The sequence below is a fragment of the Chryseobacterium pennae genome (assembly GCF_003385515.1).
GTDB classification, from domain to species: Bacteria; Bacteroidota; Bacteroidia; order Flavobacteriales; family Weeksellaceae; genus Chryseobacterium; species Chryseobacterium pennae.
The window spans coordinates 288,356-346,026 of record NZ_QNVT01000002.1 but is presented as its reverse complement, the minus strand read 5'-3'; the positions used below and the strand labels follow the sequence as shown (position 1 = coordinate 346,026).

The window sequence follows — 57,671 nt, the reverse complement described above, 5'->3', positions numbered from 1 at the left end:
TGGCAAAGCAAACAACTCTGATCGTATGGTTATTCTGTATTCCCAATTTTTTGAATGTTCTCAGAACTTCAATGCTCTGAACAATTCCGGCTCCATCATCATGAGCGCCTTCTCCTACATCCCAGGAATCAAGATGACCACCTACTACAATTACACTTTGGTCTTTTTTACCTGTAATTTCACCAATCACGGAGTGGGAGAGTTTCTCACCTTTCATTCCACAATTGGAGTTCAGTTTTGCTGTAATTTTCTGACTCTTTAATAAAGTTTCCAACTCGTCTGCAGTAGTACTTCCGACAGCTACAGCGGGTATTTTAGAAACGTTTTCTTCATAACGCATGGCTCCTGTATGAGGAACATCGTCGAAAGCTGAGGAAAGAGAACGGATGATGGCAAATTTTCCTCCTTTTTTAGCGGCTAAAGATGCTGCTGTTGTTCTGTACTTGGCTGCATCACCATAACCTTTAAAAGTTTCTATGAATGATTGTTTGAAAGCGTAATTGAAGAACAGTATTTTATCTTTTACCTGTTCCGGTGTAAGATTATTGTATTCATCCATAGATTTCACCATGATAATTTCTCCTGAAATATCTTTTCCACCTGTTCCTTCGGAGTTCCCGAGAGAAAGCATTTTAAGACTTTTCCAGCCTCCGCCGGAGGTTTTAATGTGTAGGGATTCTTTTCCTCTCACCCAAACCGGGATCATCACTTCCTGAAGCCATACTTTATCTGCTCCTGCTTCACGAAGTTTTTGTGCGGCCCATTGTACAGATTTTTCATAAGCTTCAGATCCGCTTAAACGGTGGCCAATATTTTTAGTGAGTTCGCGAAGATCACTGTATCCTTTTCCGTTATTTAAAACTTCAAGGGAGATCTTGCTAAATTGTATTGAGTCTTCTTTGGCCTGGCCAAAAACTGCCAATCCTAAAAACAATAATGAGGTTCCTAATATCTTTTTCATTGTTACCAATTTTTATCAATCATATAAATAAGTTGTGTCATCACCGTTGAACCGAGAAGTAATTCTCTGCGGTTGACTTTTTCAAAAGTATCTTCTGCTGTATGGTGAATATCAAAATACCTTTGTGGCTCCGGAACGAGTTCTGCTGTAGGAACACCCATTTCATGGAGAGGAGCGACATCTGAACCTGAATATTTTCCTTCGAAATTATAAACGCCATAAGGTAAAAACAGATTTACCCAGCTTTTGATCTGATTTCTTTTCGCGTCATCCATTTCCAGAGAAATTCCGCGGGGAGAAAAGCCTCCTGCATCAGATTCTATGGCAAAGAGATGCTTTTCATGGTTATCCTTTGCTGTTTTTCCGTATTGCTTTCCGCCTTTGGTTCCGTTTTCTTCGTTAGCAAAACAGACCGCTCTGATGGTATGGTTATTCTGTATTCCTAATTTTTTGAATGTTCTCAAGACTTCAATGCTCTGAACAATTCCGGAGCCGTCATCATGGGCGCCTTCACCTACATCCCAGGAATCAAGATGCCCACCTACTACGATTACATTTTGATCTTTTTTACCCGTAATTTCACCAATAACTGAATGGGATAGCTTTTCCTCCTTCATACCACAATTGGAATTGAGTTTTGCAGTGACGTTCTGATTTTTTAATAAAGCCTCGAGTTCATCTGCTGTCGTATTTCCGATAGTAACAGCCGGAATTTTGACAATATTCTCTTCATATCGCATGTTTCCTGTATGCGGAATATCGTCAAAAGCTGAAGAAAGAGATCTGATGATTGCAAATTTTCCACCTTTCTTTGCGGTTAAAGAAGCTGCGGTGCGTCTGTAGGCTCCTGACTCTCTATAGGAAATAAAAGTCTGTACATTTCCCTGATTAAAAGGATAATTAAAGAAAACAATCTTATCTTTTACCTTTTCAGCAGGGAGTTTATCATATTCTTCCAGGGATTTAACCATGATGATATCCCCTGAAACATCTTTTCCGGCTGTTCCTTCGGAGTTCCCAAGAGAAAGCATTTTAAGACTTTTCCAGCTTCCGCCGGAGGTTTTGATGTATAGGGATTCTTTTCCTCTTACCCAAACCGGGATCATCACTTCCTGAAGCCATACTTTATCTGCTCCGGCATCACGAAGTTTTTGTGCTGCCCATTGCACAGATTTTTCATAGGCTTCTGAACCACTTAACCGGTGACCGATATTTTTAGTGAGTTCCCGAAGTTCTTCATATCCTTTTCCGTTATTTAAAATTTCAGTGGAAATTTTATTGAATTGTATGGAATCTTCTTTAGCCTGGGCTGATATGAAGGCTGTTCCTAAAGTTAATAATGAGATTGTGATTGTCTTTTTCATATTACCAGTTTTTATCAACCATAAAAATCATTTGTGTTATGGCAACCGCTCCGAGAAGAAGTTCTCTTTTGTTTACTTTATCAAAAGTATCCTGTTCGGAATGATGATAATCGAAATATCTTTGGGTGTCTACCACAAGTTCAGCTAAAGGAATATCCAGTTTTTTTAAAGGAGAAATGTCCTGAATAGCATCTGTCTGATCGAAATCATAAATGCCATAAGGAAGAAAATATTCTTTCCAGGGAGAAACTAATCTTCTTCTCTGGGGAGACATATCCAAAGAAAATCCTCGCGGAGAATAGCCTCCTGCATCTGTCCCCAGTGCAAAGATGTGTTTTTCATCTTTCTTTTTCACATAAGCTGCATACATTTCGCGGCCTTGCCCTCCGTTTTCACTGTTGGCATACAGGACTACGCGAATGGTGTGATTATTTTCATATCCGAGTGCCTTCAGTGTTCTTAATACTTCGATACACTGAGCGACTCCTGTTCCATCATCAATTGCTCCTTCTCCAATATCCCATGAATCAAGCTGTGCTCCCAGAACAATTACTTTGGAATCTTTATTGCCATGAATTTCAGCTATAATATTAGGATTGGTTGTATTGCCTTTTGATTCGGCAGTCATGTTGATTTTAGCCGTTACTTTTTGCTTTTTTAATGTTTTTTCAAGTTCATCTGCTGATCTTACGCCTATTGATAAAGCTGGAATTTTAACTTTATCATCTGGTTCGTAGTAAATCATTTTGGCATGCGGCGTATCATCGCTAGCTGTTGTTAGTGATCTTATGATTAAAGCTTTTGCACCGGTTTTAGCAATAACGGAAGCAGAAATTAATTTTGATTTAGCGGTCTGTAAATAAGAATCACTGGTGTTGATGATTTTCGGGTCCATAGGAACATTTACGAAGACTATTTTGTCTTTTAGCTGGCCTATTGACATTGCATTAAGCTCTGAAGTGGAATTGATTAAAACAATTTCACCTGTCAGATCTTTTCCTCCGGTTCCTTCAGAGTTTCCGAAAGAAAGCATTCTGAGGCTTTTCCATTCACCATTTTCTGCTTTTATCTGTAAAGACTCTTTCCCTCTGATCCAGATTGGAGCTTTGGCTTCCTGTCTCCAGATCATATTAATGCCAATTTCCTTGAACTTTTTTTCAGCCCATTCTACTGCTTTTGTGTACCCGGGGGTTGCACTGAAACGTGGTCCTATACCTTTTGTGAGTTCTCCAAGATTTTCATAAGCTCTGCCGTTGGTCATGATCTCATCTGAGATCTTTTTGAATTCATCATGGTAATTTAATTTTACAGGAATTGCTGTTCTGCCGGCAGGCTTTTTCTGGACTTTTTTTTGAGAAAATAAAAATCCACTCAAAAAGAGTGGAAGTATAATGAATATTTTTTTCATTTTTTATTTACCTTTCTTTTTCCAATGATAAAAGTAGGAAAAAAATAGGAATTTATTAAGGTTTCATATCGTACATTAACAGTGCTGTAATCAATTTTGGCTCAATGAATGTACATTTTGGAGGCATACTTAATTTTAAGTCTGAAATTTTAATCATGTCATTAAAACTTACAGGATAAATACCAAAGCCTGCAACTCCTTCTTTTTCATCTATCTTTTCTTTTAAGATATTGATTCCATTGATGTTGGATGTTCCTTTTACATAAGAGATCAAATCAGAACTGTCCGGATCTTCTATTTTTAGAATACCTTTGAAAATGTATTTGTCCAACAAGTGGTGATCAAGGTTTTCCAGAGACATTTCCTTGGAACGAAGGTCGTGTTTCACATGAAGGGAATAAAATTTACCATCCAGATACATGGAGATGTGGAATTTCTGAGAAGGGAAATAAGGGGTCTGACCTTTTTCGTGAATCAGGAAATACTGATCAAGTTCTTTTAAGAACTGTTCGCTGGAAAGGCCGTTCAGATCATGAAGAATTCTGTTGTAATCATGAATCTTAATTGATTGATTGGAAACGATAAAGCTATACACAAAGTTATAAAGCTCTGTACCGTTGTGCCTTTTGTTTTTCTCCTTATGTTTCTTTGCATTTAATGCAGTAGAACCAATTCTGTGGTGTCCGTCAGCAATATAGAAGGAATCAATCTGGTCGATTACTTCTTTAAACTGCTGAAGCTTCAGACGGTTATCTATTCTCCAGATCTTATGTCTGATTCCAATGGTATCTACATGATTGAAAATCGGAACATTCTTTTCCTCATGATTCATCAGCAACTCAATTTTCGAGTTGGCAGGGTAGGTAAGAAGTACCGGTTCAGCCTGAAGATTTACTTTTTCAAGGTAATGAGCCAGTTTTTCTTTTTTCTGGGGAATGGTACTTTCGTGCCTTTTGATTTTTCCGTTCCAGAAATCTTCAATACTTGCCAGACCTAGAAGCCCTCTAAAAATTTGCTTGTTAGGATATATTTGTTCGTAAAGATAATAGGCAGAATTATCCTGAACGAGTTTCTTTTCGTCCAGAAGTTCTTCAAATGTGGAACGGATCTTTCTCAGGTTCCGGTCAACATCTTTAGATTTACTTACAACATATGGTTTTATCATGTTGATGTAAGTATTTTCAACTTGTGCTTTTTCTGCTATTTCTTCCTGGGTAAAATTATCCAGTGGATGGGTAGGGAAAGTATCCTCAAAATCTCTGTGAGGTCTTATTCCACGGAAAGGTTTAAAAACAGGCATATTTATCTTATAGTTTCTTTTTGTAGCTTAATAATTTGTTCTGCAAGTTCGATACCGATTTTCTCTTGCGCATCTACCGTATTTCCGCCTACATGAGGAGAAAGTGATAATGCCGGATTCATCAGTAAAGGAAGTTCAGGATTGGGTTCGCTTTCAAATACATCCAATGCTGCTCCCGCTACTTTTCCGGAATCAATAAAATCAATCAGTGTTACTTCATTCATCACACCGCCTCTTGCAGTATTTACAATATAGACGCCATCCTTCATTTTCTCAAACTGTGGAGTGTCTATAATGTATTCATTCGTTCTCGGAGTATTGATACTGATGAAATCTGCTTCTTTAAGGAAAGCGTCCATGTCATTGGTGGAAGTGATTTCAAAATTCACCGACTGTCCGTCAAAGAAGTTCAGGGTCAGGACTTCTGTTTTCGGGCTTCTTGTCAGCACCTGTATTTTCATTCCTAAGGCAATTCCTATTTTTACAACTTCCTGGCCAATGCTTCCAAAGCCAATTACTCCTAATGTTTTTCCTGAAAGTTCATACGCATTACTGAATGACTTTTTCATGGCGTTGAAATGAGTTTCCCCTTCCAAAGGCATTAGTCTGTTTGATTCGTGAAGGAATCTTGCCAATGAAATAAAGTGCCCGAAAACCAGTTCCGCAACGGATTTTGAAGATGCTGTTGGGGTATTGATGATTTTAATTCCCTTACTTTTTGCATATTCAACGTCTATGTTATCCATTCCGATACCGCCTCTGCCTATAACTTTAAGCCCCGGGCAAGCATCAATCAGATCCTGTCTTACTTTTGTTGCACTCCTTACAAGAAGAACATCTACATTATTATCGTTGATAAAATTAATAACGTGATCCTGAGCCACTCTATTGTCCAGAATATTAATTCCGGCGTCTTTTAAAGCCCGTTCTCCTGCTTTTGAGATTCCATCGTTTGCTAAAACTTTCATGTGTTATTGGATTTAAAGATTGAAAAATTTAGATCTTTCAAAATTTTAAAACTAGGCGCAAATTAAGAAATTTAAATTTGTCGCTTCTAAATCTTTCAATCTTTGAATTTCTTTATGCTTAAATTATTTGATAGATTTCATTACATCCACCAATACCTGGACGCTTTCAATAGGTAAGGCATTGTATAAGCTGGCTCTGTATCCGCCAAGGCTTCTGTGTCCGTTTAATCCACTGATTCCTGCTGCTTTCCATGCATTGTCAAATTCTTCTTTCTTGCTTTCATCTGTAAGCTTGAAAGAAACATTCATTAACGAACGGTCTTCTTTTACGCAGAACGTTTCAAATAATGGGTTGCTGTCGATTTCATCATATAAAAGCTTTGCTTTAGCCTCGTTTCTTTGTTCTGCAGCAGCAATTCCGCCATTATTTTCAAGATACTGAAGCGTAAGTAAAGAAGCGTAGATAGGGAATACCGGTGGAGTATTATACATAGATTCTTTGGAGATATGCTGAGAATAGTCCAGCATAGACAGCATATTTTCTCTTCCTGTTTTGCCAAGAATTTCTTTTTTGATCACTACTAAAGTAACACCTGCAGGTCCCATATTTTTCTGAGCCCCTGCATAGATTAAATCAAATTTAGAAAAATCCAGCTGTCTTGAGAAAATATCAGAACTCATATCGCATACCATCAGAGTGTCTACTTCAGGGAAAGATTTCATCTGAGTTCCATAAATGGTGTTATTGGAAGTACAGTGGAAATAATCGTATTCTGAACCTACTGTATAACCTTTAGGAATAAAAGAATAGTTTTCTTCTTTTGAAGAACCCAATACATCTACTGTTCCTAATTTTTTGGCTTCTTTGATGGCTCCGGCTGCCCATGTTCCTGTGTCCAGGTAAGCCGCTTTTCCGTCTGCTTTCATCAGGTTATAAGGAACCATGGCAAACTGCATGCTTGCGCCACTTCCTAAATAAAGAACCTCATAATCGTCACCAAGGTTCATTAATCTTTTTACAATTGCACGTGCTTCGTCCATTACAGCAACGAAATCCTTGCTTCTGTGCGATATTTCAAGAAGAGATAATCCAATACCGTTAAAATCTAAGATTGCCTGTGCCGATTTTTCGAACACTTCCTGTGGTAAGATACATGGCCCTGCGCTGAAGTTGTGCTTTTTGTTCATATTTTTATTTTTTGGTTGCTTCAGGAAATGGAGTCCTTTAGCTGAATTTTTGGTTTTATTGGATTTAGGTTAAAAAAAGCCGCCTCACACATGATGAGACGGAATTTTTTTTATTCGCCGTGTAAGAAAGCTTTCTTATTAAGCAAAGTTTCTTCAGATTCTACGTGATCTTCATCCGGAACACAGCAGTCTACCGGACATACCGCGGCACATTGTGGCTCCTCATGGAATCCTTTACATTCCGTACATTTATCTGTTACAATGAAATAAACATCATCACTTACAGGTTCCTGTGGTGCATCAGCATCTACAGTAAGTCCTGAAGGCATTGTAATAGTCCCCTGAAGACTGGTTCCTTCAGAAGCTTTCCAATCTACAGCTCCTTCATATATTGCATTGTTTGGACATTCCGGTTCACAAGCCCCACAATTGATGCATTCATCAGTTATTTTAATAGCCATCGCTAATTTTTTTTAAATTTGCACAAAATTACAAAATATTCCCCAATTTTAAAGTAATTATGAATATCGAAAATCAAGTTTTAGGACTTATTAAATTAAGTGATTATATAAAAGCGTTTTTAGCGAAAAAATCAGAAGATCACAATGAAGATGATGTAAATATTGAGTTATTGTTAAAGAAATCTCAAATAGAAAATCCGTGGTTTGTGGTTGATAATCAGAAATTTGCTTTACAGCAATGGGCAGATCTTCTTACTGAGGTAAGTATTAAAAACTGGCTTAAAAATTATTCAATCTCTGCAACTTCAAAGAGAGTGGGGCTGATTTTGGCTGGAAATATTCCTTTGGTAGGGTTTCATGACGTGATTTCTGTAGTACTCAGCAATCACATCCCTGTAATTAAGTTATCTTCTAAAGACAGGTATTTGATCCCGTTCCTATTAAAAAAATGGAATGAGTTTTCAGATGGCCAGGTGCAGTTTGAATTTGTAGAAAAATTAGCGAATTTTGATGCAGTTATTGCTACCGGAAGCAATAATACAGCAAGATACCTTGAGTATTATTTTAAAAATCATTTAAGTATTATCCGTAAAAACAGAACTTCCATCGCTGTTTTAAAGGGTGATGAAACCAATGAGGAACTGCAGCTTTTGGCGAATGATATTTTTCAATACTTCGGTTTAGGGTGCAGAAATGTGACAAGAATTTTTATTCCTCAGAATTTTGTTATTGATCGCTTATTTGAAAGCTTTATAGGATTCCAGGATATTATCAATCATAATAAATATGCTAATAATTATGATTACAACAGAGCGGTTTATCTTTTGAATCAGGATAAATTCTGGGATAATAATTTTGTGATGCTGAAAGAAGATGATAAATTGTTCAGTCCGCTTTCTGTAATTAATTTCAGCCGATATGAATCGTTGGAGGAGGTTAAAGGCTTTGTTGCTGAAAACGAGGAGGATATCCAGTGTATAGTAGCGAAAGATGAGTTGGGATTAAATTCGATTTCTTTTGGTGAAGCGCAGAATCCGGGTCTTGATACCTATGCAGATAATGTGGATACAATGAAATTTTTGGAAGTGGTCTGATTTTCGTATCTTCCATGACCTATTTCACTAATAACAAAATGAATAATATGAAAAAAATATTTTTAGGTCTGGCGATTGTTGGTGCGCAGTTGACGTTTGCTCAGAAAGTAGCGGGGCTGAAGGTTGAGAACAGCCAAAAGAAAGAACAGCCTGCTACTATAAGTAAGGATAAAGTGAATGTTTATAATGATAATTTTCAGAAATTTATCAAAGCTTTGCATTCTTCGGATTATAAAATTGCAAAGGAGCTGCTTTCTGATAAAGTAAAAGAAATTGTTACTGAGAATGTTCTTAACAAGGTAAAGGACGGAATTGATGCCAACAAAAAACTGGAACCTCTGAAAGTAGGCTATTATGTTACCATGGATGGTGTGAATCATCCTAACATTAAATATAAATATGCCGGAGATTCTGAATCAAAAGAAGTGATAAGCGCTGTATTTGAAGATGATGGAAAGATTCTCGGAGTATTGCCTGCCGGAATGGAAAAATAAATTTCTATTAATCAAAAAAAATATAACTATGATGACAGATGTTTTAGTCGCTCATTCTACAGACGTAGAGAAAGCGAATTTTTACAAGAAGACGTATTTGCATGTTGCATTATCTATTCTTGCATTTATTGGAGTTGAGACTATTTTGTTGAAAACTGTACCCGTAGAGATTATTGCGATGATGTTTAGCGGAAGATTTACCTGGTTATTAATTATCGGGGTTTTCTGGCTGGCTTCTATTTTAGCTTCTAAATGGTCGCTTTCACAAAGTCAATCCACTCAGTACCTTGGTTTAGGATTCTATATTGTATTGGAGGCGGTGATTTTTTTACCATTGCTTTATATAGCTACTAATGTTGCAGGTGGTGCTAATATCATCTTCCAGGCAGCTACTTTAACAGTTGCTATGTTTGCGGGGATTTCTGCAGTTGCTTTTACTTCCAAAAGAGATTTTTCCTTTTTAAGAAATATCATCATTATTGGTGGATTTATTTCTATCGGATTGATTATCGGAGGAATGGCATTCGGTTTTAATCTTGGATTATGGTTCTCTGTAGGAATGGTAATTCTTGCTTCTGCAACGATTTTATATCAGACAAGTAAACTGAAGGATGCTTATGCTACTAATCAGTATGTAGGAGCGGCGTTACAGCTTTTTGCTTCTATTATGCTTCTATTCTGGTATATCCTGAATATTCTGATGAGCAGAAGAAGCTAATTGAATATCTATTTAGCATTAAATAATTGTCCTGGTGAGTTTTCATCAGGATTTTTTATTTGTATGGATCTGTTTTTTTTTTTTTTTTTTGTCTCGCAGATTTACGGATTCAACAGATGTTTTTTACTGCAAATGGCACTTTTTGCGTCGCGGTACTTGTGCTGTTAGTGCAAAATTAGTGGGAAATTAATGTTTGATGGGTAAGAGCCCAAAAAATCCTGATGACATTTCATCGGGATTTTAATTGGATATTCTTTAACGGGTTCAATGCTGAATCCTGCTTCAATAGGATTTGAAAAGCCTCTGAAGTTCTGTTTCAGTGATAAAAGTAGAAGAGCTGTTAAAGAATAGGGAAGTATAGAGTTGAGGAAAACCTCGGTTGTTTTGTGTTTGAATGGAGAATGATAAAGATTATTTATCAATCGATCCTAAAACCTTTTGGGCAAAAGAATTTAAGGCATCTTTTTCGCTCATTCCATTTTGTACATTAGCATGAACTTCTAAAGCTCCACAAATGTTCGTAATAAGCTCTCCTGCAACATTTAAATCCTCTTCACTTGTTCCTCTGAATTCGCAGAAGCTTTCTAATACTTCTAGTGTTTTTTCTAGGTTCTCAGGGGTTTGATTCTGATAGAACTGTCTGATTACGGGTAATTTCATTATGCTAATTCGTTAAAAAGGTTAATTAAACTTTCAGTCTGGTTAGATTGAACCTGGTTTACCAATTCACCATTTTTAAAGATAGCGAATGTAGGTAAGTTGTCTACTTTTGCTAATTTTCTGCTTTCAGGAAGTTTTTCAGCATCTACATATAAGAAAGGAATAGATTCGTTCTCAGAAGCTAATTTTTTGAATTTAGGCTTCATGATTCTGCAGTTTCCACACCATGTTGCGCCATATTGAACAACTACTTTTTCGTTGTCGTTTACTATATTCTGTAATGTATCTTCGGTTAATTCTGTGTACATAATAGGTTAAATTTTAAGAATTAAAATTTAACAATGTAACAATTGAATAGTATATCAATGTACCAATAAAAAAACTATTGTTACAATGACGTATTGTTACATTGTTAAATTAGTAGATTATTAAATTGAATTAGTTCTTCGCTAAGTATTCTGCAGTAGAAGTTCTGTCAGCTTTCATAGCATCTTTACCTTCTTCCCAGTTTGCAGGACATACTTCACCATGTTTTTGAACGTGAGTGTAAGCGTCGATTAATCTTAAGAATTCTTTTACGTTTCTGCCTAGAGGCATATCGTTTACCGCTTCGTGGAAAATTTTTCCAGTTTCGTCGATAAGGTAAGTTGCTCTGTAGGTTACGTTAGAACCGGTGAAGATTTCTTCTCCATCTTCGTTATATTCGAAATCCTGATCTACAATACCTAAAGTGTTAGCTAATTGTCTGTGAGTATCAGCTAAAAGCGGGTAAGTTACTCCTTCAATACCTCCGTTATCTTTTGGAGTGTTCAGCCATGCGAAATGTACTTCGTTAGTATCACAAGATGCACCGATTACTTTAGTGTTTCTTTTTTCGAATTCACCTAAAGCCTCCTGAAAAGCGTGAAGCTCAGTAGGACATACGAAAGTGAAATCTTTAGGGTACCAGAACAAAAGAACTTTTTGTTGGTTTTTTGTAGCTTCTTCAAGGATGTTGATTCTTAAATCATCACCCATTTCAGACATTGCATCGATTGTTAAATTCGGGAATTTTTTTCCTACTAATGACATAATTTTCTGTTTTATATTTAAATTTCTGTTGCAAATATAGAAAAGTTTCATCTATCGAACAAATGAATTTCGATAAATAAAATCTATAATTGTTTTTGATGTGTTATTAAATAAAAGGCCCTGAATTCAGGGCTTTTCATTATTTTTTATACGTTAATTGAGATTTTATTGCAAGGGTTATCCGAACTTTTCCAACAGTTCTTTAATTCTCCTCATGGCTTCTCTTAATTCCTCTTCAGAAGCAGCGTAAGAGAATCTGATACATTCCGGACTTCCGAAAGAGAAACCTCCGACACAACCTACATGTGCATTTTCTAACAGGAACATTGCAAAGTCATCAGAATTTTTAATTTCTGTTCCGTTAAGTGTTTTTCCAATATAATATGAAATATCCGGGAAGAAATAGAAGGCTGCCTTTGGAAGCAGAACTTTAAATCCTGGAATCTCCTGAATCAGTTCATATACAAGATCTCTTCTCTTTTTAAAAGCATCAACCATATATCGGTATTCAGATGGATCTGCTTTTAAAGCGGTAATAGAAGCTCTCTGGGCAACAGTATTAGCACCACTTGTCATTTGTCCCTGTACTTTTTCACAGGCTTTAGCCAGCCACTCCGGGCATGCCGAATATCCGATTCTCCATCCGGTCATTGCAAAAGCTTTAGACATTCCGTTGATTACAGCGGTCTGCTCGTAGACTTCCGGAAACTGAGCGATAGAAGTTGTTTTTGTTTCATAATTGATAAATTCGTAGATCTCATCTGAAATAATAGTTACCTGAGGATATTTGGCAACCACTTTAGCAATGGATTTTAATTCATCATAGGTATAATATCCTCCTGATGGGTTACATGGTGAACTGAAAAGAATAGCCTTTGTTTTGTCAGTAATTGCTTCTTCAAGCTGTTCAGCAGTTACTTTGAAATCGTTAACGTAAGATGTTGGAAGGATTACAGAAGTTCCGTCCATCATTCTTACCATTTCGTCATAGCTTACCCAATAAGGAGCAGGAAGTAAAACTTCATCACCATCATTGATGATGGCGGCCAAAACATTTAAAATAGCTTGTTTGGCGCCATTGGAAACACAAATCTGTGCTGGTTTGTATTCTATGTTATTGTCTCTTTTTAATTTATATGCAATCGCCTCACGCAGTTCAAGGAATCCCGGAACAGGAGAGTAGTGGCTATAATTTTGATTGATGGCATCAAACGCTGCCTGTTTGATATTGTCCGGAACATCAAAATCCGGTTCACCAAGGGTTAAGCTGATTACATCAATTCCATTCGCCTTCATCTCCCTTGCTTTATTAGACATTACAAAGGTCTGTGAGTATCCTAGTCTTTTTACTCTATCTGATAGTTTATCCATGTTTTTTTTGAATTTTAACAAATATATAATAAAACGTTTTGCGGGAGAAATAAAAAGGGAACAGGTTTAAAGATTTTTATCAGGTTTAGAAGGTTTCACTATATTTGTAGTTAAGGTGTTTTTTTTGAGACAATTTGTATTGGAAAAATTTATTTCCTTAAAAACTTAATTCCATGAAAAAAATATATAAACTTTTACTTTTGGCATTAGCCTGTACAGTATCTGCCCAAAACTATCGTTTTGTGTATGAGTACAAAATGAAATCTGATATTGATCATAAAGACTCCTTGGTTACAGATTATATGAATCTGGATTCCGATGGGAAGACATCTTATTTTTATAATGCAGTGAAATATGAAAGAGATTCTGTTTACCAGGCAGATAAAAACCTTAAAGTTCTTTTTAAGAGTAAAAACTATGACAGAAGCTTAAGTTATATCATTGAAAAGGACTACTCGAAAAGAGAGGCCAATTTATATGATAAATACAAAACGGCCAATCTTGTTATTACAGATTCTGAAGTCCCAAAATGGTCTGTAGAGAAAGAATTTTTAAATATCAATGGAATGAATTGCCAGAAAGCGGTTGCCCGATATAAGGGCAGAGAATGGGAAGCATGGTTCTCCAAAGATTATCCTATCAGCGATGGTCCTTACAAATTCAATGGCCTTCCAGGGATTGTAGTAAGGATTAAAGATATCGATAATGAGCATGTTTTTAATATGGTTCAGGTGAAAAAAGTAAACTCCATATTTAGCTTTGTTCCTAAAAACAATAAGAAAATGTCTGACAAGGAATATAGAAAACTTCTGAAAGATGATATTTTCAGCCCCGAAGATATTGAGAGTATCAATATAGACGGACAGACAGGGAAGATGGGAGTGCAATTGAAAGATGGATATGCTACTCAATTGGATATGAGTCTGATTAAAAAAGCCGGTAAGGGAAATGAAGATGCAGAATTGGGAAGACTGCTTAAGAAAAGTAATAATCCTATTGAAAAAGAAACAGCAGATTAAAAAGAAACTTGTATTATTTTTTGAGATACTCTTTCTGAAAATTTGAATAAAGCCAATAAAAACTTATTTTTGCGGATTATAATAATTCACATGTCTACATCGTTACTATTAAAATATTTTCCGAATCTTACCGAAACTCAGTTGGAACAGTTTGCAAAACTGGAAACCCTGTACAATGAATGGAATGAAAAGATCAACGTAATTTCCAGAAAAGATATGGAATCGTTGTATGAAAAACATATCCTTCACTCGTTGGGAATAGCAAAAGTAATGGAATTTGCACCTGGAACCAAAGTTCTGGATATCGGAACCGGAGGTGGTTTTCCTGGAATTCCTTTGGCTATCCTTTTCCCTGAAGCGGAATTTACCCTGATCGATTCCATTGGTAAAAAAATCAGTGTAGTCAATGCTGTAGCAGAAGGAGTAGGGTTGAAAAATGTTACGGCTATCCACGGAAGAGCAGAAAAATTAAAAGAGAAATTCCACTTTGTAGTCAGTAGAGCAGTAACCCAGATGCCGGAATTTTTAAGATGGCTGAAAGGTAAATTTGAAAAAGAACAGTTTAATCCTAAACATAACGGAATTTTATATTTAAAAGGAGGAGATCTTGCAGAAGAACTTGCCGGAATTAAATGCGAAATTTTCAACCTGAAACAATATTTTGAAGGAGAATTTTTTGATACTAAAAAAGTGGTTTACTTATCAAAAGGTAATTTTAATTCCTGATTTTACTTGAAATAGGAATAATTTTTGCTAAATACAAATTGATAATCAGGAAATTTAAAAAAAACATGAAAAAGCTTCTAAATATTGGATTTTCCGCATTATTGTTTGGTTTAGTATTGGTTTCGTGTAATGACGATGATGATTATCAAACCATTGAATCTATTGGCAAAATCAAGATAGACAGCGTGAAAATCACCAGAGATACCATGGATGTTTTAGCCATACAGCAGATAAAGACTTATTCTGCTTATCCATCTAAGTGCCAGGGGTTTTATGGGTATGATTACGTCTATAGTGGTGAACTTGAAAGATCAGTGACGGCTTACAAATATGTAACCAATGGTCCCTGTTCTCAAAATATGTATACCGCTGCAAATCAGATTAACTTTAATCCTCAGAAAAAAGGAAAATACACCTTTAAATTCTGGAATGGCGGAGATAACTGGATTACAAAAACGATTGTGGTGAAATAATGAGATTGATGTTTGTGTTTTGTCTGTTATCTGCCCATTGGGTATATGGACAGAAAATTATCTGGCAGGAAGGGCAGAAACTGGTATGGGATAATTTTAAAAGCCCAGTCAATAGAAGGAACAATCCTGATGTTGCAGCGTACACCAATTGCGGCTGGGAATATTCCGTAGTAAAATCCAGTAATCCGAAGTCGCCGGTAAAAATTGAAATAAAAACGATTTTCAACGAAGATAAATCCTGGAAGGATAACAAAAAGATTAACGATTATATTCTACTGCATGAGCAGAAACATTTTGATATCGCAGAACTTTTTGTAAGGAAATTCAGAAGATCTGTTGCTGAAAATATCAGGAACTCCGGTGATTATGATAGGTTATTTAAATCTATTTATAGTCAGATATCCAATGAATATAAGAGTTTTCAGATAGCCTATGACCGGGATACACGTCATGGAATGAATGAAGACAAACAAGCAGAATACAATGTTGCTATTTCCAAAGAATTAGAAAACCTTAAAAGCTACCAAGCCCCTTGAAATTTCTCAATAAGATCATTCACGAACTGTTGGCACAAAACCCGGATCTTTCGGCGTTCAATATCATTCTGCCGGGAAAACGTCCGATTGTATTTATCAGACAAATTCTGGAGGAGAAAAATTATTCAGGATTTCTCCCTAATTTTTTTACAATTGAGGAGCTGATCAATACTATTGCCGACAGGCAGGTCATTCAGGGAATTCCACTCTGGCTTTTTTCATTTAATGTTTACAGAAGCTTAAACCTGATTCCAAGAGATGATTTTTCGGACTTTCTGAAGTGGTTTCCAACCCTGCAGAAGGATTGGGACGATATTCTGAAATTTTCAGACAGTGACGAAGCTGTTTTGCAATACATGTTCGATGAGGAAAGGATCAAGGAATGGGCTCAGAACCTGGGTGAGGATGATGATGTACCGAGAAGGAAATTCCTTAATTTCTGGCAGAATATGAATATTTTCCTTCCTGAATTAAAAAGCAGGCTGCAGGAAAAAAACTGGGCGACCTCAGGAATGATCCACGAGGCTGCTAAGGCCAGTATTTTGGATTTTGCGAAGAATACCCAGGAACATTTCGTATTCTGCGGATTTAATGCCTTTACGCCGGTTGAAGAAAAACTCGTAAGAAGTCTTTTGAAGTGGAATAAAGCTCAATGCTTTTTCCAGGCAGACCAGTATTACTTTAATGATGAGAGACAGGAGGCAGGGAAATTCCTCAGAAATCATAAAACATGGAAAGAATTTGATGATAACAGGGCTTTTCAGTGGATAGAAGATGATTTTAGCCAACCTAAAAAAATCAAAGTCTATGAAGTATCCGGAAATGTCACCCAGACGAAAGTGCTGCCGGAGATCTTTAAGGAAATCAATAATAAGACCTATTCCAATACAGCAGTAGTGCTGCTGGATGAGAACCTTCTTCCTGCCAGTCTGGACGTTATGCATGGAGTAGATAATCTGAATATTACAATGGGATTTCCATTGAAGAACCTTTCTTTTTCCAATGCGGTAAAACGACTTTTTTATCTGCAGAAACAACTGGAGAAGAACAAAACATCATATTACTACAGAGATGTATTTCCCATACTTGAAGAACTTCCGAAATCTGCTAAAGATGGATTAATAATCAATGATTTTAAGACGAAAATAGAAGAAAGAAATATTGTTTATATTTCTCAAAAACTGCTGAACGAACTTTTAGGAGAGTTGTCTTATTTCGGACTTCTTCAGAAAGCAGCAGGAACGCATGCTTATCTGGATATTCTTATTGCATTCTGTCATCAGGTAAAATGGCTGGAAATAGATGATATTCAATATGAAAATGTTTCTCACTTCGAGAATGCCTTTAGGGTCATCAAGAACCAGCTGACTCCTTACAATATTGAGATCAAAATGGAAACCCTGGAGATTTTGATCAACCAGCATATCAACTCTGAAAGTATAGATTTTCAAGGGGAACCTTTACGTGGTCTGCAGATCATGGGATTACTGGAAACACGTCTGCTGAATTTTGAAAATGTGATTCTGCTTTCAGTAAATGAAGGAAAGCTTCCGTTGGGGAACTCACAGAACACCTATATTCCTTTCGATATCCGAAGATTTTTTGATCTTCATACGTTTTTGGAAAATGACAGTATTTACGCTTATCACTTTTACAGACTTATTCAGGATGCTCAAAATGTCCATTTGTTGTATAATGCTTTGAGTTCAGGAGTGAATACCGGAGAAAAAAGCCGTTTCATTACACAGATCGAAATGGAAAGCTCTCATCAGATCGAGCATCTGATTATTGAGAATGCTTCAGACCCCATCGTCACCAAACCTATAGAAATTTCCAAGACGGAAATTGTAAGGGAAAGACTTCAGAAGTGGAAAGAAAAAGTGTCAGCTTCCCACCTTACAAGTTATCTTTATAATCCTATTGATTTCTATCTGTCCAAGATTCTGAACACATCGGAATCGGATGAAATTGAAGAAGAACTTTCAGTAAAGAATTACGGAAATTTAGTACATTATTCACTTCAAGAAGTTTATGAGGGGTTGAAGGGTAAGGTTTTAAAAGAAAGTGATTTACAAAAATCAGTTAAAGCGATAGATCAATTTATAAATATTGCTATTGAGAAGCTTAAACACCAGCAGGAGTTCTATGAAAAAGGGATGAATTATATTCACAAAGCCATTGCAAAAAAGGTGATTGAAAATATACTGAATCATGATCTTGATCTGATCAGACAGGGAAATAAATTAGAGATCATTGATATTGAAAGGAGGTTTGAAAATGTAGAGTTTTATCTTGACGGAAATGATAAAATTTCGTTCTTAGGATTTATTGACCGGATCGATAAGCTGAACGGTACCTTAAGGATCATTGATTATAAAACGGCTAAAATTAAAAACCTCCATGTAAAAATTGATGCGGATAATGTAGAAGACTATTTCCATAACAGTGACAGAAAACAGGCATTACAGCTCTGTATCTATCATTATGTAGTGCAGCATCTTCCTGAGTTCTGGGGTTTCCCGATTGAAACCGGGATCTGGAGCTTTGCTGAAGCCAAGAAAGGAATGGTTCCGCTGGTATTTGACAAAGGAGATATTGATGATGCCATGAGATCTGTTAAAAGTCTTATTCTGGAAATCCTGAATCCTGATATCGACTTTGTGGAAAGTATAAAATCTTACTGAGCTTAGAATTTTCTTCACAGATAATTGGTCTATGGATGCCTTTATGAGAGTTCATTTATTTTTCCCGTAGATTAACTTAATACACAGGTTTTTAAGTGATATCTGTCCTCTTTGTCTTTCCATTAAAAATTCAGCCTCAGGTTACTTTTAGTTTCTCACAGATCAGGTTGTGAATCTGAATGATTACAAAAGCAAATCTATTTTGAGGTTTTATTTTAGTGAACAAAGATGTAGCTTTCTGTAATGCTCAAAAAGAATAAAATGATTTTTGACGGGCTTTTATGGTATAATTGTATATTTACTCTAAAATTTTCTTATACATAAAAACAGGCTGTCTCATGAAAAAACTCCTGGTTTTGGGAACCATAATTCTTTCCCTTTTTCTTAAATCACAGCAGATCAACGATTCCCTGAATATCAGATTGCAAAATGTAACGAAGGATACAAAATTTGGCTTAGCTCTGAGTGGAGGAGGCGCAAAAGGATTTGCTCACATTGGTATCCTAAAGATGATAGATTCCCTTGGAATAAAGGTGGATTATATTACAGGAACCAGCATGGGAGGAATTCTGGGCGGTTTATATGCAATGGGATATAATGCTGATGAATTAAAGAAAACCATTTATAAAGTTGACTGGAACAGAATTTTAAGCAATAAAATCCCTTACAGCAAGGTGAATATCAGTGAAAAGGATGAATATGACAAATATATTCTGGAGTTTCCTGTAGTCAAAGGATTTCCCACCCTTCCCAGCTCTTATATTGAAGGGCAGTATATGGGAGAGGTCTTGAATACGCTGACGTTTAATGCAAAACATATCAATGATTTCAGTAAACTGAGAATTCCTGTAGAACTTACTTCTTCAGATATTGAAAACGGAGGGCTGATCATGCAGAAAAAAGGATCCCTGCCACTGGCTATTCGTTCTACATTGGCTATTCCTGCTGCTTTTGCTCCAGTTTATATTGACGGAAAATTATTGGTTGATGGTGGTTTGGATCGAAATTATCCGGCCAATGAAGTTCGCCAGATGGGAGCTGATTTTGTCATCGGTGGGTATACAGGTTTCAGACTTTTTACCAAAAAAGAAATTGAAAATCCCATGAAAATGATCTATCAGACACATGCGATCCGTTCTGTGGAAGATTTTAAACATCAGAAGGCCTTATCTAATATTCTGGTAGACTTTGTAGAGCCTTTGGGAGATATTACTACAAAAGACTTTGCGAGGTTCAGAAAGATCATTAAAATAGGAGAAGTAGAAGCCAGAAAGCATCTTCCTGAGTTTGTAGCATTGGCAGAAGTTCAGAAAAAATTGGGAATCAGGTATGAACATGAAAAAATTGAGGAAGTAAAGCTTCCCACAACAAAATTCACGTTTAACGAAGAAAACGGAACTTCCCTTACTGATGAAGTGGAAATTGCCGTTATTAAAAAAGAACTTGGGCTTACGGAAGGGAAGTATTATGATGTGAAAACCGTCAATGAAGCAATAGACAGGGTGTTTGGAGTACGTCAATATGAAAAAGTATACTATACCTATACCCATGAAGGAGATGGCCTTACCATGAATATTTTCGTTAAAAAAGCAAAGAAAGGAGCCTTTAAACTTGCGCTTCACTACGATACGGAACAGTCGGTGGGAATTATTGTAAATTATACTTACAGAAATATCCTGGCAAACAGATCCAGATTTCTTGCTACTATTGATATTTCGGAACGTTTTAAGGCACGTCTGGCTTATCAGTGTTTCCTGGGGAGCGGTGACCGTTGGTGGATAGATCTTGAAGCGAAAATGGTTCATCTTAAAAGTAATGATTTAATTTTTAGGACATTTGGATATGATGATTACACTACAAAGTTCCCTAACCACATGTACCGGAATATTACCGGAAAAGTAGCGTTAAATTACAATATTACACCTAATGCTTTTATCTCTGTGGGAACAGAATTCAGCACTGAAAGGATGTATACATTGCTGGATAAAATAGATCAGGCAAAGGCCGATAATTTTAGCAAAAAGCTTTATAATCACAGCAATTTTAATGCGTTTCTGAAGTTTGAACAGAATAATCTGAATAAGAGATACTTTTCTACCAAAGGGAATCATCTTCAGATAAGTACAAGACTGTATTTTGGAGAGCAGTATAATTTATATGATCTGCAAGTGGTACAGCCTCAGTTATATCCGATTTTAAACCCTAAGACTCCTGGTTATCTTGTTCCTGAAAATCTGGTGTCTTTTACCCTGAACGAAAATTTTGCCTATCCTATTACAAGAAGACTGGCTGCAAAGGTTAATCTGTTCCTGGGAACAAGCTTTGGTGCATACAGAGAAGACACAGTACCTTACTTTTTCCTGAATCAAAAATATAATTTAGGGGGGAGTGAGTATAATTATGATATATTAAATCCTGAGTTTAACGGACTTCGTCAGAAAGAATTACCAATGAATTCTGTAGCAAAGGCAGGTATATCACTTCAGTACAGAATTATGAAAAGATTATACTTAACGCCTTCATTCAGCTACGGAAAGGTGAGTGAAGAGTTTTCGCCTTTCAATGATAGTTTTGAAATGTTTGGATATGGGGTGAACTTGGGATATGAATCTCTCATAGGACCAATTAATATTAATATTTCCAGAAATAATCAGCTTGATTTTTCAAGAATATATTTCAGTGTTGGGTTTAAGTTTTAAGGAAGTAAGGAAGTTGGAAGCAGGGAGAGGGAAGAGCTCGGGATTAAGGCTATAGCTGTACCTCAGTTTTATCAGTTCAAGAAAGTTTTAAGAGAGTAAGAAGATGTAGGCTGGAAGAGGGAAGGAATTGTGGTTTACGGTGTCTCTGGATATTGTTTTAAGATAAGGAAGCCAGAAATTTTTGAGAGATTTTACTTATCCATTCAAATTAATGAAAAAAGGAGGCTGGAAGTGATTTGCTCAATCGCAACTTCCAGCCTCCCTCTTCCAGCTTCCAGTCAATAATTTCCTACTTTCTCGGAATTTCAGGACGTGGCATCTTGTAATAACTTCCGGATATGCTCTTCAGAAAGGCTACAATAGCCTCTGTTTCCTGATTGTTGAGCTGTAATGGTTTCATTCTCTGATCGGTAACCGGAAACTTAGGATCGGCTTTCTTTTCTTCCGGACTGGGGTTAATCATCTGCATTCCGCTATTGTATAAATTTACCACACCGTGTAAGTCATCCATCAAACCATTATGCATCCATGGAGCTGTATAACTCAGGTCCCTTAAAGATGGGGTTTTAAATTTGCCTACATCATCAGAATCTTTGGTGATATGATAAAGTCCAAGATCTTCATATTCACGCTGATAGTAGGTAAGTCCTATATTATGGAATGATTCATCAGTCAGATATTTACCATAATGGCAGTTCATGCATCTTGCTTTGGTGCGGAACAGGTGCATGCCGTATATTTCCTTGTCACTCATAGCTTTGTGATCACCATTGATAAATTTATCCAGTTTGCTCGGCTGACTTCTGATGGTACGCTGGAAGGTAGCCAATGCATTCGCAATGTGATTAAATGTAATTTTATCGGTATGATAAACCTCTTTAAAAAGCTGTTTGTATTCTTTATATTTTGAAAGCTTTCCGGCCAGCTTTTCCGGTTTCATATTCATTTCATTGTGAGCAGAAATAGGACCTATCAATTGTTCTTCCAGAGTTTTGGCTCTTCCGTCCCAGAAATAAGAGGTTCTATCCGCAATATTATAAAGGGATTGTGTATTTCTTTTTCCCAGCAAATGATCATTACCCAAGGCTACTTCCTGTCCGTCACTCCAGCCCAATTCAGGATTATGACAGCTGCTGCAGGAAACCTGGCTTGATGAGGATAGTTTGGGATCAAAGAATAATTTTTTTCCCAACATTACTTCGGGCAGTTCCTGGGTTTCATAATAATTGGAATCCCATTCTATAGATTCAAACTCTTTCCATTTTACATCGGCATCTACGGAAGGTTTAGGCCAGTACTGTATTGGCTTTTTATATTGTTCTATTACTTCTCCGTAATCTTTTTTGAATGTGGGTAAAGTATACTGCATGCAGAATAAAGCGATTATCCCGATTAGCAGTATTAATTTAATATTTGAAAATTTCATGTTTTTTTAATTAAAAAATACCTCCTATAGTAGCCGCAAAAAACATATTGTTGCCATTTTTGAAATCACTGTACATCATTTTACCACCTGCAAATGCATTCTTAATAACCGGAAGGCTGAAATGAAAATTAACATCAAGTTTTGCCTGCCAGAAGTCTGAAGACTGATAGCTGTAGTTTTCCTGCAGCATTTGTTGAATGCCAGGTTTGTTGGAAATACTGAATGCTGCATTTTTTTTATAAACATCAGTTACCGTAAGTCCCATGCAGACCGAAAGAGCGAGTTTGTCAGTGAATGTCTTTATCCATTGATAATCCGCGCCATAGACAAGCTTATTTAAATCAATGAACGAAACAGGATTGTTATAGTTTTCTTTTTCCTGAAGCCATCCAAAGAAGGGGAGCAGTGATGATTTTGCTTTTTTATGCTCAAGTTCTAAGAATCCTTTTAATAAAATATCAGTTATCTGATGATTGTACCTTTGTGCAGAGCCTATCTGTATATAATTCCTTGAATTGTCATTTAAAAACAGATTTTCAGTTCCTTTTCTGTTGATATGGTTTCCGTTTGCAGAAATTCCCCAGGAGATTCTTCCTGTTTCAAAAAACTTCCCTAATGAGAAATTAAACTGTTCTTCATCAATTCTGGAGGCATTAAGGTCCGTATATTCAGTCAGGAGCTTGTCAAGGTTGAGCTTTTTAATTCCGGCAGTAAGATACCACGATCTGTTTTCTGCTTCAAAAATCTGCAGACCAGTTCCATAGGACCAGCCTTCATAATATGCCTGACGAAGTTTCCCTGAAAGCAGTTCATTAGAATTACCCAGGCCACTCATATTGTAAATCATTGGAAAACCTTGATTGCTTACAAAACTCAGATAATGCTTTTGAGTATACTTTTCAGCTTCCACATAAGCCCCGATTTTAAATTTTCCAAACATCATTTTATGAGCTCCCAGCGCCAATAAAAAATTAGCAGAGGTGTTCTTAGGCCTCGGATCAAGATCACGATAGCTCAAACTTGCTCTGTAGCTTCCTGTAATACCTATGGTGAATGAATTGAATTTCCTGGAATATCCTCCTGAAAACGCATAATTTTCAAACTTCATATCTCCGCCTACACTGTCTGCTGCCACATAAGGGTAGATGATGTCATAGTCGGCATTTTCGTTCCATACTACCTGCTTGTTTTTCCCCTGTGAATAGGAAGCATTGCCCCAAACCGTAGTTTTTGGATCCAATATCTGATGGGTACGGGCTTCTGCACCCCAAATATTTTTCCCTTTGCCCTTTTGCTGTATTTCATTCGGGGTATCACTGTTTTGGGTGAATATATTAAAAACTGTAATATCATACTTCCTTGAGCCTAATACATTGGCAGGGTTGGAATTGATACTGCTTTTAAGGCTCCTTTCATAGCTGTATTCTTCATGAATCTTCTTCATGATGGTGTCATTATCCTGAGCATGCATTTCAGAACAAAGGAAAAGAACCGGCAGGATAAGTATGGATTGAAAATGTTTCATTTTAGTTGAATAATGATGGTTTTACACCGTGATCAAAATCCACAGTAGAGTTGTTGGTGTCTTTTAGAATATCTTTACCTTCTGAAGTTTTTCCAATCACTTTTCTACGGACTGCTTTTCCAAAACGGTTTTTATCTCCATCAAAAGATGTTACAGAAGTCCATCCCATATCTAAAGAAGGTGAAGTTATCAACCATTGGAAAGAATCCTGTACACTGAGATTAACTGCATCTGTGATCCATTCATTTGGAATTTTAACAGCTGTTCCGTCCATAGGATAGACATCTCCGCCAAAAGTGAGGTTATATGTGTAAGTGTATGAGTTCTGGCTTACTAACGCTTCATTGGTCATTCCTAGTGGCATACGAGCTAAAACATAAGCATAATATCCCTGGGTGTGAATAACCATTTTTTCAAATAAATTAAGCATTTTAGGTACTGCAGGATTATCAATGTCATCAGAATCTTCCTTGAAAATCTGGAAGTTGGCCTGAGAAAGGTTAATAGAGGAAGAATTAAACTCCAGATGGTTGATAGCATCTTCTGCAATGATTATAGATGAACCTGGCAATACCGGATATGTACTTCCGTTACCGGGAATTCTGATGACCGCTCCGGCAGAGAATGTTGTTCCGATAATATTCGGGCTGTAATCCTGTTTTTCATTCGTCATAAAAGCTGACTGTATCAGCAGCATTCCGTCAGCATATAATGTTTTATCCGTATTATTTGTGATTTTAAAATACTGATCTCCAAAATACATGGCTCCCTGCGGTGTTTTTGTTCCTGCAAAAAATACCTCTTCAAGGATAAGATCACTGCTTTGCGCTTTCATTGAAATGTCAATGACTTTAGTCTGTTCAGTACCATTGATTACCACTCCGGTCTGAACTCCACCAACTTTTGCTTCTGTAGCCCCTGCATTATCAGTATACACAATACTTCCTTCTACAGTAATGTTATAAGTTCCTGTAGGAAGAACTGCTTTCAGAAGGTTGGTATTATTAAGCTCCTGAATAACTGTAAATCCGGTATTCAGTTCTTTAAAATTAACGGTAAGGTGTTTGTATTCTTTCACCTTAATGTTTTCCGGAACTACCTTCAGTTGAAGATTAAGTGTGGTCTGAGCCTGGGATTCCGGTGCGTCAGAGTCTGATGAACATGCTGCAAGACTTACTACAGCACACAGTAGTAATAGTGTTCTTAATAATTGTTTTAACATAATGTATTGAGTTGAAATTGTTATAAATTGAAATTGATTTCCATTCCAAAATAGGGATCATTTGCCCCTTTTCTATTGATCGTGAATCCGTTAACACTATAAGGAGCATAATAGCTGAAAAGTCTGTTGGCAAACATAGAAACGATAACGGTTTTATGTCTGAAACTTTTGGTTACCTTCAGGTTAACATTGGCTTCGAGTGGCCTTCTGTTGGTGGTATATTTGTTTTCATTCTGGGCAATGATCAGCCTTTCAAGAATAGTTCCTTTGGCTGTATCAGGATTGAATGGCAATATATTCCCGTTTTGATCTACGTAATGGCTGGGAGTTCCGTTCATAGGGTCGAGTTTTCTCATTGAATACCATGAAAACTGGAAAGAAGATGAAAATATAAGGTCCAGTTTAGGAATATAAGTATCCATCATAAGATTGGTATTCAGAATTTCGTTCACCGAATTAGGTTCCATTCCATTGTAAAGCCCGAGGTAAGGATAAGGTCTTCCATTGAGCAATACATCAGATCTTTTATATACCGGAAGACTGTTGCCGTATGTTGTACGGAACCATGCACCACTAAGCGTAAATCTAGTGTTGATTGCAGGGATTCTGTTAGAAGAATACTGAAACTCAACACCTTCTTTATCTATTTTGCTTCCGTTTCGCTGTGCAGAATAAGTGAAGTTTTCTGTCATATCCTGATAGGGAAGTGCATTGACGTCCGGTGGAGAAGTGATAGCATCATGATTAAGTCCTGAGGTATCGTATTTTTTATACTGATAAACCGCATATTCATTCATACTACGGAATGCATTATGCATTTTTTCCCTGAAAACGGTCACAGATAATTGATGAAGTCCCAGACTGAAATCCATTCTTGCTTCAAACTTTTCATTAACAGCAGGTTCTATTTCTTTGTTTTGAGGGTTATAGATATTGGTTTTGTAGTTTACCCTTCTGTAATTCGGATTAGAGTGGAAATAATTCAATTGCTGAATATCCTTATAAACCAGTTCCGGATACAGCAGGTTAAGATCCGGGAATAAGCTCTGTTTTCCATAGCCAAGCGTTAATGTAAACTGGGCTTTTCTGTTCATAATATTAAAAGCAGGAAGATCCCATTGAAGGTTGGCTCTCGGGTCCGCATAGATTTTTCCGCTCATTTTAAAATCAGAAGGCAGGTTCAGCATTGAATTTCCTCTTATACCTAATGCTACAGTAAGTTTATGCTTTCCGATATCTGCAGTACTGATGGTTTCAAAGAATAAAGCAGAAGTAGAATAAGCCGGAACATCACGATAAGGGCGGGGTCTGAATGTCGCTTTAGGATCTATAGGTTTATAAATGTCAAACAGCTGTCCTTGTCCCCAGTTTTTACTTAATTGCCAGTCGAATCCTGTATTGATTTCATTTTTAATGGTTTTAAAATCCCACTGGAAATTATTGATCATTTTTACAAAAATGTCAAGGGGCTTGCCATCTACGGTATAATCAGAAATATATCTGGCTTCAGGATAATATCCGTCATATTCACCTTCAATTCTGGAAAGTGGAAAGGCTGTTGCGTTTTCCAACTGAATGAATTTGGTCTGTTTTATTTTATCGAACCTTTGGTTTACTGTTGCCTGAATTTCTGTAGATCTGTAAAATGAAGGCTCGTTTTTTGTGTAATTAAAAACATTTGAAAGGCTCAAAAGGTGGTTGTTGACCTCATAAGAGTTTAATTGGGACAAGTCAACATCCGGATCGGTCTTCGAACCATCCAGAGAACCTGTATAGCTAAGATGAGTTTGCCATCTGAAAGAGCTATGGCTGTATTGTTTCTCCTTGGCCAGGGCAAAATTTGCTGTAATTCTTTTATAGTTTTCAAGTCTGTCTCTCGGATCAGATTTTGCATTCAGATAATCAATTCCTGTATTGATTTTCAGACCATACTTTTTATCTTCAAATCCTTTACTGACAGCAAAGAGTTTACTATAGCCATCTGCTTTAAATCTGGATTTCCATTGAGTATAGCCTGACTTGTTGGTGATTTTAACGATCCCTGAAGTTAAATTTCCATAGATAACGGAAGGAATTCCGCGCAATATTTCTACCTTCTCGATCTGATCTGTGGAAATGCTTCGCATATCAACTCCACTCGTAAGATTAAGCCTTCTTTTTAATCCATTATTGCTTTTGTCTAAAAAATCATAAGTATATTGAAGGTTTGCACCAGAATTCAATGGAGCGCCATCTACTAAAAATGTGGTTCCCATTGCAGAAGTGTTGTAATCATTTCCGGGATTACCTGTTTCACGAAGGCTGATCTTATTCACCTGATTCATTACCGGATCTCCGGATCTCCCTCCAGGAAGTAATTCCAAAAGATCTGTAAAGCTTGATGGCTGTAAATGCTTGATGGCCCGTTGGCTGATAATAGATGAAGAAGTTAGTCCCTTACTTTCCTTAGCAGTAATAATCACTTCTTCAATAGAATTGATTTTATCTTTTAATGAGAAAGTAAATGCTTGAGAAGTTTTGATCACAATCTTCCCGGAATATTCAAGAATTCCGTTTTTGATAATCTCAATAGTGTACTGGCCGGGATTGATAGAGGCAGTTGCAATACCTTTGTCATTAGTAGATATCGAATATTTATGGTCTGTAGATAATATTTTTATTTCAGAATCTTTTAAAGGTCCCGCATGGATGTTCTTTACTTCAAATGAAATAGTGGCAGACCTGTCTTGTGAATGGACTGTTGAAAATGCACTGAAGAGAAATAAAAATGTGAGAATTTGTGTTTTAATAGGGAATCGTGGATCATTGCTTACCATCTGGTACTTTTCTTCCCGCAAAGGTAGGAGGGCTTAAATAAGATTTCTAATTTTATTTAGAATAATTTAAAATAATTGATAAAAATCATTTTACTTGCATTATTGATAATATTCATTTAGAGTTATAAATTTACATTTATTTTAAATTTATTATGTTGATTTTATAATTATTTACGTTTTGTTTGATTAGTGTCTTTTAATATTTATTTCTAAGTTTTATTGTTGGAGTTATTTCCGTTTAAAGGATACTTACTTTCTTTACAATGGAATAATAAGAATAATTGAACGTAAAGTCTTTATTATACTGTACTATTTTGAGGAGGCAAAATAGGAATCCTCTAGCAAATAACTATATAGTGTTATCAACGGCAAAGCAGACTTTTTAGCTCACTAAAATGTAACATTTGATAATTTCTATTTGCGTTTAAAAAAAGATAAAGTTTATTAGCCTTCAAAAAAAGCACTCCATTGCTGGAGTGCCAAAATTAACTTGAAAATGATATATAAAAAGGATTGATGCTATAGTTTAACTTTTTTATTGATCACTTTCCCATTGGAAAGAGTCATTTGTACCACATATACTCCGGAATCCATGTTTTTTGATTCAAATTGCTGGGAATTGACTTCCTGCTGAACAATTAAAGTTCCGGAAATGCTGTATATGCTGATGTTTTTGATGTCAGTATTGGCTCTGGCTCTGATCTGTTTGTTTTGTGCAAATATATCTGTGCTGTTTACCAGTGTACGGCTTCCGATATTTTTACTGAACTGCAAATTATAATAGGAGGTCGTTACTTCGAATGTATATTTCTGGGCATCCAGATCCTGTATATTGATTCCGTCATTTTCCTGATACTGGTTTTTAGAAATCGTTTTAACAAGATTTTTATTTTCATCAAAAACATAAACTGCAGAAAGTTCATTCTGATCAATCTTCAGCTTTAAAACTGCATTATTGTCAGACTGTACAATTTCATTTTCAGCTACTTCATTAGGGGTGTTCTTAATGTATGGAAGCATTTTCTCCTGATTATTTTCCGATACTTTCAATAGATACACACCATCTTTTAAAGAAGATAAGCTTTGGTCATCTGCTGATCGTCTGTTTGCTTTTTCTTTATTGAAATCAGTTACTTCAAGTAACTGCATATTTCCAAGGTCAGGTTTTATCTGGGATGAAAATAGAGTAGGAGCTTCTTGTGAAGCGTTTGCAGACTGTTTTCCAAAAACAGACCCTACTACAGCCCATTGATTGAACAATCCGCCACTTCTTAAAGTATTGAATTTAGCATTGGATGCCAAAACAAAAGGAACAATGCCACCCACATGTCCAAGAGGGCCCCAGTAAAAGGAATCCAGTTTGTATTTATTCAGATCCCACCATGCATAATAACCTCGCTGTACATCTATAGTTTTAGAAGTATTTTCTGGCGGAATCGCAAGATCAACGGTAGAATGACCTAATGTCATAGGGGTCTTATTATACCAGTCGTATACATCTTTAGGCTTTAGACACTGTCTGAATTTATGATTTGGATTGTTGGTAACTTCATTAACGAAATTGTTCGTGAAAAGTTTTTTCCATATAAATGGCCCCCATAACAAACCTCCGTTATCCTGAACAACGTGATAATTGTATTTGTCAAGATATTCTGCAGAAATAACTTCTGAAATATCATTAGTATAAGTTTTATAGCCCATATTGTTACAGCTATGAAGAACATTGGCAAGGAATGAGCTGAACGGATAAATATCTTTTTCTAAAACACCTTTCTTTAAAGTGGTTTCTGACATATCATAAGGTCCATCCCCCATATAGGCATACTTAAACTTTAAATTACCTGGATTAGAGGTGTTTAACCTTTTTAAGGTTGACATAGCTGCATGTGCCCCTTGTGAATAACCTGCCAGGAAATATTCATCATAACGCTTTATTCCTAATTGTGCTAATGCTTTATTGGCTGCTGTTACAAAATCAATAGTTGCTCCGGATTCGGTAGCATAGTCTACGTAAGGATGTACCCCTTCTCCGTCTCCCATTCCTACATAGTCAGGAGCCATTAAAATATAACCATTGAGAACATAAGAGAGCTCAACCACAAATCCGGCTACCAAAGCTCCCTTAAAATTTGAAGGAACATTGTGTCTGCTATCGGTAGTCCCATGGTTGGATACGACAGTGGAAAGCTTCATATTAACATTGGGATACATGAGGAGCCCTGTAGCTTTTACAAGAACATTGTTTTCATTTTTGGTGTAATAGGTTATTTTATATCCCTTTAGTCCAACATTGAAACCATTGAGATAGCTTACAAAATCAGGGGAGTTCTGTTCGCCAAGATTATTGGCAGTGAAATTAACAACTCCCTGCGGTGTTAAATTCAGTTTCTGTTCGGCGCTTACAAGGTCTCCTGCCTGCTGGCTGAAATAGAATGGGGCTACCAGTCCTATTAAAAAAGTTGTGATTTTCTTCATGTCGTGATTTTTTATTAGGGTTAAGGTAATAACTTTAGTAAATTCGCAAAAATATTCAGACATTAATAACTATTCATTGAATATTAAATTGTCTGAAAGGTGAGTAAAACAAAAGAGTCTGATCAATGACCAGACTCTTTTATTTATATTTTTTCTCTTCTTTCTTTTCTTAGAAAGCGTTGAGACCTGTAATATCTAAACCGGTGATTAACAAATGAACATCGTGAGTTCCTTCATACGTAATAACAGATTCCAGATTGGCAGCGTGTCTCATCATTGGGAATTCACCCATGATTCCCATACCTCCAAGGATCTGTCTTGATTCCCTTGCGATATCAATTGCCATTTTTACGTTATTACGTTTAGCCATTGAGATTTGTGCAGGAGTTGCTTTATGTGCATTTTTAAGATTTCCTAACTGAAGACATAATAACTGAGCTTTTGTAATCTCTGTTAAGAATTCAGCTAATTTTTTCTGTTGAAGCTGGAAAGAACCGATTGGCTTACCAAATTGTTTTCTTTCCTTAGAATACTGCACTGCTGTACAGTGACAATCAATAGCAGCACCAATTACGCCCCATGAAATTCCATATCTGGCAGAGTTAAGACAAGATAAAGGTCCTTTCAATCCTGTCACTCCCGGAAGCAGATTTTCTTTCGGAACTTTTACATCATTGAATACCAATTCTCCTGTTTTGGAAGCTCTTAAGCTCCATTTATTGTGCGTTTCCGGAGTCGTGAATCCTTCCATTCCTCTTTCAACAATTAATCCCTGTACTTTTCCTTCCTCATTTTTTGCCCATACTACTGCAATGTCGCAAAGTGGAGAATTGGTGATCCACATTTTAGCACCATTCAACAGGTAATGGTCACCCATATCCTTAAAATAAGTTTCCATAGAACCCGGATCAGAACCATGGTTAGGCTCAGTTAATCCAAAAGAACCTATCATTTCTCCTGCAGCAAGCTTTGGAAGATATTTTTTCTTTTGTTCTTCAGAACCGAACTCATTAATAGGAAACATAACCAAAGAGCTCTGTACTGAAGCAGCAGAACGTACTGCAGAATCTCCTCTTTCCAACTCCTGCATGATAAGACCATAAGAAATCTGATCTAATCCGGAACCTCCATACTCAACAGGAATATACGGACCTAATGCTCCAATTTTTCCTAATTCTCTCATAAGGCCAGGAAGGTCAGTATGATTTTGAGCTGCCTGATCAATCTGCGGCATTACAAAACTTTCAACCCAGTCTCTGACAGATTGGCGGATCAGTTTGTGTTCTTCAGTAAGTAAAGCATCAATTCCATAGTAATCAGGGATGCTTGTAAGAGGATAATATGACATGATTTTTTGATTTTGTTAAAAATAACATTTTTTGTGGTGTCTGGGAAATTTTTTTGAAAACTTATCTAAATGCTGGTTTTCAAATATATAATGCTGGTTTTTCCTGTTTGAGGGGTAAAACTTGTATTTTAACTCTCCTCATCATTGGAGATAGGGTACTGATTGGTTGCATTATGCACCTTGGTTTTAAATTTATAGAGGTATGGCGCTTTATTGGCAGAACCGTCATAAAGCTTTTCCAGCCTGTCAAGGATGTTTAGGCTTAATATTTTTCGCTGGAAATTATTTCTCCTGAATTTCTGACCTAAAATAGTTTCATAAAGAGCCTGAAGATCCTTCATAGTAAATTTTTCCGGAAGAAGATTACTGGCAGCCACTTCGGTATTGATATTCATTCTCAGATATTCCAGACCGGTTTCTATAATTCTGTCGTGATCAAAAGCCATCTTGGGCAAATTATTAACTTCAAACCATTCACAGCTTTCATTAAAAGCATCCGGAAAAGTATTTGTCATAGAAAAATCAATAAGGCTGCAGTATCCCACAGTAATAAATCTCTGAAAGATCCAGTGATCCTCAGGGACTTCTATTCCTTTGTTTCTAAGGAGGATCTGGTGAACATTATTTTCTGTACGGTCTATTCTTCCAAAGGTATGGAATTGTTTTAAAAACAGATCTTTAAGATGAGTACGCTCATACAAAACTCGTTCAGCAGCTTCCCTAAGGTCTTCATCATTGAAAACAAAACCACCCGGAAGCGACCACAGATCCAGATCATGATATTTTAATAATAAAACTTTTAAAATATTATTGTGAAAGCCGAATATCGTACAGTCTACAGAAATATGAGCAACAAAATCCTTTGTGTCGATCAGTTCCTGAAGTGTTTCCTTACTTTTTGTGTCTTTGATTTTCATGATTGTAAAAATAAAAACTATTTTCTATATTTTCTTTTTGAGACGTTAAAATACATCAAACTAATCACAAAAAGAAGAATTACAGAGCATAATATATATAATGGATAAAAGTTTAATAGTTGTTTTCCAAAGAGTACAGCCATAATAATAGAACTGACTGAACTTCCCAGGGAAGAAAAAATAACAATAAGAGAAGTAAACAGATTGATCTTTTCTTTGTCCACCAAAGTAATCATTTTTGAATTGACAACAGGGTAGAGTGGTGACAGGAATAATCCTATAACCGGAAATAAGAACAGAAGCATTTTTGAATCTTCAGAATCAAAATACTGAATTCCTAAGATCGCCAGCAATAATGCGATGATTAATGAGATACATGCAACGTAATATTTTGATAATGAAAATCTACGGATGATATTAGCCGTAACAGTTCTTCCTGCGTATGAAAAAAGAGAGAGGAAGGATGTAGCCTGAAGGGCAAAAAATGAATTCACTTTCAGATGGTTCTTATAAAAAGAAGGAAGCCATGAATTAAATCCCTGTTCTACAAAAACAATAAAGAAGATCACAGCAAGAAATAAAGCAACCACAGGAGTTGTAAATCTTGATAATTCAGCGAAAATATTTTTGCTTTCCGAGGGTTTAGATTCTGTTATTTCTATTTTTGAAAGAAGGAATATGGTAATGGCAGATAGCACGGCAATCAACAGAAAGCCAAATCTCCAGAATTCGGAATACTGACTGGAGATAAGCCATCCAAAACCTGTATTCACTACAAAGATTCCAATCATAAAGGAAGCTTCCACACTGTTCATGGTTTTGGCCAAAGATTTTTCATCCGAAATATTATTTCTGATAATTCCGAATACACATATTTTTCCAATCGCAAAACAAGCTCCAATGATGGCAAACCATACCTTGTAAAACCAGAATTCTTCTATAAACGGCAGTAAGCAGGAACAAAATCCTACAATAGCCAAAGCGGCGATTAATGCTTTTTTTGATCCTGTTTTATTGATGAAACCTACTGCAAAAAGAGAGATAAAAGCAATAGGCAGGTCTTTAAAAGATTCAAGAAACCCAAGCTCCCCATAGGTGATATTAGTGTCTGCAAGCTGTAGGATAATAAGTCCCATACAGTTTAACACCATGGAGAAAATAAGGAAGGTTAGTTTTAACGGGAGAGAAATTTTGGAAAGCTTAGCGGTCATTTCGGGAGTTAACTTTATTGAATTTTTATAGCTTTTTGTGAATAATTGATGCGAAGATATGGCTTTTAACCCTCAATAATAAACGAAATTTTAAAATATTTATTAATATAATGTTAATTAATTGAAAAAAAATATATTTTTATTGTCTCAATTTGAGAATTAAAACAAATAGCTGTATATGAATGTAAGAATATCGAGAAATTTAGGAGTGATTGCCGTCCTCTATTTTACGGCTAACTTCAGTGGCCAGACAAAAAAGGACACGCTTTCTAAAGAAAATAAAATAGATGAAATTGTAGTGATCGGTTATGGGACTCAGAAGAAGTCTAATGTAACCGGAGCTATTGCAAGTATTAAAGCCAGTGATATAGAAAACATCCCCACCGGTAAGCCGGAACAGGTATTGCAGGGAAGGGCTGCAGGGGTTTCTGTAGTAACCAATTCCGGGCAGCCGGGTGCTGCGGCAACGGTGCGTGTCCGTGGAATTACCAGTTTCGGAGCTGGAAGTAACAGCCCGCTATGGGTGGTAGATGGTATTGTAGTAGACAATATCGGATGGCTTAACCAATCTGACATAGAAAGTATTGAAGTATTGAAGGATGGAGCTTCATCCGCAATTTATGGGGTTTCCGCTGCAAAAGGGGTAATTCTGGTTACCACTAAAAAAGGGAAAAAAGGAAAGCTTTCTCTTTCTTATAATGGATTTTACGGATTCTCAAATGCATCTAAAAAATTAGACCTTCTGGATGCCACCCAATATGCAAAAATTATCAATGAAGGCTTTGTAAACGATGGGCAAGCACCACGTTTTGCTAATCCTGAATCATTTGGAAAAGGAACAAACTGGCAGGATACTATTTTTGGAACAGGAGAAAAATCCTCTCATGAGGTAAGTATCACTGGAGGTAATGATAAATCAAGTTATTATACATCGTTTGGATATTTTGATCAGACGGGTATTGTAATGACTGATATATCCTATTATAAAAGAATCAATGCCAGATTCAACTCTACTCACAAGGTTACGGACTATTTAACTTTGGGGCAAACCTTTGCTTATACCCATACCAAATCTCAGGGAGTAAGTGCCAACGAAGAATATGGTGGGCCATTGGCTTCAGCTGTTAACTTAGATCCTATTACACCGGAAGTGGTTACAGACTGGTCGAAGGTAGATCCAAGCGGGTATACCGATGAGTATATCATTCGTGATCCCAACGGCAATCCGTATGGGATTTCAAGGTATGTAAACAACGAAATGACAAACCCAAGAGCTTTCCGTACTATTCAGCAAGGGAATTACAACTGGTCTGATGATTTTGTAGGAAATGTTTTTGCTGAACTTAAGTTTCTTGATCATTTTACCTTCAAATCAAGTTTAAATGGTAAGAAATCATATTGGGGAAGCCGCACTTTTACTCCTAAATATTATTTAAGTCCTAACTATAGAAATACAGGTTTCAATAGTCTGAATAAAGTGGATGAAAATAAGTTTGAATGGAGCATGGAAAATACATTGACCTATCAGAATAAATTTGGGGATCATAACTTAAGTATTTTGATAGGACAGGGAGTATATCGATATAATATATCAGGTGGAGCCAGCTTAACCTACAGTAATCTGCCTATTGATAGCTGGCAGGATGCTTCTTTTAACTTTGATATTCCTCAGGATGATATTACAGCCAAAGGATGGGATGGGATTCAAACCCGTAAAGCTTCTTATTTTGGTAGAATTATTTATGATTATGCTGATAAATATTTATTTACAGGAACCGTTCGTAGAGACGGGTCTTCAAAATTTGCCACGAATCAGCATTGGGGAACTTTCCCATCTATGTCATTAGGATGGAATGCTCATAAAGAAGATTTCTGGCCAGAAAATAAGGTGATTAATAGCTTGAAACTGAGAGGAGGATATGGCGTTTTAGGAAATGATGAGATGGAGAACTTCAGATTTGCAAGCTTTATGGTTTCAGGAAGTAACTATACCAATTCAGGAAATAATATCATTATAGGATATGCACCAAGTACCCTGGAGAATCCAAACCTTAAATGGGAACAAACCAGCCAGCTGAATATTGCTGCAGATCTTAAGCTATTTAATAATTTTACTCTTACTGCAGACTGGTATAAGAAAAAGACTACTGATATTTTAAGGCAGATTAATATTCCCGGTTATGTTGGGGTTCCTAATTTACCTTGGTCAAACGTAGGAGATATGGAAAACTCAGGATTGGAACTTGAGTTGGGATATAAAAAGAACTGGGAAGACTTCAGTATATCTGTAAACGGAAATTTTGCAACCATCAAAAACAAAGTTTTGCGATTAGAGAATGATATTGATTATTTCAATCTTGCTTCTTTCCAGACCATGGGAGCTGTCTCAAGAGTAGCAGTAGGACAGCCTTATGGATCTTTTTATGGCCAGACTTACAGTGGAGTGTTTCAGAATCAGGCGCAAATTGATGCCTATGTAAATGCTAACGGTGGTAAGCTGTTACCTGGTGCTAAACCAGGAGATTTTATCTGGCAGGATAATAATGGTGATGGTAAAATTGATGAGGAAGACAAAGTGAATTTAGGAAGTTCTATTCCAAAATATACCTTTGGACTTACCGTTAACATGAATTACAAAAACTTTGATTTTATGATATTTGCTCAAGGGCAAGCTGGAAACAAAATCTTTCAGGGATTAAGAAGGCTGGATATTCTTGATGCGAATTATCAGACAAAGGTTTTAGACCGATGGACAGGAGAGGGTTCTACTAATGCAAATCCGAGAGTTACCCGAGATGATCCTAATCATAATTATTCTTGGATGTCTAACTATTACCTTCAGAAAGGCGATTATATACGTGTAAAAATCATCCAGTTGGGGTATACACTTCCTCAAGACGTTACCAGCCGGTTTGGAATGAATAAAGTGAGATTATATATTACCGGAGAAAACCTTTTCACCTTTACAAAATATACCGGATATGATCCGGAAATAGCCGGAAGAAATAATTCTGAGCAGGATATTATCGGGGTAGACAGAGCTTACTATCCACAGGCAAGAACCTTCTTACTGGGGGCAAATATTCAATTTTAATACATAATAACATGAAAAATAAAAGTTTTATATATAAAGGACTTGCTGTAACTTTTTTGGCGGGTCTGAGTTTTAGCAATATGGCCTGCAGTGGTTCATATCTGGATGAAGTACAGAATTCAGGAGCTTTTAAAACGGAGACTTATTTTCAAAATGAGAGACAGTCATTTAGTGCTCTGGTTTCTGTATATGATATTTTAAGAAAATATTCGGGGGGATTTGAAAATACTGTTACCTTTTTTAATGCAGGATCTGATGATTTTTATTCCGGAGGTGGAAATTCTAATGATGGTGCAGGTATTCAGGGACTCAATAATTATTCACTTAATCCTAACACAATGCCTGCAAGTTATTGGAGAGATTATTATCAGGGTATAGCACGTGCCAATCTTTTAATGGAGAGAGTGTCGGGAGCTAATATGGATGAAGGTCTCAAAAAAAGATACAGTGCAGAAGCTAAAGTTTTGAGATCTTTATACTACTTCGAATTGGTAAGAATGTTTGGAAATATTCCTTTGGTTCTTAAAAGTGTAAAATTTGATGATGATTATTGGAATATCCCGCAGGCAAAACCAGGCGAAGTATACACACAGATAGAAAATGATATCATTGCTGCACTTCCTGATCTGATGTTAACTGCTACAGGTAATGACAGAGGAAGAATTACTCAGGGAACAGCCAGGGCAATATTAGGAAAGATCTATCTTTATGATAAGAAAATGCCGGAAGCAGCAGCACAATTTGAACAAGTGAATGGTACACCTGGAGGGACCAGCCAATATGGGTACAAATTGGTAGCAAATTATGGAGATCTATTTAAAGTAGGACCAGAAACGGTAGATCCTTATAAGTTTTCGACGGAATCTATTCTGGAAGTGATGCATACTAACAAAGGGAATTCTGACTGGGGTTTCTGGGGACAGGGAAAAGATGAAGGAAACTCTATCAATGCAATGCTGGGACCCCGTTCTTATTCCATTAACAAAAAAATTAAAGATAATGATGCTCCTGATTTATATCCGGGGTGGGCATTTAATACAGTGACTGAAGACTTGTATAATTTCATGCAGGGTGACCCGCGAATGAATACAACTATTTTCAATATGAAACCATTGTTAGCAGAGGATAAAGTTAGCTATAGTCCTGCATTTTCGGATACCGGATATTTTTTAAATAAATATTTGCCTACCAATGACTTGAAAAGCTCACTTCCCGGAGCAGCAGAACTCAACTTCAGACAGAATTATATTGCGATAAGATTAGCTGATACTTACCTTATGGAAGCGGAAGCATTAGGTGGTTCGGGGGCGAGAGCTCAGGCTTTACTGGATGCTGTAAGAGTCAGGGTAAAACTAACTTCAGTTCCCGTTTCTATGCAGGCTATTAAGGATGAAAGAAGAAGAGAGCTTGCCGGAGAAGGACATCGATGGTTTGACCTTGTAAGATGGGGCGATGCTCCTTCAAAACTTGCATTTAAAGGATTCAAAGCACATAAGAATGAAATTCTGCCTATTCCGTTTAATGAATTGCCCAATACACTGATGGATCAAAATCCGGGATATTAAATATGAAGTTTCACAACTTATATAGTTTCTTTAAAGGTACTGCACTGCTATGTGGTGTGGTACTTTTTCCTTTGTCATGTACTACTGTTACTCAGAAGAATGGTGATGAAGTTGAATATTGGCTTACCAAAGGAGATGAAAACATCAAATTACAGCCCCAGGCTCCCATCAGATTTGTAAATACATCTAATGCCCATCAGAATATTGAAATTGATGATATGCAAAAGTTTCAATATGTTGACGGTTTTGGATATACATTAACGGGAGGAAGTGTTGAGGTTATTAACCGTTTGTCTCCAGGCAAAAGAAAAGCTTTATTGAATGAACTTTTTGGAAAAGATAAAAATTCCATTTCCATCAGTTATCTGAGAGTAAGCATTGGAGCTTCAGACCTTGATGGAGAAGTTTTTTCTTATGATGATCTTTCCGAAGGACAGACTGATGTTTCTCTTTCTAAATTCAGTTTAGCAAAAGACAAGGCTCTGATTGCAATGTTGAAAGAGATTTTAGCTATTAATCCTAAGATTAAAATTATTGCAGCTCCGTGGTCACCCCCGGTTTGGATGAAAGATAACGGAAAATCTAAAGGAGGAAGTTTAAAACCTGAATTTTATGAGACATATGCCCGGTATTTTGTAAAATATATTAAAGAAATGCAGAATGAAGGGATTGTTATTGATGCCGTAACTCCTCAAAATGAACCCTTGCATCCTGGAAATAACCCTAGTATGTACATGCCATCTGATCAACAGAGGGATTTTATTAAAGGGCATTTAGGACCTGCTTTTAAGAACAATAAAATAAAAACCAAGATTGTAATATATGATCATAACTGTAACAAACCTGAGTATGCTCTTGATATTTTAAAAGATCCTGAAGCCTATCAATATATAGATGGATCTGCTTTTCATTTGTATGAAGGGGATATTTCAGCATTGAGTACGGTTCATGATGCATTTCCAGATAAAAACCTATATTTTACCGAACAGTGGACGGGTTCAAAAGGAACTTTCAATGAAGATCTGAACTGGCACACAAAGAATGTGATTATCGGTGCTATGAGAAACTGGAGTAAAACAGCACTGGAGTGGAATCTTGCCAATGACTCAAAGTATGCCCCCCACACAGAGGGCGGATGTACGGAATGTAAAGGAGCAATAACCATTTCAGACAGTGAGAGCTTTACCAGAAATGTTGCCTATTATATTGTAGCACATGCCTCTAAGTTTATCCCTGCAGGATCTCAACGTATTGCTTCCACTCAGACCCAATATTTATCGACTGCTGCATTCAGAACTCTCAACGAAAAAACGGTATTGATTGTTCAGAACGATAGTAAAGAAATTGAAATTTTTAATATTAAATTTGCCGGAAAGATCGCTACAGTAAACATTCCTGGGCAATCTGCCGCCACTTATATTTTTTAACCGAATAAGTATGAAGAGAGTTTATTTCTTACTTGCATTCTCCGCACTTGGAATGAATGTCTACGGACAGAAAACAACAGATCAGAGAGTTGCAGAACTTTTGTCTAAAATGACACTGGAAGAAAAAGTAGGGCAGATGGTGCAATACAGTGGATTTGAATATGCCACAGGGCCTCAGCATTCTAATTCGGCTGCAGTGCTGGACGAAATTAAAAAGGGGAAAGTGGGCTCTATGCTGAATGTTGCCGGAGCAGAAGAAACCAGAGCATTTCAGAAACTGGCCATGCAGTCCCGATTGAAGATTCCTTTACTGTTTGGCCAAGATGTTATTCATGGATACAGAACTACTTTTCCTGTTAACATCGGGCAGGCTGCGAGTTGGGATCTGGGAATGATAGAAAAATCAGAAAGAATTGCCGCTACAGAAGCCTCTGCTTATGGTATTCACTGGACTTTTGCCCCCATGGTAGATATTGCCAGAGACCCGAGATGGGGAAGAGTGATGGAGGGGCCAGGAGAAGACACTTATCTGGGAACTCAAATCGGATTGGCAAGAATTAAAGGATTTCAGGGGAAAGGATTAGGAAGCCTTGATGCGGTAATGGCTTGCGCAAAACATTTTGCAGCCTATGGTGCAGCGGTGGGCGGCAGAGATTATAATTCTGTTGACATGAGCCTCAGACAACTGAATGAAACCTATCTTCCACCTTTCAAAGCTGCCTCAGAAGCAGGAGTTGCTACGTTCATGAATTCTTTCAATGATATCAATGGAATTCCGGCCACAGCCAATCAATATATCCAGAGAAATTTACTAAAAGGAAAATGGAATTATAAAGGTTTTGTGGTTTCGGACTGGGGCAGTATCGGGGAAATGATTCCTCACGGATATGCAAAAGATACTGCGGAGGCTGCTGAAAAAGCGATACAGGGAGGTAGCGATATGGATATGGAAAGCCGGGTATATATGGCAGAACTTCCGAAACTTGTTAAAGAAGGAAAAGTAGATACTAAACTGGTGGATGATGCTGCAGGAAGAATTTTAACCAAAAAATTCGAGATGGGGCTTTTCGACGATCCTTACCGATTCAGCAATGAGAAAAGACAAAAAGAACAAGTTAATAACCAAGAAAATAGAAAATTCGGAAGGGAGTTCGGTTCTAAGAGTATCGTTCTCCTTAAAAATAAAGATAATATCCTTCCACTTTCAAAAACTGTAAAAACAGTGGCTTTGATTGGTCCGTTCGGAAAAGAAACTGTTTCCAATCATGGGTTTTGGTCTGTAGCTTTTAAAGATGACACCCAAAGAATAGTTTCTCAGTTTGATGGGATTAAAAATCAATTGGATAAAAATTCTACCTTATTATATGCAAAAGGCTGCAATGTAGATGATCAGGACAAAACAATGTTTGCGGAAGCAGTAGAGACCGCCAGAAAAGCAGATGTGGTGATTATGACTTTAGGAGAAGGACATGCGATGAGTGGTGAAGCAAAAAGCCGAAGTACTATTGGCTTTTCCGGGGTACAGGAAGAGCTGTTGAAAGAAATTGCCAAAACAGGAAAACCGATTGTTCTTATGATTAATGCAGGAAGACCTTTGATTTTCAACTGGGCGGCAGACCATATTCCTGCTATTGTTTATACCTGGTGGCTGGGAACGGAAGCAGGAAATTCTATTGCCGATATTCTGTTTGGAACCGTAAACCCAGGCGGAAAGCTTCCGATGACTTTTCCAAGAACTGAAGGACAGATTCCGGTGTATTACAATCATTACAATACGGGAAGACCTGCAAAAAATAATACGGACAGAAATTATGTTTCAGCATATATTGATCTTGACAACGATCCGAAATTCCCGTTTGGATTTGGGTTAAGCTATACAGAATTTACCTATTCCGATTTGGTTTTAAGTTCTGAAAATCTGAAAGGAGACCAGAAATTAAACATCAGTGTTACTGTTTCCAATACTGGGAAATATGATGGTGAGGAAGTGGTGCAGCTTTATATAAGAGATCTTTTTGGGAAAGTAGTAAGACCTGTAAAAGAATTAAAAGGGTTTAAAAAAATATTCATCAAAAAAGGAGAAACTAAAAAAGTAGAATTTACACTGACTCCGGAAAATTTGAAATTTTTTGATGACGAACTGAATTTTGACTGGGAGGCAGGTGAATTTGATATTATGGTGGGAACCAATTCTCAGAATGTACAAACAAAAAGAGTGAATTGGGTGAAATAAATATTCTTTTAACCTGACCACAATAAAAAATATAAATGTCTTTAGCCAAAGCTTAATCATCATAATAATATGAAAATTAAATTCCGAAATACCATTCAGTTTTATACAGCAGGAATATTAGCCTTATCTGTGGCGAATTGTGCTTCAAACAAAGCAGATTCCGGCAGAAAACTGATCTGGAGTGATGAATTTAACGGAAAAGGACTTCCGGATTCATTAAAATGGAACTACGATGTGGGTGGTGGTGGCTATGGAAATGATGAAGCTCAGTTTTATACCAAAAACAGACTGGAAAATGCCAGACTGGAAAACGGAAATCTTTTTATTGAAGCTAAAAAAGAAAATTGGGAAAAGAATAAATATACTTCAGCAAGATTGTTAACCAAGGGGAAATTTTCCTTTCAATATGGAACGGTAGAAGTTCGTGCAAAACTTCCGAAAGGCCGGGGAACATGGTCAGCCATCTGGATGATGAGTGAAAAGATGAAGAAATGGCCCGATGATGGTGAACTTGACATTATGGAACATGTAGGATTTAATCAAGGCTATATCCATGCTTCGGTACATACTAAAAAATACAATCATATTCTGGGAACCCAAAAAACGGATACTTTGATGGTAAAGGATGTAAGTGAGAAATTCCATGTGTATAAAGCAGATTGGACCCCGGAAAAGATAGAGGTGTATATTGATGATCAGAAGTTTTTCACCTATGAAAATAAAGAAAAAGCCTATGAAGCATGGCCTTTTGACCAGCCTTATTTTATCATTTTAAATCTGGCAGTAGGTGGTTTCTGGGGCGGAAAAGAGGGAATAGATGACAGCATCTTTCCACAAAAGTATTATGTAAGGGTCTATCAAAATAAATAATGAAAAAGAGGACATACGGTCCACAAACAAAGAAATCATGAGAAAACTAATCGTAAGTTGTTTTGTAATAGGGATTGCCATCAATGTCAATGCCCAGAATTATTGGAAAAAACACGAAGGGAAAACAGCTAAGGTCATTCTTACCAACTCTAAAGTGAATGAAAGAATGGTAGATAAAGGTCCTGTAAAATTTGAGCAGTTCGGACAGCCAAAGGAAACGGAAGCCTGTATTTTTGTAGCTCCTGGTTTTAAATATCAAAAGCTGATCGGAATTGGAGGCGCTATTACAGATGCATCAGCAGAAACATTCTACAAAATGCCAAAGAACAAGCAAAAAGAAATTCTGGAAGCCTATTTTGGGAAAAACGGATTGGGATACACTGTGGTGCGTACCAATATGAATTCCTGTGACTTCTCCAGCGATTCCTATACCTATGTAGAAGATAACGACACTTCTCTGAAAACTTTCAACGTTGCCCACGATGAAAAGTATAAAATTCCAATGATTAAGGAAGCACAGAAAGCAATAGGAAATAATTTCACCTTTTACTTCTCTCCATGGAGTCCACCAGCCTGGATGAAGTCTAATAAAAGTTTATACAAAGGAGGCAGATTAGAAAATCAATACTATCAGACCTGGGCAGATTACTATATTAAATTCATTAAGGAATACGAAAAAAGAGGAATTAATGTTTGGGGATTAACCGTTCAGAATGAACCTATGGCGACCCAATCCTGGGAATCCTGTATCTATACTGCTGAAGAAGAAGGGGAGTTTCTGAAAAACAACCTAGGTCCAGCTTTATGGAAAAACGGCTATAAAGATAAAAAAGTAATGATCTGGGATCACAACAGAGATCTGATTTATCAAAGAGCAACTACCACACTTGGTGACCCTGAAACTTCAAAATATGCCCATGGAATAGGATATCACTGGTATGAAACATGGAATAATAAAACCCAGCTATTTGACAACTTAGCAGAAACCCATAGAGCTTTCCCAGATAAATTTCTTGCCTTCACGGAAGGCTGTAAAGAGCAGTTTGCCATGGACAGAATTTATGATGTAAGCCTAGGTGAACTATACAGCAAAAATATGCTGAACGATTTTAATAAAGGAAATGCTTTATGGACAGACTGGAATATACTGTTGGATGAGACCGGCGGACCCAACCATAAAGGAAATTTCTGTTTTGCACCTATCATTGCCGATACAAAAACAGGGGAGGTGTTTTATACTTATGAATACTACTACATCGGACATGTATCAAAATACATCAAACCTAATGCACAAAGGATAGGTTCATCTTCCAACAGAGCGGCATTAACATCTTCTGCTTTTATGAATGAAAACGGTCAATTGGTTACTGTAATTATGAACGATTCCGATAATGATATCGAAACTAATCTTTGGATTGAAGGCATGGCGGCTAAGGTAAATGCTCCGGCACACTCTATACAGACCGTAATTTTATAACTTCATATTAGTATTATTTTAAAAGAATCGGCGGCCTCGAAGAGGCCGCCGATTCATGATTTTGATATGATCATATTTTTTGCACGATACATTAAGAAGAGCATCGCAATGGTGATGCCCTTCTTTTTCAAAGTGATGTACATAGTCTTCCTTTTTTTAAAGTTAAATTTAAAAACAAAACCAATCTTATGACACTTCCTATTAAACCAATAAAATTTATATCCATTTTTTTATTGTGAATAAATTTTTACTGCAGTTTTCATTCCTGTTTTTAATCCAAAATAGCTAATTTTAGTGGAATTTCCTTTATATAAGTTTAAGGAATCTTATTATGAAAAAAACGGAGAAAAATAAGTTCATAAGATTTTTAAATAGCAGGGTATTAATGACCGTGCTTTCAATTTTTTTATACTCTTGTCTTAGTGCCCAACAGAAACAAAACTTTATAAGATCTAAAATAGATTCATTGCTAGATATTAAAACAGAAAAAGCTTTCAATGGGGTTATTCTTATTTCTCAAAACGGACAAACTTTATATTCTAAAGTAAAAGGATATTCTAATATTGAAAGGAGAATTCTGATAGGGCCAGATGACCAGTTTATTAGTGGATCAATAGCAAAACAATTTACTTCTGCATTAGTATTACAAGCATATGAAAAGAAATTGTTAGTTTTGGATATACCTATCGGTCAATATATACCAGAGCTTTCACAATCCTGGAAAGATACAATTACCATCAGATTACTTTTAAATCATACCAGTGGAATAGAAGCTTTGGATAAGCCAACCCTATTTATACCAGGAACTCAATTTGATTATTCTCATTCTACTGTTACTTATGATCTACTTGCTAAAATACTAGAGAAAATATACCGTAAATCTTTTACAGAAATCACAATGGCATTATTTGAAAAGTGCGGAATGAAAAATACCTACCACCCCAATATCAAAAAATATACGAGATTAACGACTCCTTATACTGAAAACGAGAATGGGCAACTGGATATTGAAACCAATAGCTTTATGTATTCTAATTCTCCTGCAGGTGGAACTTTTATAACAACAGCTTCTGACCTAAATAAATGGAATCAACTTTATTTTGAAGGGAAATTACTCAAAAAGAAAACGATGGAATTATTATTAACCAAGCAAAAAAACTCAATCAGAAATCATCCTGTTTTAGGATTAACAGAATATGGACTTGGAGTTACTATTGATACCAGCGATGATGTTTTAAGGATTGGCCAAACAGGATTTGTACCAGGGTATGTTACTGAAAATTATTTTTTCCCGGAAAATCATATTGGGGTTACTGTTCTAAGCAATGTTGACTATAATTCTGGCGGATTTAAAGAAACATTCAAATACCATACAGCAGTATTGGATATTATACATGAATATTTGAAGAAGGAATAAATTAATTAGAAATATAGTAGAGTGTATCAAGAATTTATCAAAGCTTCTTAAAAACTGAAAATTTCTGTGCAATAAAATAACAATCCACCATTAATAGATACAATAAATCGGCGGCCTCGTAGAGGCCGCCGATTTGATTTATAATATATTAAATACTGTTATTCAGTATCATATTTACCAATCACTTTTTGAGTAACTCCCGAGCTGCTGAAACCTCCATCATGGAAAAGATTCTGCATGGTTACTTTTTTAGTAAGATCAGAGAATAAAGTTACACAATAGTCTGCACATTCAAGAGCTGTAGCATTTCCTAGTGGAGACATATCTTCAGCATAACCAAGGAATCCACCGAAACCTTTCACACCACTACCGGCAGTAGTCATTGTTGGAGACTGAGAAACCGTGTTTACACGTACTTTTCTCTCTCCCCAATAGTTTCCGAAAGTTCTTGCGATACTTTCAAGGTAAGCCTTGTTATCAGACATATCATTGTAATCAGGGAATGTTCTCTGAGCTGCAATATAAGTAAGTGCAAGGATGCTTCCCCACTCATTCATACAGTCTTTCTCCCAAGCCACACGCATTACTTTATGGAAAGAAACCGCTGAAATATCCCAGCCTTTTTCCAACCAATCGTAGTTCATTTCCGTATAGTGTTTTCCTTTTCTTACATTGATAGACATTCCGATAGAATGAAGGATAAAGTCGATTTTACCAAATTTTGCAACCGCAGCATCAAAAAGTTTTTCAAGATCTTCGATAGAAGTAGCATCTGCAGCAATCACTTCAGAACCTGTTTTTTCGGCTAAACCATTAAGTTCTCCCATTCTCAAAGCGATAGGAGCGTTAGATAAGATGAATTCTGCACCTTCCTCATGACATCTCTCAGCAACTTTCCATGCGATAGATTGTTCATTAAGGGCTCCAAATATAATTCCCTTTTTGCCTTTAAGTAAACCGTATGACATAATTTTTTAATGTTTATTGAAATACAAATGTAGCAATAATTGTGGTTATGACATAATAAAAATGGAGCCTTATCAATTATAAGGCCCCATTTTCTTGAAAATATTTATATGACTGAAATTTTAATTGGTTTTCTTATTCCATTCTGCCTTCACATCCTCTGCTGCATCTTTAGTTTTTTCCCAAGCTTCATCTGCTTTATCTTTAATATCTTCCCATGCATCGGATACATTAGCTTTTACCCTGTCTAGCCAGTCTTCCTGTTTGGCTTCTTCGTCATTATTCCGTTTTTCATTAATATAGTCCTTGGCTCTATCTGCCAATTCATTGATTTTCCATTTGGCATTTTCCGTTGCATTCTGTAAAGAATTTTCTACATTGTTTACTGCATTTTCCGCTTTGTTGTAATCTGAATTGTTCATAATACTATAAATTTGGTTTGGTACTATTGAATAAACAATAACCATTCCTAAATCAAGATGGCTTTGTTAAACTTTTCATAATCTTTTGTTATACTTTTCTAAATCAGTTTACCTTTATCTCTATAATATGAAAATTATGGAAAAAGTACGCTGTGCATGGTGCGAAAAAGATGATCTCTACAAAAAATATCATGATGAAGAGTGGGGGAAACCTGTGTATGATGATGAAACTATATTTGAATTTCTTATTCTGGAAAGCTTTCAGGCAGGTTTGAGCTGGTATACCATTTTGTCTAAAAGAAACAACTTCAGAAAAGCTTTTGACCATTTTGATTATAAAAAAGTAGCTGCTTATTCTGAAAATAGAAGAGTTAATGAATAATGCCGGAATTATCCGAAATAAGCTTAAAATATTAGCTACAATAACCAATGCAAAGAAATTTATGGAAGTGCAGACAGAATTCGGAAGCTTTTCAAAATACATCTGGGGATTTATAGATGGAAAACCCATTGATAATAAACCGAAAACTTTATCAGATGTCCCGGCAACAACTGAAATTTCCGATACCATTTCTAGAGATCTTAAGAAAAGAGGATTTAAATTCGTGGGTTCAACAGTTATTTATGCTCATATGCAGGCCACGGGTATGGTGAATGATCATATTGAAACTTGTTTCATTAGAAAGTGATAAATTGTATTTTATTCAATTTTATGTGATGTTTTTTGTTTATTGTTCAAATGATTTATCTGGTTTAATTGATTTTAATTCACTAAATTTTAATGAATAATGGGTTGCATAAACTATTGTTAATTAGAAGTTTTTTCATTTTAAAGTGAATAGAGACTGCTTTAGTCACTTTAATGTGTTTTAAATTATTGAATTTCTAATAAAACTGTGTATTTATTAAAAAGTTTGTATATTTGCACCTCTGAAAAAATAGGTGATGCAAGGAAATTATAAATTAAGATTTAGTCTTCTCTTTTTACTCTTTACGTTTTTTACATTTGCACAGGTTGGAATTGGTACGCCAAATCCTGATACTTCTGCTATGCTTCATGTAAGTGCTAAAGATAAAGGAGTATTGCTTCCAAGCGTTGCCCTGACTTCGGATACGGATATTACTACAGTTCCTTCTCCCGCAGATGGTCTTATTGTATGGAATAACGGAAAATCAGGATTAGCGGAAGCTGGATTTTATTATTGGTTTGCTTCCAAATGGAATAGACTGTCAACGTCTGCTAATACCAATAAAGGAATTGATGGTGCTGGATGGAATACTATGGGAGAGAATGCAGGAACATATAGTGGAGCCAATACTGCTTTGTCATTAGGAACAAAAACAATGGATGACCTGGTCTTTAAAGTAAATGCTGCCACAGCAGGAAGATTAGGAGTAGATAACTCTGTAAGTTTCGGTTTAGGTGCTAATGCTGGCCAGAACGGAATTGCTATCGGAAGTTCAAGTTCTGCATTTCAGGGGATTTCCATTGGTAATGCTGCAGCAGTTTCAGCAAATGATGCATTAGCAATAGGAAATAAATCAACAGCTGGTGCTTTTAAGTCAACAGCTATTGGATATAATGCACAAACCAGTAAAAATGAATCCACAGCCATTGGAAACAATGCTTCAGCAGGAGGTTTCCAATCTATTGCAGTGGGATTTAATGCAAAAACAAATACAAACAGTGAAACCGCTTTAGGATATAATACTGTTACTAATAAAGAAAACTCTACAGCAGTAGGTTCAGGAGCTAATGCTCTGGGACAGTTTTCTACTGCCATAGGATATGGAGCAAATACCTCTCAGGCCAATGCTGTTGTGTTGGGGAATAATAATGCGAATGTAGGCATTGGCACAGAGGCTCCAAATACTTCTGCAAGATTGGATGTGAATGGGCAGTATAAGCTTGGTGAAAAAGGCAGTGTGCAGAAAAACCAGATCAGTTTTGAAGTATGGCCGGGAGTTTCCATTAATAATATGCCTCCGGGAAAATCTGCTACATTGGAAATTGCAGTTCCATCAGGATTTCAACCAAGTTCTACAAGGGCCGTTGTTGTTGTCTCTCCAGCCGGAGATTTTGCAGGAAATTCAACATTCTCCATCTCTAATCCAAGAATGACTTCCACTTCAAGTATTGTGATTAACCTTACCAATATTTCAGGAAGTGCCAACAGTCTAAACTCTGGTCACTTTTATGTGATGATCAACGAGTTTTAAATTTGATAATAAGTTTTATTATAGTTGATATGGTGTTAAAGCTCTCTGGTTTCGGAGAGCTTTTTTTATAAAAATACCTATCATGTCTCTTGCAGATTATTAATTGATTGCTCATAAAGAATTAATATTTTAAACAAATATATTGTGTGCAAAATAAAATAAGTATTTTTGTCTTTAAAAATAAATTATGATGGCTCTTTCAGAACACTTATGCTTTAAGACCTATGCTGTTTCAAGATATATTACAGGCTTATACAAACCTTATCTGGATGAAATTTCATTAACTTATCCTCAATATCTGGTAATGCTGGTCTTATGGGAAAATGGAGGAATGAACATAGGGAAGATCGGTGAACATCTTCATTTGGATAATGGAACTTTGACTCCATTACTTAAACGCATGGAAAAACATGGTCTTTTAAGTAGAACCCGCAGTGTAAATGATGAGAGAGTAGTGCTTATCAGCCTTACCGAAAATGGAAAATCCCTGAAAGATAAAGCGAGGCATATCCCGGAAGCCGTTCAGGAGTGTTTTCATCTGGATGAAGAAAAAAAGAATCAATTAATGTTTGCGCTGGACGAAATATTATCAACACAATCCATTTCCAAAATATGAAGAAAATAGGAATTATAGGCTATGGCTGGCTTGGAGAGAGAATTGCACCCGCCTTATCAGCTCACTATGAAATATATACCACCACTACCACTGAAGAAAAAGCTGAAAAACTTAATGCTAAAGGACTGCATGCTATACTTGCCAGCTTTCCGGATTATCAGCTTTCCGGACCTTATCCCAAATGGGATATGATGGAAAGCCTTGACGTTTTAATTATTACCATTCCGATTTCGGAGAAAAGTTGTTGTGTAAGCTCTCTTTACAACAGAATTCAAAATTTAGCAGCATTTGTTGGCGACTTTAAAGGACAGATGTTTTTAATGAGTTCTACAGGTGTTTATCCCGATCTAGATAAAGAGTTTACCGAAGTTGATATTCCTGTTGAAAAAATTTCAGGAGAACGAATGATAAAAAGCAAATATTCACAGGTAAATATTCTGAGACTTGGAGGGTTGATGGGAGACAATAGGCTGCTGAAGAATTATAATATCAGTAACCTGGAAGCAGCTGTTAATCATATTCACTATGTAGATATTGCGGGTATTCTCTTAAATATGATCGAAAATGAAACAGAAGGATGTCTGTATAATGTAACAGCTCCGTTACATCCGTCAAAGTCTCAGGTAATCAACGCCCAGAAAAATATAGAGGATAGGAAAGGAGCCCTTGAAGTAAAAGGAAAGAAAGTCCTGTCTTCAAAATTGGTTTCAGAACTGGGATATGATTTTCAATATCCTGATCCACGGACATTTCATAATAATTAGTTTGAAGAAATTAAGTTTCATCAAGAATATCAAAAAGATCCCTTAAGACAGGATTTCTTCAAGCGAAGCTCATCTTAATATTCTTAAAATCTTAATTATAAATTCAATAGGAACGGGCTTTAGTCCGTTCTTTTTTATCAAGATTCCATTGGCTTTAGCCAAACTTATAAAAAAGCCCCCGAAAATAATTTCCAGAGGCTTGTATTCAATAAAAACGGCATTTGCCATTTAATTTTATCTAAAAATATTCCTTTACCTCAATTCAATCTGCTGATCGGTATGAAACAGGAGGTGAATTGTCCTATAAAGATTTATTTAATAATTCTGTCAAGAACCCAAGTGATCAGGTTTTTCTCAGAATTGTGGTGGTCTGTAGAGAACTCTCCACGTCTTCTGTTTGCCACTACGTTATTTACAGTGATAGCTTTGTGACCTAATAGTTTTGAAAATGCATAGATGGCAGAGGTTTCCATTTCAAAGTTGGTTACTCCAAGGTCATTCAATGTTTCAAGGAATTTATCATCCACAGCCTTTAAACGAAGCTGTCTTCCCTGTGGTGCATAGAACCCTGGAAATGTAGCTGTATTTCCGTGGTACTTGGCATCTTTGTAATATTCACCCATTTCTTCTGCCCAGTCTGAGAAGTAAAGCATTGGTTTGATCTTTTCGTAAGGGAATCTTTCCATGAAGCTTTTTGAAAACTCATTTTCGAAGTTGTAATCCTGGTAGAAGTGCATTAAGCCATCTAATCCTACTACGTTTTGAGTAACCAGCATATTGTCAACCTGTACATCAGGATTCACACTTCCACAAGTTCCCATACGGAATAATTCAAGGGCTTTGTGCTCCGTTTTGAACTCCTTGTTTTTAAGATCGATATTTACCAGAGCATCCAGTTCGTTCATAACGATATCGATGTTCTCAGTTCCGATACCGGTAGACATTACTGTGATTCTTTCCCCTCTAAGTGTCCCTGTATGGGTGTAGAATTCTCTTTTATTTTTTTTGATCTCTACGGTGTCAAAATATTTTGAAACCTTAGCTACTCTGTCCGGATCACCTACAAGGATGATCTTATCTGCGATATCTTCAGGTAAAAGGTTCAGGTGGTATACACTTCCGTCTTCATTCAGAATAAGTTCTGAGTCAGCAAGCTTGTTTAGCATAATTTATATTTTTTGTTTTTAATCAATGAAAATTGCTTCCTTATAAGGTGAAGCCATGAGTTCGTAAATAGAGTCATATTCTTCAATAATCCTTTTTTGCCCATTGATTACTTCATATACTGTAACAATGGTCTTTTCAATGTTTTTAGGATCTTTTCTCTGTGAAGTGATCTCATAGAAATGATTATCTTTTTTAAGAACAGAGATCAGTTCTTCTTTAGTAGAATTATTGGAAGTCATCATTCCCGGAAACTCTATAACAATGTCTTTAAGTTCTGTATAGGTTTTGTAAGGTCTGGTTACTCCATTGGAATACACATAAACGTTGGGGATCTCTTTATCTTTTTCCAGGCGGATCAGATAGTAATCACTGCCTTTTTTTTCTGCATATACAGCCATTTCCTGCTGTTTTAAAGGTTGTTTTTCTGCTTGCTTTTTCTTTTGTGAAAATGCAGTAAGAGAAAGAAAACTTGCTGTAACAGCCAACAATAATTTTGTTTTCATACTTCTGTTTTAGTTTTGATGTGTTGAATTTAATTAAAAAACTCCTCTCCCAATAACCTCTCGCCATTATTATTGCCGGTATTTTAGAATAAACCGTTCCTTAAAGAATAATGAATCTGATTTCGGGGTTTAAAATTAGTGAAAAATATTGTATCAGAAATATAAACATTATTTAATCTGCTATTAAAGTTAAGATAATATCAGATTAATAGCTTTGCCGCTAAAAATTCATGAGATCTTATCCACTACTTGTGGTCATCCTTTTAATAGGATTCGCAGTAATGTCCTTTAATCCTGTTTACAAAGGAAAAGAAAGTGAGAATACATATATTAATAAAGGCTTAACTGATTTTAAAGGTAAGCTCGAGCAGCTGAAATCTGATGTACGGGAGTTCTCAGAAGATCGTATTTCTCTGGAAGAATTGCAGACATCATTGAAGAATACGAGAAATTCATTTAAGGAAATAGAGTTCTATATTGCCTATCATTACCCTGAATTTACCAAAACCCATCTTAATGCGGCTCCTCTTTTTCATATTGAGGCAGCAGGTACCTCTGCCTATACACTTCCGCCTGAAGGATTACAGGTTTTAGATGAACTGATATTTTCTGAAGAAGCGGGAAATGAAAAAGAAAAGATCAAAACCATTACCGATTTTTTATATAACAGTTATTCAGGGTTCTACCTGAGTGCCATGAAAAATGGAATGAGTAAAGGAAACAACAAGACTTTGCCCTTGCGTATAGAATTAATCAGAATATATTCCCTTGGGGTAACAGGTTTCGATACTCCGGGTTCCTTAAATATTTCCGAAGAAGCCAGCCATGCGTTTTCAGGAATGCAGAAATATATTAATGATGATCCTTATTTTAAAAATTATAATACCCAAAAAGCAGATCAGACCCTAACGCAAGCCATCAGCTATCTTTCAAAAAATAAAGATTTTGAAACCTTTGACCGGATTGAATTTTATAAAAAATATATTCAGCCTTTGTATGAAGAACTGGGAAAATGGGATGGAAAAGCTGATGACCTGAAAGAGTTTTCCGGCTGGAATGTCAGCAATAAAAACTTTTTCAGCAGTGATTTTCTGGATCCTTATTTTTATACATTGCTGAAGTTTTCGGAAGATAATCCGGATCTTAGAAGCCTTGGGAAATCAATTTTCTATGATGAGAATCTAAGCGGTAACGGCAAAATGAGCTGTGCAACCTGCCACCTTCAGGAAAATGCCTTTACTGATCTTAAAACCAAGTCTCCAAGCAATGTGGAAGGGAAAACTGTACTGAGGAATTCACCGTCTCTGTATAATGCTGTTTTTGCAAAAAGATTTTTCTATGATCTGCGTGCTTTTTATCTTGAACAGCAGGCCGAACACGTAATTTATAATGAAGATGAGTTTAATACAAGCTATGAAAGTATTATTCAGAAGCTAAAAACAAAACCTGAATATAAAAAGGCTTTCCGTACTGCCTTCAAAGATGGTAAGATCAATAAAGAAAACTTTTCAAAGGCCCTAAGCTCTTATGTAGCCTCGTTGTATTCTTTTGACAGTGATTTTGACCGTTTTATGAGAAATGAAAAGAATGTTTCTGAAGAGGTGAAAAAAGGGTTCAACCTGTTCATGGGAAAAGCGAATTGTGCCACCTGCCATTTTGCTCCTCATTTTTCAGGGTTGGTTCCTCCATTTTTTAATGAAAATGAGTCTGAGGTTCTGGGGGTGACAGCAAAACCTATTAAACAACTTCCTGTAGAACTGGATCAGGATCCCGGAAGGGGAAATAGTCCGGTGAAAAAGGAAAAATCATGGATCTATGATTATTCATTCAAAACGGTTACTGTCAGAAATATTGCGCTTACAAAACCTTATTTCCATAATGGGGCTTTCAGTACTCTGGAAGAGGTTCTGGATTTTTACAATGAAGGTGGTGGAGAAGGGTTAGGACTAAAAATGAAGAATCAGACCCTTGCACCGGATAAATTAAACCTTACCCAGACGGAAATGAACCAGATTATTGCCTTTCTGAATGCTCTTACGGATGTGAGTAAAGCGAAGTAAGCGAATTTCAGGATAGATAAGCTAGAATTTTACCATATCTAATTAAACCTAACAGATTTCTAAAACCTGTTAGGTTTTCTTGTCTATGAAGTAAGAGTATTCCCAAAAAACAAAAGGTTTTTTCTATTCCCACACCCGCATCACTAAAAATAGACGCTGATTATTTAACAGAAATTTAATCCCCTTAACATTAGGTTTTAAATTAATTAATATTCTCCCACCCATATTTAAAGTCCTATTAACAGGAACGTGCTCTTTAAAAAATAGTTTTGCAAGGTCTAATAAATCAAATTAAAAATGAAGAAAAAACTACTAACAATTGGAGCTTTGGCTCTATTTGCTGGGTCAACCATTCAGGCGCAGACCATTATTTTTGATAAAGGAACATCCTGGAGCTACCAAGACCTTGAGCAGGCACAACCTGATGCATGGAAGACCAAGAACTACGATATCTCTTCCTGGCCTGCTGGTAATAGCCCATTAGGATATGGTGATCCTGTTACTACTACCATTCATGGCGGTACTACTGGTCTGATTACAGCATATTTTGCAAAGGATTTTACCGTAAACCTTTCAACACTTTCCGATAATATGGAGCTTGGAGTGATGAGAGATGATGGTATTGTAGTTTACCTTAACGGGGAGGAAGTGATAAGAGATAATATGCCTGCAGGTACAATTACATACAATACTTTCTCAAGCACAACAATTGATGGTGCAGCTGAGAATGTGTATAATGTTTTCTCTATTCCAAAATCAAAATTTATCAACGGTGTTAACAGAATTTCTGTTGAATTACATAACAGAAGTGTAAGCAGTTCAGATCTTAGAATTGATGCTTACCTGAAAACAACATCTAATACTACACCTACACCTGTTGTATGTAACGGATCACACATTAGCTGCTTTACTTCAATTGTTCCTACTGCACAAACCAATAAACTTATTATTCCTGCAGAGCATAAATATCAGCTTATTTTAAAAGAAGGTGATAACTATACTGAAGGTGGAGGTTTAGTAGGCGGTCAGAACGACTTTACAGCATATGTTGCCAAATCAGGAAGCAGTACAAATGGTTACCTTTCAGTAAACCATGAAACCAATCCGGGAGGGGTTACTATGGCTGAGGTTAATTATAATGTTGGTACAAAGCTTTGGCAGTTGACAAGATCAAGAGCGGTAAGTTTCTCAGATCCTAGTTTAGTGCAAACAATCAGAAACTGTTCGGGAGGAGTTACTCCTTGGGGAACTGTAGTGACAGCAGAAGAATCTGTAACTTCTAATGATTCAAACAATGACGGATACAAAGATTACGGATGGTTGGTAGAAATTGATCCTGCAACAGCTCAGGTTATTTCTAAAAATACAGACGGTTCTAAAGGGAAACTTTGGCAGATGGGAATTATGAACCATGAAAATGTGGTGATTAATAATGCTGGAACCACTGCATATTATGGTGAGGATGGTGGAACTCACATGGTGTATAAATATGTGATGGATACACCAAATAATCTTGCTTCAGGAAATCTTTATGTTTTAAAATTAGATCAGGGATTAACAGCAGCAGGAGATCCGGCTGGAACTACAGCAACATGGATTCAGGTTCCTAACAAAACTAAAGCAGATCAAAATAATACAGCATCACTTGCTCAATCATTAGGAGGAACAAGGTTTAATGGAGTAGAAGATGTAGATATCAGCCCTCTGGATGGGAAAATCTATTTCACGGCAAAAGGGTTAGATAAGGTTTACCGTTTACAGGACAACGGAGCAACAGCTTCTCAGGTGGAGACATTCGTAGGAGGTGCTAACTCTGTATACTCTTTTGAAACAGCACAAGGTTCAAAATCTGAAGCATGGGGCGATGGAAATGACAACCTTACTTTTGATGAACTTGGAAACCTTTGGGTACTTCAGGATGGTGGTAAAAACTATATCTGGGTAATTGCTCCAGATCATACACAGGCCAATCCGAAAGTGAAATTATTTGCATCTATGCCGGCAGGATCTGAACCTACGGGATTAACATTTACCCCTGACCATAAATTCGGGTTCTTCTCTATCCAGCATCCGGATTCTACCATCTCTACAGATGTTGATGCTACAGGAAATACGATTGACTATAGAGGGAAATCAGCTACAATAGTTATTGCTCTTAAAGGAAACCTGGGAACACAAGGTTCTTTAGGAACAATTGAAAACGTAGCTTCTGAAAACACAGTAACAGTAGCACCGAACCCAACCTCAGGAATGGTGAAAATCAATTCGCCAAAAGGCTTAAAAGATATTTCTGTAACTGCTTATAGTATGGACGGAAAAATTGTTTATAGCAAGAAGTTCAATGGAACGAACAAAGCATTAGACCTTGATTTTACACAGCAATTGGAAGGGTCTAGAGTTTTAATTCTGAATATTGAAGCAGAAGGAGGATTCCAGAAAACGATAAAACTTTTAAAGAAATAAATTATTTATAATTCCGCCTGTTGGTGACGAAAGTTACTGGCAGGCATTTTCTGTTTATGAAATCGCCATGACTTGCAAACACAAACATACGTCAGAATGATGTGATTTCCTATGGCTTTTAAAAAACTATCAACATCTTCATATGAAAAAGCTTATCCTGTTTATTTCCATTTTATCTTTGTCCAAGGTTAATGCTCAGATTGACCCAGTTAAATATCCTACTTTTACAAATATTGAAGACGCTCTGAACAGCAAAAAAGCTGTTTACAGTA

The 57,671-nt window shown here is 36.4% G+C and carries 45 protein-coding genes and 1 pseudogene (2 of these 46 running past the window's edge); 23 read left to right on the top strand and 23 right to left on the bottom strand.

Going from position 1 to position 57,671, the window contains the following annotated elements; genetic code table 11:
* From DRF65_RS04105 to DRF65_RS04075, 7 genes are all read right to left on the bottom strand, one after another.
* On the bottom strand, positions 1-961 hold the 5' portion of the coding sequence (locus DRF65_RS04105; RefSeq protein WP_115968977.1) for a M20/M25/M40 family metallo-hydrolase. It extends 398 nt beyond the left edge of the window; only the first 961 of its 1,359 coding nucleotides appear in the window; the start codon lies at positions 959-961; its stop codon lies off the left edge, out of view.
* Between the two features lie 2 nt (positions 962-963).
* A complete protein-coding gene (locus DRF65_RS04100; RefSeq protein WP_115968975.1) occupies positions 964-2,325 on the bottom strand; it encodes a M28 family peptidase in 1,362 nt (453 codons plus the stop codon).
* A gap of 1 nt (position 2,326) precedes the next feature.
* Positions 2,327-3,733, bottom strand: a complete 1,407-nt coding sequence (locus tag DRF65_RS04095) for a M28 family peptidase (protein ID WP_115968974.1) — start codon at positions 3,731-3,733, stop codon at positions 2,327-2,329.
* Positions 3,734-3,788: 55 nt separating this feature from the next.
* The gene (locus tag DRF65_RS04090; protein ID WP_115968972.1) at positions 3,789-5,033 is read right to left on the bottom strand and encodes a DUF1015 domain-containing protein; all 1,245 of its coding nucleotides are present in this window, start codon (positions 5,031-5,033) and stop codon (positions 3,789-3,791) included.
* Positions 5,034-5,035: 2 nt separating this feature from the next.
* Complete coding sequence (locus tag DRF65_RS04085) at positions 5,036-6,001, bottom strand: D-2-hydroxyacid dehydrogenase (protein ID WP_115968970.1); 966 nt, start codon at positions 5,999-6,001, stop codon at positions 5,036-5,038.
* A 123-nt stretch (positions 6,002-6,124) separates the two neighbouring features.
* Positions 6,125-7,189 carry a 3-phosphoserine/phosphohydroxythreonine transaminase gene (gene serC, locus DRF65_RS04080; RefSeq protein WP_115968968.1) on the bottom strand — a complete coding sequence of 355 codons (1,065 nt, stop codon included), beginning with the start codon at positions 7,187-7,189 and terminating at the stop codon, positions 6,125-6,127.
* Positions 7,190-7,299: 110 nt separating this feature from the next.
* A complete protein-coding gene (locus tag DRF65_RS04075) occupies positions 7,300-7,650 on the bottom strand; it encodes a 4Fe-4S binding protein (protein WP_115968966.1) in 351 nt (116 codons plus the stop codon).
* A gap of 59 nt (positions 7,651-7,709) precedes the next feature.
* Between DRF65_RS04075 and DRF65_RS04070 the strand changes: the two genes are divergently transcribed.
* From DRF65_RS04070 to DRF65_RS04060, 3 genes are read left to right on the top strand one after another with little or no spacing between them, the layout of a single operon-like run.
* Complete coding sequence (locus tag DRF65_RS04070) at positions 7,710-8,744, top strand: acyl-CoA reductase (protein ID WP_115968965.1); 1,035 nt, start codon at positions 7,710-7,712, stop codon at positions 8,742-8,744.
* Between the two features lie 47 nt (positions 8,745-8,791).
* Positions 8,792-9,238 carry a peptidylprolyl isomerase gene (locus DRF65_RS04065; protein ID WP_228438503.1) on the top strand — a complete coding sequence of 149 codons (447 nt, stop codon included), beginning with the start codon at positions 8,792-8,794 and terminating at the stop codon, positions 9,236-9,238.
* 28 nt (positions 9,239-9,266) lie between these two features.
* Positions 9,267-9,956, top strand: a complete 690-nt coding sequence (locus DRF65_RS04060) for a Bax inhibitor-1/YccA family protein (protein ID WP_115969189.1) — start codon at positions 9,267-9,269, stop codon at positions 9,954-9,956.
* 411 nt (positions 9,957-10,367) lie between these two features.
* Here the strand turns inward: DRF65_RS04060 and DRF65_RS04050 are convergent, their stop codons facing one another.
* The 4 genes from DRF65_RS04050 to DRF65_RS04035 form a co-directional block, all read right to left on the bottom strand.
* Entirely contained in the window at positions 10,368-10,616 is a 249-nt protein-coding gene (locus DRF65_RS04050) for a DUF6952 family protein (RefSeq protein WP_002980002.1), read from the bottom strand.
* Entirely contained in the window at positions 10,616-10,924 is a 309-nt protein-coding gene (locus DRF65_RS04045; protein ID WP_115968961.1) for a thioredoxin family protein, read from the bottom strand. The genes DRF65_RS04050 and DRF65_RS04045 overlap by 1 nt, the downstream gene beginning before the upstream one ends.
* 130 nt (positions 10,925-11,054) lie before the next feature.
* Positions 11,055-11,687 (bottom strand): peroxiredoxin, encoded by a 633-nt coding sequence (locus DRF65_RS04040; protein WP_115969187.1) that lies wholly within the window; start codon positions 11,685-11,687, stop codon positions 11,055-11,057.
* Between the two features lie 177 nt (positions 11,688-11,864).
* Complete coding sequence (locus DRF65_RS04035; protein ID WP_115968960.1) at positions 11,865-13,058, bottom strand: pyridoxal phosphate-dependent aminotransferase; 1,194 nt, start codon at positions 13,056-13,058, stop codon at positions 11,865-11,867.
* 173 nt (positions 13,059-13,231) lie between these two features.
* Here DRF65_RS04035 and DRF65_RS04030 point away from each other — a divergent pair, with 173 nt between their 5' ends.
* The 6 genes from DRF65_RS04030 to DRF65_RS04005 all read left to right on the top strand — a co-directional run bounded on the left by DRF65_RS04030 (position 13,232) and on the right by DRF65_RS04005 (position 21,195).
* Complete coding sequence (locus DRF65_RS04030) at positions 13,232-14,077, top strand: GLPGLI family protein (protein WP_115968958.1); 846 nt, start codon at positions 13,232-13,234, stop codon at positions 14,075-14,077.
* Positions 14,078-14,167: 90 nt separating this feature from the next.
* Positions 14,168-14,803, top strand: a complete 636-nt coding sequence (rsmG, locus tag DRF65_RS04025; protein ID WP_115968956.1) for a 16S rRNA (guanine(527)-N(7))-methyltransferase RsmG — start codon at positions 14,168-14,170, stop codon at positions 14,801-14,803.
* A 65-nt stretch (positions 14,804-14,868) separates the two neighbouring features.
* Complete coding sequence (locus DRF65_RS04020) at positions 14,869-15,276, top strand: hypothetical protein (RefSeq protein ID WP_115968954.1); 408 nt, start codon at positions 14,869-14,871, stop codon at positions 15,274-15,276.
* Positions 15,277-15,284: 8 nt separating this feature from the next.
* Entirely contained in the window at positions 15,285-15,812 is a 528-nt protein-coding gene (locus DRF65_RS04015) for a DUF922 domain-containing protein (protein WP_228438501.1), read from the top strand.
* Positions 15,809-18,496: a PD-(D/E)XK nuclease family protein gene (locus DRF65_RS04010; RefSeq protein ID WP_115968951.1), complete on the top strand. Its 2,688-nt coding sequence runs from the start codon at positions 15,809-15,811 to the stop codon at positions 18,494-18,496. Before DRF65_RS04015 ends, DRF65_RS04010 begins: the two co-directional genes overlap by 4 nt.
* A gap of 338 nt (positions 18,497-18,834) precedes the next feature.
* Positions 18,835-21,195 (top strand): patatin-like phospholipase family protein, encoded by a 2,361-nt coding sequence (locus DRF65_RS04005; RefSeq protein ID WP_115968950.1) that lies wholly within the window; start codon positions 18,835-18,837, stop codon positions 21,193-21,195.
* Positions 21,196-21,484: 289 nt separating this feature from the next.
* On the opposite strand, the gene DRF65_RS04000 is transcribed toward DRF65_RS04005, so the two are convergent.
* The 8 genes from DRF65_RS04000 to DRF65_RS03965 form a co-directional block, all read right to left on the bottom strand.
* Positions 21,485-22,621: a cytochrome-c peroxidase gene (locus DRF65_RS04000; protein ID WP_115968949.1), complete on the bottom strand. Its 1,137-nt coding sequence runs from the start codon at positions 22,619-22,621 to the stop codon at positions 21,485-21,487.
* A gap of 10 nt (positions 22,622-22,631) precedes the next feature.
* Complete coding sequence (locus tag DRF65_RS03995; protein WP_115968948.1) at positions 22,632-24,146, bottom strand: DUF6850 family outer membrane beta-barrel protein; 1,515 nt, start codon at positions 24,144-24,146, stop codon at positions 22,632-22,634.
* Position 24,147: 1 nt separating this feature from the next.
* Positions 24,148-25,368 carry a DUF4876 domain-containing protein gene (locus tag DRF65_RS03990; protein WP_115968947.1) on the bottom strand — a complete coding sequence of 407 codons (1,221 nt, stop codon included), beginning with the start codon at positions 25,366-25,368 and terminating at the stop codon, positions 24,148-24,150.
* 20 nt (positions 25,369-25,388) lie between these two features.
* Positions 25,389-28,184 (bottom strand): TonB-dependent receptor plug domain-containing protein, encoded by a 2,796-nt coding sequence (locus DRF65_RS03985; RefSeq protein WP_115968946.1) that lies wholly within the window; start codon positions 28,182-28,184, stop codon positions 25,389-25,391.
* Positions 28,185-28,703: 519 nt separating this feature from the next.
* A complete protein-coding gene (locus DRF65_RS03980; RefSeq protein ID WP_115969184.1) occupies positions 28,704-30,659 on the bottom strand; it encodes a T9SS type A sorting domain-containing protein in 1,956 nt (651 codons plus the stop codon).
* Positions 30,660-30,828: 169 nt separating this feature from the next.
* On the bottom strand, positions 30,829-32,007 hold the full coding sequence (locus DRF65_RS03975) for an acyl-CoA dehydrogenase family protein (RefSeq protein ID WP_115968945.1): 1,179 nt from the start codon (positions 32,005-32,007) through the stop codon (positions 30,829-30,831).
* A 128-nt stretch (positions 32,008-32,135) separates the two neighbouring features.
* Positions 32,136-32,924, bottom strand: coding sequence for an NUDIX hydrolase (locus DRF65_RS03970; RefSeq protein WP_115968944.1), 789 nt, complete (start codon positions 32,922-32,924; stop codon positions 32,136-32,138).
* A gap of 17 nt (positions 32,925-32,941) precedes the next feature.
* The gene (locus DRF65_RS03965; protein WP_115968943.1) at positions 32,942-34,135 is read right to left on the bottom strand and encodes an MFS transporter; all 1,194 of its coding nucleotides are present in this window, start codon (positions 34,133-34,135) and stop codon (positions 32,942-32,944) included.
* A gap of 178 nt (positions 34,136-34,313) precedes the next feature.
* Here DRF65_RS03965 and DRF65_RS03960 point away from each other — a divergent pair, with 178 nt between their 5' ends.
* From DRF65_RS03960 to DRF65_RS03930, 7 genes are all read left to right on the top strand, one after another.
* Positions 34,314-37,229, top strand: a complete 2,916-nt coding sequence (locus DRF65_RS03960) for a SusC/RagA family TonB-linked outer membrane protein (protein ID WP_115968942.1) — start codon at positions 34,314-34,316, stop codon at positions 37,227-37,229.
* A gap of 11 nt (positions 37,230-37,240) precedes the next feature.
* Positions 37,241-38,794 (top strand): RagB/SusD family nutrient uptake outer membrane protein, encoded by a 1,554-nt coding sequence (locus DRF65_RS03955; protein WP_115968941.1) that lies wholly within the window; start codon positions 37,241-37,243, stop codon positions 38,792-38,794.
* Between the two features lie 2 nt (positions 38,795-38,796).
* Positions 38,797-40,221, top strand: coding sequence for a glycoside hydrolase family 30 protein (locus DRF65_RS03950; RefSeq protein WP_115968940.1), 1,425 nt, complete (start codon positions 38,797-38,799; stop codon positions 40,219-40,221).
* A gap of 10 nt (positions 40,222-40,231) precedes the next feature.
* Positions 40,232-42,454 (top strand): glycoside hydrolase family 3 N-terminal domain-containing protein, encoded by a 2,223-nt coding sequence (locus DRF65_RS03945; protein WP_115968939.1) that lies wholly within the window; start codon positions 40,232-40,234, stop codon positions 42,452-42,454.
* A 69-nt stretch (positions 42,455-42,523) separates the two neighbouring features.
* Entirely contained in the window at positions 42,524-43,324 is an 801-nt protein-coding gene (locus tag DRF65_RS03940; protein ID WP_115968938.1) for a glycoside hydrolase family 16 protein, read from the top strand.
* 37 nt (positions 43,325-43,361) lie between these two features.
* Entirely contained in the window at positions 43,362-44,801 is a 1,440-nt protein-coding gene (locus DRF65_RS03935; protein ID WP_115968937.1) for a glycoside hydrolase family 30 protein, read from the top strand.
* A 466-nt stretch (positions 44,802-45,267) separates the two neighbouring features.
* A complete protein-coding gene (locus DRF65_RS03930; protein ID WP_228438499.1) occupies positions 45,268-46,218 on the top strand; it encodes a serine hydrolase domain-containing protein in 951 nt (316 codons plus the stop codon).
* A 158-nt stretch (positions 46,219-46,376) separates the two neighbouring features.
* Here the strand turns inward: DRF65_RS03930 and DRF65_RS03925 are convergent, their stop codons facing one another.
* Together DRF65_RS03925 and DRF65_RS03920 are read right to left on the bottom strand one after the other, a co-directional pair.
* The gene (locus DRF65_RS03925; RefSeq protein WP_089733984.1) at positions 46,377-47,186 is read right to left on the bottom strand and encodes an enoyl-ACP reductase FabI; all 810 of its coding nucleotides are present in this window, start codon (positions 47,184-47,186) and stop codon (positions 46,377-46,379) included.
* 120 nt (positions 47,187-47,306) lie between these two features.
* Complete coding sequence (locus tag DRF65_RS03920; RefSeq protein WP_115968936.1) at positions 47,307-47,606, bottom strand: hypothetical protein; 300 nt, start codon at positions 47,604-47,606, stop codon at positions 47,307-47,309.
* A 136-nt stretch (positions 47,607-47,742) separates the two neighbouring features.
* Here DRF65_RS03920 and DRF65_RS03915 point away from each other — a divergent pair.
* From DRF65_RS03915 to DRF65_RS03900, 4 genes and pseudogenes are all read left to right on the top strand, one after another.
* A pseudogene (locus tag DRF65_RS03915) lies at positions 47,743-48,295 on the top strand (DNA-3-methyladenine glycosylase I).
* A 256-nt stretch (positions 48,296-48,551) separates the two neighbouring features.
* On the top strand, positions 48,552-49,826 hold the full coding sequence (locus DRF65_RS03910) for a hypothetical protein (protein WP_115968935.1): 1,275 nt from the start codon (positions 48,552-48,554) through the stop codon (positions 49,824-49,826).
* A gap of 187 nt (positions 49,827-50,013) precedes the next feature.
* Complete coding sequence (locus tag DRF65_RS03905) at positions 50,014-50,442, top strand: MarR family winged helix-turn-helix transcriptional regulator (protein ID WP_115968934.1); 429 nt, start codon at positions 50,014-50,016, stop codon at positions 50,440-50,442.
* Entirely contained in the window at positions 50,439-51,206 is a 768-nt protein-coding gene (locus DRF65_RS03900) for a Rossmann-fold NAD(P)-binding domain-containing protein (protein WP_115968933.1), read from the top strand. Before DRF65_RS03905 ends, DRF65_RS03900 begins: the two co-directional genes overlap by 4 nt.
* 311 nt (positions 51,207-51,517) lie before the next feature.
* Here the strand turns inward: DRF65_RS03900 and DRF65_RS03895 are convergent, their stop codons facing one another.
* Together DRF65_RS03895 and DRF65_RS03890 are read right to left on the bottom strand one after the other, a co-directional pair.
* Entirely contained in the window at positions 51,518-52,372 is an 855-nt protein-coding gene (locus tag DRF65_RS03895; RefSeq protein WP_115968932.1) for a nucleoside phosphorylase, read from the bottom strand.
* Between the two features lie 18 nt (positions 52,373-52,390).
* Positions 52,391-52,876: a hypothetical protein gene (locus DRF65_RS03890; protein ID WP_115968931.1), complete on the bottom strand. Its 486-nt coding sequence runs from the start codon at positions 52,874-52,876 to the stop codon at positions 52,391-52,393.
* Between the two features lie 230 nt (positions 52,877-53,106).
* Here DRF65_RS03890 and DRF65_RS03885 point away from each other — a divergent pair, with 230 nt between their 5' ends.
* From DRF65_RS03885 to DRF65_RS03875, 3 genes are all read left to right on the top strand, one after another.
* Positions 53,107-54,936 (top strand): cytochrome-c peroxidase, encoded by a 1,830-nt coding sequence (locus DRF65_RS03885; protein ID WP_115968930.1) that lies wholly within the window; start codon positions 53,107-53,109, stop codon positions 54,934-54,936.
* A gap of 297 nt (positions 54,937-55,233) precedes the next feature.
* The gene (locus DRF65_RS03880; protein ID WP_115968929.1) at positions 55,234-57,399 is read left to right on the top strand and encodes an alkaline phosphatase PhoX; all 2,166 of its coding nucleotides are present in this window, start codon (positions 55,234-55,236) and stop codon (positions 57,397-57,399) included.
* Between the two features lie 142 nt (positions 57,400-57,541).
* On the top strand, positions 57,542-57,671 hold the beginning of the coding sequence (locus DRF65_RS03875) for a leucine-rich repeat domain-containing protein (RefSeq protein WP_115968928.1). Its footprint extends 770 nt past the window's final position; only the first 130 of its 900 coding nucleotides appear in the window; the start codon lies at positions 57,542-57,544; the stop codon falls past the right edge of the window.

Excerpts from the sequence above, each read along its gene's own strand:
- DRF65_RS04100 (WP_115968975.1), bottom strand. The coding sequence starts at position 2,325 with ATGAAAAAGACAATCACAATCTCATTATTAACTTTAGGAACAGCCTTC.
- DRF65_RS04095 (WP_115968974.1), bottom strand. The coding sequence starts at position 3,733 with ATGAAAAAAATATTCATTATACTTCCACTCTTTTTGAGTGGATTTTTA.
- DRF65_RS04090 (WP_115968972.1), bottom strand. The coding sequence starts at position 5,033 with ATGCCTGTTTTTAAACCTTTCCGTGGAATAAGACCTCACAGAGATTTT.
- DRF65_RS04085 (WP_115968970.1), bottom strand. The coding sequence starts at position 6,001 with ATGAAAGTTTTAGCAAACGATGGAATCTCAAAAGCAGGAGAACGGGCT.
- serC (WP_115968968.1), bottom strand. The coding sequence starts at position 7,189 with ATGAACAAAAAGCACAACTTCAGCGCAGGGCCATGTATCTTACCACAG.
- DRF65_RS04075 (WP_115968966.1), bottom strand. The coding sequence starts at position 7,650 with ATGGCTATTAAAATAACTGATGAATGCATCAATTGTGGGGCTTGTGAA.
- DRF65_RS04070 (WP_115968965.1), top strand. The coding sequence starts at position 7,710 with ATGAATATCGAAAATCAAGTTTTAGGACTTATTAAATTAAGTGATTAT.
- DRF65_RS04065 (WP_228438503.1), top strand. The coding sequence starts at position 8,792 with ATGAAAAAAATATTTTTAGGTCTGGCGATTGTTGGTGCGCAGTTGACG.
- DRF65_RS04060 (WP_115969189.1), top strand. The coding sequence starts at position 9,267 with ATGATGACAGATGTTTTAGTCGCTCATTCTACAGACGTAGAGAAAGCG.
- DRF65_RS04050 (WP_002980002.1), bottom strand. The coding sequence starts at position 10,616 with ATGAAATTACCCGTAATCAGACAGTTCTATCAGAATCAAACCCCTGAG.
- DRF65_RS04045 (WP_115968961.1), bottom strand. The coding sequence starts at position 10,924 with ATGTACACAGAATTAACCGAAGATACATTACAGAATATAGTAAACGAC.
- DRF65_RS04040 (WP_115969187.1), bottom strand. The coding sequence starts at position 11,687 with ATGTCATTAGTAGGAAAAAAATTCCCGAATTTAACAATCGATGCAATG.
- DRF65_RS04035 (WP_115968960.1), bottom strand. The coding sequence starts at position 13,058 with ATGGATAAACTATCAGATAGAGTAAAAAGACTAGGATACTCACAGACC.
- DRF65_RS04030 (WP_115968958.1), top strand. The coding sequence starts at position 13,232 with ATGAAAAAAATATATAAACTTTTACTTTTGGCATTAGCCTGTACAGTA.
- rsmG (WP_115968956.1), top strand. The coding sequence starts at position 14,168 with ATGTCTACATCGTTACTATTAAAATATTTTCCGAATCTTACCGAAACT.
- DRF65_RS04020 (WP_115968954.1), top strand. The coding sequence starts at position 14,869 with ATGAAAAAGCTTCTAAATATTGGATTTTCCGCATTATTGTTTGGTTTA.
- DRF65_RS04015 (WP_228438501.1), top strand. The coding sequence starts at position 15,285 with ATGTTTGTGTTTTGTCTGTTATCTGCCCATTGGGTATATGGACAGAAA.
- DRF65_RS04005 (WP_115968950.1), top strand. The coding sequence starts at position 18,835 with ATGAAAAAACTCCTGGTTTTGGGAACCATAATTCTTTCCCTTTTTCTT.
- DRF65_RS04000 (WP_115968949.1), bottom strand. The coding sequence starts at position 22,621 with ATGAAATTTTCAAATATTAAATTAATACTGCTAATCGGGATAATCGCT.
- DRF65_RS03995 (WP_115968948.1), bottom strand. The coding sequence starts at position 24,146 with ATGAAACATTTTCAATCCATACTTATCCTGCCGGTTCTTTTCCTTTGT.
- DRF65_RS03990 (WP_115968947.1), bottom strand. The coding sequence starts at position 25,368 with ATGTTAAAACAATTATTAAGAACACTATTACTACTGTGTGCTGTAGTA.
- DRF65_RS03985 (WP_115968946.1), bottom strand. The coding sequence starts at position 28,184 with ATGGTAAGCAATGATCCACGATTCCCTATTAAAACACAAATTCTCACA.
- DRF65_RS03980 (WP_115969184.1), bottom strand. The coding sequence starts at position 30,659 with ATGAAGAAAATCACAACTTTTTTAATAGGACTGGTAGCCCCATTCTAT.
- DRF65_RS03975 (WP_115968945.1), bottom strand. The coding sequence starts at position 32,007 with ATGTCATATTATCCTCTTACAAGCATCCCTGATTACTATGGAATTGAT.
- DRF65_RS03970 (WP_115968944.1), bottom strand. The coding sequence starts at position 32,924 with ATGAAAATCAAAGACACAAAAAGTAAGGAAACACTTCAGGAACTGATC.
- DRF65_RS03965 (WP_115968943.1), bottom strand. The coding sequence starts at position 34,135 with ATGACCGCTAAGCTTTCCAAAATTTCTCTCCCGTTAAAACTAACCTTC.
- DRF65_RS03960 (WP_115968942.1), top strand. The coding sequence starts at position 34,314 with ATGAATGTAAGAATATCGAGAAATTTAGGAGTGATTGCCGTCCTCTAT.
- DRF65_RS03955 (WP_115968941.1), top strand. The coding sequence starts at position 37,241 with ATGAAAAATAAAAGTTTTATATATAAAGGACTTGCTGTAACTTTTTTG.
- DRF65_RS03950 (WP_115968940.1), top strand. The coding sequence starts at position 38,797 with ATGAAGTTTCACAACTTATATAGTTTCTTTAAAGGTACTGCACTGCTA.
- DRF65_RS03945 (WP_115968939.1), top strand. The coding sequence starts at position 40,232 with ATGAAGAGAGTTTATTTCTTACTTGCATTCTCCGCACTTGGAATGAAT.
- DRF65_RS03940 (WP_115968938.1), top strand. The coding sequence starts at position 42,524 with ATGAAAATTAAATTCCGAAATACCATTCAGTTTTATACAGCAGGAATA.
- DRF65_RS03935 (WP_115968937.1), top strand. The coding sequence starts at position 43,362 with ATGAGAAAACTAATCGTAAGTTGTTTTGTAATAGGGATTGCCATCAAT.
- DRF65_RS03925 (WP_089733984.1), bottom strand. The coding sequence starts at position 47,186 with ATGTCATACGGTTTACTTAAAGGCAAAAAGGGAATTATATTTGGAGCC.
- DRF65_RS03920 (WP_115968936.1), bottom strand. The coding sequence starts at position 47,606 with ATGAACAATTCAGATTACAACAAAGCGGAAAATGCAGTAAACAATGTA.
- DRF65_RS03910 (WP_115968935.1), top strand. The coding sequence starts at position 48,552 with ATGCAAGGAAATTATAAATTAAGATTTAGTCTTCTCTTTTTACTCTTT.
- DRF65_RS03905 (WP_115968934.1), top strand. The coding sequence starts at position 50,014 with ATGATGGCTCTTTCAGAACACTTATGCTTTAAGACCTATGCTGTTTCA.
- DRF65_RS03900 (WP_115968933.1), top strand. The coding sequence starts at position 50,439 with ATGAAGAAAATAGGAATTATAGGCTATGGCTGGCTTGGAGAGAGAATT.
- DRF65_RS03895 (WP_115968932.1), bottom strand. The coding sequence starts at position 52,372 with ATGCTAAACAAGCTTGCTGACTCAGAACTTATTCTGAATGAAGACGGA.
- DRF65_RS03890 (WP_115968931.1), bottom strand. The coding sequence starts at position 52,876 with ATGAAAACAAAATTATTGTTGGCTGTTACAGCAAGTTTTCTTTCTCTT.
- DRF65_RS03885 (WP_115968930.1), top strand. The coding sequence starts at position 53,107 with ATGAGATCTTATCCACTACTTGTGGTCATCCTTTTAATAGGATTCGCA.
- DRF65_RS03880 (WP_115968929.1), top strand. The coding sequence starts at position 55,234 with ATGAAGAAAAAACTACTAACAATTGGAGCTTTGGCTCTATTTGCTGGG.